Raw genomic sequence first — 56,465 nt, 5'->3', positions numbered from 1 at the left:
TTTTCAGCTTCAGCCTGGCCGTGTATTGGCTGTGCCCGAACGCGCGCAAAAAGGGCATCGTGTTTGCCCTGTTCGCCGTGGGCGGGGTGGTGATGTATGTGCTGGCGCGGCGCTGGCTGCCGTTTGCCAAATAATTTTCAGGTAGCCTCACGGCAAACGGCGGGCTACCTGAAACCGTTTGATGCATGCATCATCCGCCCATTTCCCGTTTAACTTTATTGCAGCTTCGTGTTAGCTGCGCCGCAACCGCGCTTCGCTGTGAAGCTGACATTTTAGCTTCGCAGAAACTTAGCCTTGGCTACGCCAAGACATCGTTTTCAGGTAGCCTTTCATGAGCAAACCCCACCATCCCGTTACGCCCGCCATCCGTTTTCTGCGCGCGCACAAAATCGAGCATACCGCCATGCAGTATCCCTACGAAGAGCACGGCGGCACGGCGCATTCCGCCGAGTGCCTCGGCATCGACGAACACCAAATCGTGAAAACCATCGTGCTGGAAAACGAACACAAAAAAGGCCTCATCGTGCTGATGCACGGCGACCGCCAAATCTCCACCCGCAACCTTGCCCGCCAGCTCGGTATGAAACACGTGGAGCTGGCCTCGCCCGACCAAGCGCATAAATGGACGGGCTATTTCGTGGGCGGCACCAGCCCCTTCGGCTGCCGTACCGCACTGCCCGTGTATGCCGAACGCAGCATCTGGGATTTGCCGCTTATGTACATCAACGGCGGCGGGCGCGGCCTGTTTGTAACCGTTGCCCCCGCCCCCGCGCTCGCCGCCCTGAACGCGCAGCCGGTGGAGGTGGCGGTGGATTAGCCACCTTGGGCGCGGTATAAAAGGCTACCTGAAAACGATGTCTTGGCGTAGCCAAGGCTAAGTTTCTGCGAAGCTAAAACGCAAGCTGCAGCACAATGAAATGAGCGAAGCGAATTGCTGCGAAGCTAAGGTTTCAGGTAGCCTTAATCTGCTAAAATCCGTTTTTTCATCAATCCAAACCACAGTTGCTCAAAATAGAAACCAGGCTGTGCAGTGAGCCAATGCCGTATTGTTTCTATTTTGATAACCATAAACACTCGGCAGCCCGAACTTGCTTCAGGCTGCCGCACACCTTTGTCGGTACACCATGAATTTTCCTCTGCCCAAACCCGCCCAAAAGGCCTTCTGGCCGCAAGTTTCAGAAGGTAGCCTGCCTTATTTTCTCGCCTCCGCCCTGCCGGAAAAACCGCTCAAGCTTGTGCTCACGCCCGATGCCGAAACTGCGCTGCGCCTGCAAACCGCGTGGCAATTCTTCCGCCCGCAGGACAACGCGCTGTTCCTGCCCGATTGGGAAACGCTGCCTTACGAGCGCTTTTCGCCGCATCAGGATTTGGTGTCCGAGCGGCTTTCCGTGCTGTGGCAGCTTAAAAACGGGCTGGCGGACGCGCTGTTTGTGCCCGTGTCCACGGCGATGCAGCGTCTTGCGCCCGCGCCGTTTCTGTTGGGGCGCACGTTTTGGCTGAAAACGGGGCAGCGGCTGGACATTGCCGCGCTGCGGCAGAATCTGGTGGAAGCGGGTTACAGCGCGGTGTCGAATGTGGTGGCGGGCGGCGAATTTGCCGTGCGCGGCGGCATTGTGGACTTGTTCCCCACGGGCAGCAACACGCCGTATCGTATTGATTTGTTTGACAATGAAATCGACAGCATCAAAACTTTCGACCCAGATACGCAGCGCACGCTCGCGCCCGTGTCCGAAATCCGCCTGCTGCCCGCGCACGAGTTTCCCACCGATGCGGACGCACAGAAAATCTTCCGCAACCGTTTCCGCGAAGAAATCCCAAGCAATCCGAACGAGGCAACCGTGTACCAAGCCGTGGGCAAGGGGCAGTTCGGCGCGGGCGTGGAATATTACCTGCCGCTGTTTTTTGAAGACGGTTGCGCCAGCCTGTTCGACTACATCGGCGAAAACGCCCTGACCGTATGCGTGGGCGATGTACACGCCGAAGCCGTGCGCTTCGAAGGCGAAATCAAATCGCGCCACGCGCTGGCGCAGGGCGACCCAAGCTATCCGCCGTTGCACCCGCAGCATTTATATCTTACTGCCGACCGCTTTTCAGGTAGCCTGAAAGCCTACCCGCAAATCTGGCCGGATCTTTCCGCCACTTCGCCCCATACCCTGCCCGATGTGGCGGTAAACCGCCAATCCGAACAACCGCTGGCTGCGTTGCAAGACTTTCAGACAGCCTTTGGCGGCCGCATTCTGCTGTGTGCCGAAAGTGCCGGCCGACGCGAAACCATGCTGGGCTTCTTCGCCCAGCACGGCCTGAAACCCAAACCCGTGGCCGGCTGGCAGGCGTTTTTAGATGACAATGCGCCGCTGTGCATCACGGTTACGCCGTTGGCAGAAGGCTTCCAATTGGGCGGGCAGCCTGAAAAGGCTGCGGACGGATTTTCAGGTAGCCTCAATGCAGACGAAAGGCAGCCTGAAAACACCATCCGCTATGCTAATGGCAGCCAGATAATGCTTGGCGATCAGGTGCGCGTCGGTAACAGGGAAGGACGGATTGTGCTGGTGTTCGGGCAGGGTTCGTCTGCCTACCGGTTAGATGAAACCCTTGCCTACACACCGAGGCATGGCGTGTTGGCCGAGTTTGCCGTATCAGGTGATTCTCGTCCTCTGCGTGTGCATTATGAAAGCGAAAGCCAAGCTGCCGAATTGGTACTGCTTAATCGTGCCGAAAGGCTACCTGAAAACGCCGCCTCTGAATTTTTGCTTCGCAGAAACCCGCTTTGCTCGTTTTCAGGTAGCCCGAACGCCGAAAGCAGCCTACACCCTTCAATCGGGCAGCAACCCGCCCCCTCCCCCGTGGGGGAGGGCCGGGGAGAGGGCGACACGTCCGCGCCCCAAACCGGAATTTCTGCCACCGCAGCAAGCCCTCTCCCTAACCCTCTCCCGCAGGAGAGGGGACAAAGTGCCGCAGCTTCAACGGTTTCAGGCAGCCTGAAAACGAGCGCGGCGGGTTTCTGCGAAACTAAAACAGAAAGCAGCCTGCACACCGAAAGGCTACCTGAAAATGCCGTATCCAAGTTTTCAGGTAGCCCCAACGCCGAAAGCAGCCTGCACCTCGCCGTTATCACCGAATCCGAGCTGTATCAATACGTTGCCCGTTCGCGCGTCCACAGCCGCCGCAAAAAGCACGCCGCCGTGTCGGACGGCAGCCTGCGCGATTTGGCGGAAATCAGCATCGGCGACCCCGTGGTACACGAAGAGCACGGCATCGGGCGGTATCGCGGGCTGGTGCTGATGGGCGAAGACGAAATGCTGCAACTGGAATATGCCAATGAAGCGCAGCTCTATATCCCTGTTTCGCAACTGCATTTAATCAGCCGCTACTCCGGCCAGGCGCATGAAAACGTCGCCCTGCACAAGCTCGGCAGCGGCGCGTGGAACAAGGCAAAGCGCAAAGCCGCCGAAAAAGCGCGCGACACCGCCGCCGAGTTGCTCAACCTCTACGCCCAACGCGCCGCCCAATCGGGACACAAGTTTGAAATCAACGAGATGGACTATCAGGCGTTTGCCGACGGCTTCGGCTACGAAGAAACCGAAGACCAGGCCGCCGCCATTGCCGCCGTGATTAAAGACCTGACGCAGGCGAAGCCTATGGACCGCCTTGTATGCGGCGATGTCGGTTTCGGCAAAACCGAAGTCGCCCTGCGCGCCGCATTTGTGGCGGTGATGGGCGGCAAACAGGTCGCCGTACTCGCCCCGACCACGCTTCTGGTGGAGCAGCACGCGCAAAATTTCGCCGACCGCTTCGCCGATTTCCCCGTGAAAGTTGCCCAGCTTTCGCGCTTCAACAGCAGCAAAGAAACCCGCGCCACGCTCGCAGGCATGGCAGACGGCACGGTAGATATTGTGATTGGCACGCATAAGCTGGTGCAGGACGATATTGCGTTTAAAAACCTAGGCTTGGTGATTGTCGACGAAGAACACCGCTTCGGCGTGCGCCAGAAAGAGCAGCTGAAAAAACTGCGCGCCAACGTGGACATTCTCACGCTTACCGCCACCCCCATTCCGCGCACATTAAGCATGGCGCTGGAAGGGCTGCGCGACTTCTCGCTGATTACCACCGCGCCCAGCCGCCGCCTCGCCGTGAAAACCTTTGTCAAACCGTTCAGCGAAGGCAGCGTGCGCGAAGCCGTGTTGCGCGAACTCAAACGCGGCGGACAAGTGTTTTTCCTGCACAATGAAGTAGATACCATAGAAAATATGCGCGAGCGGCTGGAAACCCTGTTGCCCGAAGCCCGCATCGGCGTAGCACACGGACAGCTGCGCGAGCGCGAACTGGAACAAGTGATGCGCGACTTTTTGCAGCAAAGATTCAACGTCTTACTCTGCTCCACCATCATCGAAACCGGCATAGACATTCCCAACGCCAACACCATCATCATCAACCGCGCCGACAAATTCGGCATCGCCCAGCTCCACCAGCTGCGCGGGCGCGTCGGCCGCAGCCACCACCAAGCCTACGCCTACCTGCTCACGCCCGAATACATCAGCAAAGACGCGGAAAAACGGCTGGACGCCATCGCGGCGGCAGACGAACTGGGCGCGGGTTTTTCGCTCGCCATGCAAGACTTGGAAATACGCGGCGCGGGCGAAATACTCGGCGAAGGGCAGTCGGGCGAAATGGTGCAGGTCGGCTTCACGCTCTACACCGAAATGCTCAAACAAGCCGTGCGCGACCTCAAAAAAGGCCGCCAACCCGACTTGGACGCGCCATTGGGCGTAACCACCGAAATCAAGCTGCACAGCCCCGCCCTGCTGCCCGAAAGCTACTGCCCCGACATCCACGAGCGGCTCGTCCTCTACAAACGCCTCGCCGTCTGCGAAACCGTGCAGCAAATCAACGCCATACATGAAGAACTCGTCGACCGCTTCGGCCTGCCCGAACAACCCGTCAAAACCCTCATCGAAAGCCACCACCTGCGGCTCGCAGCCAAAGAATTGGGCATAGACGCCATCGACGCGACCAGCGAAGCCGTTACCGTTACCTTCGGCAAACACCACCAAATCGACCCGACAGAAATCATCCTGCTGATTCAGACAGATAAAAAATATCGGCTGGCTGGAGCGGACAAGTTGAAGTTTACGGCTCAGATGGAGGATGTGGAAACGCGGATTAAGATGGTGAAGAGTGTCTTAAAGACTTTGAAAGAAAGAGTGCTGAAAGAATAGAGAGAAATAAAGAAAAAGTCGTCTGAAACTGTTTCAGACGACCCATATATTACAAACCTGTTATATACAAAATGACGGTTTTAGGGATCTAACCTACGATTATCGATGTAAAGTAAGTGAATGATTCAATAGCAAAATATATAACTAACAGAGAATATATCATAAGGCAACAGTACAACCTATAAGTTAATATGATGAATGCTTTAGACTATATCGACTCCCCTTTAGACTCAATATCGACTAACAATCCTTATGTAATAACTGAGGTAATTGAATTGACTGAGGAGAATCGAACAAAATTAATCCTGATAGATTATCTTCTAAATAATTTATTAAATTTAAATAATTACCCATATCTTTTAGGGTATAACTTATATTTAAAAGCTAATCTATCAGAAGATAAAAATAGAATTTCCCTTTTAGAACAAGCAAAAATTCCCTTTAAAAAGGCTACTTCTGATTTTGAAAATGCCATGTTTGCCAAAGCCTACCTAGCACATATTTATTATGACTTAAAGGAATTTAATCATTGCCTTGATATGATAGAGCAAATTCCGGATAATTACTTTTTAAAACTATCCAGCCATCAAAATTGGCGAGACTTAAAAATCCAAGAGTTAAAAATATGTTGCCTAATCAAATTAAAAATATTTTCTGATTTTGAATTTATTCTACATAGCTATTTGCTAAAAATTTCACGTTCAAGTGAACATGATATACCCGTACCAATAGAACTTTCCAATATAATGAAAAATATCAAATAAACCAAAATTGATGTCTTACATTATTATTTATAAACTATCACATTTCTTAAAAATTAGTGCTCATCTATCTAACCCACAAGGGTATTAAGATACGGATTAAGGTTATAAAGAGATTATTGAAGACTTTGAAAGAAAGAGTGATAGCGAATTAGAGGATATTGAAGAAAAGGTCGTCTGAAATTTTTCAGACGACCTTTAATAACTATTTTGCTTACTCTAAATATTTAATACCTTATATAGGATACTAATATGGGTAAATTTCATACCCCTCTGGGCAACTTGACCTTTATTACTGAAGAAACAACAAACACATCTTTTCTTCAAGGTATATTTAATGAAATGTCTTTCTCTATTCAAGTCAGTCAACCATTTAATTTGGAGAAAATAGATTTTAACTTTATTCAAAACAAAAGGGGCTGACGTAGATTAGTAGTTATGCTAGGCATACGAAAATGCAGATAACCAATTGTAAATTAAGCAAGAGAGTTCAAAATAAACTGCTTGAATTTTTCGTACTCCAAGTTACCGCCCGTTCCGCTGCCGATATTTTGGGCATTCAGCCCAACTCCGCTATTCTGTTTTACCGTAAAATCCGCATGGTCATCAGCCATCATTTGGCCTTGGCTGCCGATGAGGTTTTCGAGGGCCCCGTCGAGTTGGACGAAAGCTATTTCGGCGGACGGCGTAAAGGCAGACGTGGTCGCGGTGCGGCAGGAAAAGTGGTTGTCTTCGGCATCCTGAAACGCAACGGACGGGTCTATACCGTTGTCGTAGATAATGCCAAGTCCGATACTTTGATGCCTGTTATCAAACAGAAAATCATGCCGGACAGCATTGTTTACACGGATAGCCTGAGCAGCTACGACAAGTTGGACGTGAGCGGTTTTATCCATCACCGCATCAACCATTCCAAGGAATTTGCAGACCGCCAGAACCATATCAACGGCATTGAGAATTTTTGGAATCAGGCAAAACGCGTCTTGCGCAAATACAACGGAATCGACCGCAAATCTTTCCCACTGTTCTTGAAAGAATGTGAGTTTCGATTTAACTTCGGCACACCGTCTCAACAGCTTAAAATCCTGCGGGATTGGTGTGGAATTTAGGGCTAATCTACGTCAGCCCCAAACAAAATGAATAATTTTCCTCAGATTCAGAGCGAAAACCGAACTATTCTTAAAAAATATTCTATATACCCAACCCAAAAAACTCGGATTTAATCATTACAAAGATAAATTAGACAAAACTAAAAAATTGATTTCTTTTCCGGAGTTTATGTTTTATGAAAAAACAAAAGATTGGGATATTATATTTAGAGAAAGTCTACTACCCATTGCTGAACCATACGGTATTTTAATCAACTACCATGATAATGATATTGTTGGATTTGAGGATATTTCAGATTCAGAAGAGTTATAGGAATGTAGTACGCATGCAAGATTTAATTATAAATTACAGACACCATATTAAACAAAGGTCGTCTGAAACGGTTTTCCGGCTTTCAGACGACCTTTTATCAAATGATGCGAAATATCACTTGGTTAACCTCGCGTGTGCCTCAGTAAGCATAGGTTGGGTCGAGACCCAACGAAACCACCACATCTCTTGAAATGTTGGGTTTATCAACCCAACCTACGGCTGCTCTCAAGCCTTCAGTCTTCAAGGCCGTCAACAGGCTACCTGAAACTGCAAATCTCCGTTTCAGGTAGCCTTTTTAATGAGAAATCTCCGCTTCCTTGCCGATACCTGCAACAGATTGCCTGCAAATTCCCCCAACACCCGCTTGCTGCTTGGCAGGCGGGTGCTTTTCAGGTAGCCTTTCTCTTTTTACAAATCCTATTTTCCGCCTGCCATGAACACCGAAAACGAATTGCCCGAAATTGCGCCGCAAACTTTGCCCGATGGGGCGTCTGAGATTGAGCCTGCCGCAATTGAAACGCTTGCCGCAGTGGTGGCTGAGTCGCAGGCTGCCGTGTTGGCTGAAATTCCTGTGCAACCGGCGGCTGATGGCGGTGAGGAGGTTGCCGAGCCGGGGCGTAAGTGGCGCGAGGGGCGGATTGTGGATGCTGCGGTGCGGGTGTGGGATGCCTCAGGTCGCACCGGCGTGGCCGATGTGGTGAACAATGGCGACGAGCCGCCTTTGAGCGTGTTTTTGGTGGGCGACCTGTTTGCTGCCACCGACCTTTCCCCCGAGCCGGGCGATGTGTTGCGCGGCGTGTTGCAAAGCCACCCCGTTAGCGGCTATTGGCTGCTCGACAGCGCGGAAAATGCCGCCACGTCCAGCCTGCAGCGGCGCAGCCCGGAAGAAGAAGAGGCGCTGCATAAAGAGCGCAAGCAGGCCAAGCGGCAAGATAAATTGGTGAACGGCGAAACCTATGTGGGCAAGGTGGTGCGCTGGAACGAAGAGGAAAAATCGGGCTATATCAAGGTTAAGTCCATCAAAGCACGGGTGTTTTTCCCGCAATCGGCTTTTGTGTTCCGCGATAAAAGCCCGGCCAACCACCAGCAGGTGAGCTTTGTGCTGGGGCGGCGGCGCGGCGAATGGGTGGCCACCCGTGTGATTCCGCAAGGCTACGAGTTGGGCTGGGCCGACCGTGAAAGCCCTTCTTCCGGCACGATTTTGGGCGGCGGTTTCAGCGAAAGCCTGCTCGGCGGCACGTTTATCCTGCTGTTCCTTGCCGCCGTGTCCTTTATTTCCCTGCCGCTGGCCGCGGCCTATTTGCTGGCCAGCTGCCTGCTGCTTATTCTATACCGCACGGACAAACGCAGCGCCCAAAGCGGCCGCACCCGTGTGCCCGACGGCATGCTGCACCTGTTGGCCATGCTCGGCGGCTGGCCCGGCGGCCTGTTGGCGCAGATGCGTTATCAGCAGCACACCGCCAATATCCGCTTTGTGCGCGCCTTTTGGTTTAGCGTGGCGCTCAACGCCGTGGGCACTTATGTTGTGCTGGTGTACTTTATCGGCTCGCCCGCGTTTGCCTTCCTGAAAAACTAGCCGCATGAACAGCTACTGCGCCCTTGCCAACGGCCTGCCCGCCGACAGCACTGACCCCAACAAGCATTATCACGACCGTCTCTACGGCTTCCACATCGAAGACGACAATGAACTCTTCGGCCGCCTGCTGCTCGAAATCAACCAGGCCGGCCTGAGTTGGACGCTGATTTTGCAACGTGCCGCCGGCCTGCGTGCCGCCTACGCCGGCTTTGACATCGCCGCCGTGGCCGCCTTCGGCGAAGCCGACCGCCAACGCCTGCTGACCGACGCGAAAGTGATCCGCAACCGCTTGAAAATCAATGCCGCCATCCACAATGCGCAGCAAATCTTGCAGCTGCAACAGGCATTCGGTTCGTTCAAGAACTGGCTCGACGGCCACCACCCGCAGCCGCTGGCCGATTGGGTGAAGCTGTTCCGCCGCACCTTCAAATTCACCGGCCCCGAAATCGTGCGCGAATTTTTGGTGAGCACAGGCTACCTGAAAGGCGCACACAGCGAAGACTGCCCCACTGCCGCCCGCGCCGCTGCCGCCAATCCGCCGTGGCTGCGGGGCTGAGGCGGTGTGGGCATAAGAGAAAGGCTACCTGAAAATTTAGCTTGGCGAGTTTCTGCGAAGCTGAGTTTTCAGGTAGCCTTTTTGTTTGGGCTGTGGGTGATAGCTTATGTGGCGGGTGGGTAGCGTGATTATCCTGTTGTTTGGTTTTGCCGGTTCTTTTGAATTTTCAGGTAGCCTTTAACGGCGGGATTGGGTGATGCTGTATTCGGACTGTGTGAACTTCGTTGAAGGTGTATTTTCAGGTAGCCTCAATCGCCGTGTTGCGATGTTGTTTCCGGCAGCCCTTCGTTTCCGCCGGATGGCGGTTGGGGCGGGTGGTGGTGGAAGAGGCCTTGTTCGGTAATGGTCCAGAGGGCGGCGTCGGTGTGCATGGCTTTGAGGGCGTTGTTGGTCCAGGTGTTGCAGGTGTAGAAGAGGTTGTAGCTGCCGACGGCTTCGTAGAAGGCGTCGTTTTCGCCGTAGACCATATCGGTGGGGATGGGGAGGGTGCGGCCGTTTTGCCATTGCAGGCTTTGGCGGATGTAGGAAACGAGGCGGCGGTATTGGGCGCGGCTGATGCGGATGGGGGCGCAGCGGGTGCAGCCTTCGAGGCTGGGGTAGTAGGTGGCGTGGACGGCGTTGCTGGATAGGCCGGTGGCGGCTTTGAGGGCGGTGCTGAGGCGGAGGTCGGCCCAGGTTGGGGTGGTGAGGTAGAAGTTTTTGTCGCCCAGGCCGATGGCGAGCCAGGGGGCGTATTCTTGGCTGCGGGTGTGCTCGGCGGGGAAGACGGCTCGCCAGTCGGCTTCGCTGCTGAGGGTGGGGACGACGATGTCGGTGTGCACGCCGTTGGAGAGCAGCCATACGGTGATTTCGGGTTCGCCTTCGGGCCGGCCGGGGCTTTTGATGCGGGGCAGCAGCCAAACGGCGGCGCCGTAGAGCAGGAGGAGGGCGGCCAGGCTGAGGAGGCTGCGGCGGATGAGGCGGGAGAGTTTGGGCATGGTGGTGTGCGGTTTGAGGCTACCTGAAAGTTTGGGCTTTGCGGGGCTTGGTTTTCAGGTAGCCTTTGCTTATTCGGGCTGGGGCTGGTAGTTATCCAGCAGCTGTTCGATTTGTTGGGGGCAGGTGAGGGGGCGCAGTTGGGTAAAGAGGTGTGCGGCTTGGGGGTGGGTGGTTTTCATCATGCCGAGCCATTGTTTGAGGCGGGCGGCGGGGTAGGGCGTGTCGCCGGCGTGTTCGCGGCAGAGTTGGAAGAATCGGCGTATCCACACGAGGTAGTCGGCGAAACCGGCGGGCCGGGGCGGTAGGCCTTGGTTGTGGCGCTGGATTTGGCGGGCGAGGTCGGGGGTGATGACGGCGCCGCGCCCGAGCATGACGTGTTGGCAGCCGCTGGTGCGGCGGATGGCGAGGTAGTCGGCCAGGCTGAATACGTCGCCGTTGGCGATGACGGGGATGCTGAGTGCTTGGCGGATGGGGGCGATTTGCTCCCAATGGGCGGGCGGGCGGTAGCCTTCGATTTTGGTGCGGGCGTGCACGGCCAGGGAGGAGGCGCCGCCTTGGGCAATGGCTTGGGCACATTCGAGGGCGCGTGAGCTATCCTCGTAGCCGAGGCGCATTTTGGCGGTGAGGGGGATGTTTTCAGGTAGCCTTTGGCGCACGGTGGAGACGATTCGGCGGATGCGTTCGGGCTCGCGCAGGAGGATGGCGCCGCCTTGGTGTTTGTTGACGGTGGGAGCGGGGCAGCCGAAGTTGAGGTCGATTTTTTGCGCGCCTGCGGCCACGGCGGCTTGGGCGTTGGCGGCCATGTTGTCAGGGTCGCTGCCGAGCAGCTGGAGGGTGCAGGGGGTGCCGGCGTGGGTGCGGCAGCCGTGATCGATTTCGGGCATATGCCGCCGCCAGGTGGCGCGGGAGTGTAGGGTGTGGGTGATGCGGACGAATTCGGTAACGCATTCGCTGTAGCCGCCGATGTCGGTGAGCAGGCGGCGCATGACGGGGTCGAGCAGACCCTGCATGGGGGCTAGAACCAAATAGCCTTCTTCTTTTGAAACATTCATTTAATTGTTTTTAATGTATTTCATGGCAGCCTGGAAGCCTTAGTTAGTAGTTTACAGGCTATCTTATATGCAGTTTCTTAATTCATTATATGCTTAATCATTATTCATCAGGTGTCCAACATACTCTTTCTTTTAAATTTGCATAATACTCATGTTTGCTATTTATTTTGGTAAATACGGGTGGCTCTGGACTAATAACCTCAACATATGATTCCATAAAAAAGAAAACATATAGTTTTTCATAATCTTTTAATGGGAAATAGTGGTCTTCAACAACCCATTCAGTATATTTTTTATCAATAACTTCAAAAAAACGTTCTCCTTGCATAAATAATGGGTGCACATTTCCACGAGTTGGTGCAACCATTTCATGAAATGTATTGATTTTATATGATTCATCTGTCCTTTGAAAATGAATAGCCCAATCGATAGATATTTCTGTTAAATCATTTCTATCGTCATTACTTGAAAATAAAATACTAATTTTTCCTTCATCCATAAATATTGCTTCTAGCCAAAAGCCACTTCCTTTTGGAGCATTAATAGATTTAATTGCACTAAACATTATTTATACCTATACTTAATTTTAATATTCTCACTATTGCTTTGCTGAATTTCCAGTGTAGGAGCACTATTTCCTGAACTATAATTACGAACATTAACGTTTCTTCCGTCAGGTAATCTCCTGATTTGTCATGTTGTCTCACTATTCCGCTAGTGTTTTGCCCTTCGGTTGTATTCCGCAAGATATTGTTGATTTGTATATTGCTACGCATGGTTGCTGCCTGTACGCGTGCTTCAGCAGGATTGGGATGATAGTGCTGTTAAGGCAGGTTTCCGCTACTGAATTGTCTACCGCCCCGCAATGTAGGATAGACAGGCTCTCTCGTTATATGCTGGCTGTACCGAATCCAGTATTGTGGGAGAGCATATCGGTAGATAAGGAGCAAACTTGTTGCCAAAGTAGCATGGCAGCTGGTTCAAAAGTCAGCCTGATATATAGAGGCTACCTGAAAAATTTGTGGCGAAGGCTTTCCATGCCGTTACCGTTTGTTGGGTTTGGGCAAAATCTGCACGAGTTTTGCGCGCCCCGATTTGGCGGCTAGAGGATTTTTTGGCTGCCTTCGAATACTTGGATGCTGTAGTCGCACACGCGGTCGATACAGTTGGGCATAGTGAGGGTGAGGGTGTATTGGCCGCTTTGGCGGGCATACCAGCCGAACATGGGGGAGGCATGGGGATCGGTGTCGGCGATAAGGGTGTGTCCGTCGCGTAGCAGAGTGAGATCGATGTTGTTGCATTGGCGGCTGCAATCGGCGAAGAAGGTGTAGTGTTTGCCGGCACGCAGGTTGATTTGCCGGGGTTTGGATTCGCCTTGGGAGAGGCTGCCGCGGAAATGTTCATACAGCCGGGCGCGGCGGTCTTCTTTACGCACGATTTCACGGTTCATGCGCTGCGCCTGCGGCAGCCAGTTATCTGGTGCAGCTTGGGCAACGGCAGACAACAGCACAATGGGCAGAAGCGAAATAAGGCGGGGTGTGGGCATGGCGGTGGGAGCTTGCTGAGAGGAATAACGGCAGGCTACCTGAAATGGGAAGAAGGTACGATTGAAAATAGCTATGGAAGAATGGTGTTTTGGTAAATGGTAATATTTATATTGGATATATTAGCATAATATTTCTTTAATATATGAATTATATATATTTTATGCTGAATTAAGAGTGGCTGTATGATTTTGGAGTGTGGTTGCCTGATTACATCAATACTGTTGGCAAACCAATGTTGATTGTTCTTTGGTTAGCCTGTAATAACAAACCGCCCGGGCTGTGTGGCTCGGGCGGTCGGGCTATGCGGTATTAGCGCGAGCGGGTGAAAGTGTCGTATACACGACGGTTGCCTTCGAAAGCATGAATGGTAGCTTTGCAGCCGTTGGCATCATCGCAGTCTTTCATGCTCAATACGATGCGGTAGTTACCGCTGCTGGGAGCTTGGAATGTGAACAGGGGCTGGTTATCCGGCAGGTTGTCGCCGGCTACGCGGACACCGTTGGCAGCCATCAAATTCATGTCCATGTTGTTGCAGCTGTCGTCGCAGTCGCCAAAGAAGGTGTAGAACTTGCCGGCACGCAGGGTTACGGGCAGGGTGTGGTTACGGCCTTGCTTCAGGGTAACTGGGCGCAAGAACAGCTCGCGGGCGGCGGGGTCGGCTTGGCTGACTACTTCGCGGTTGGTAGCGTGTTCGCTTTCGAAGTCGTTGGCCAGGGCAGCGGCAGGAGCGGCCAGGGCGGCAATCAGGGCGAGGGTGGTGAGTTTTTGCATAGTGTCTCCTTATCGGTTGATGAGTTGTGCTACTTGGGAAGTTTCACCGTAAGGCTACCTGAAAACGGTTTGGCTGTTTCAGGTAGCCTTGGGGGAAAGATTAGCGAATGATACTACGTTGTGAGTCGGCAAGGAAGTCGCGCAACACGGCCAGCTCGGGGGCGGTTTCGGCGGCTTGGGCAATCTGGCTGCGGGCTTCTTCGTAGGGCAGACCTTGGCGGTAGAGGGTTTTGTAGGCGTTTTTCACGTTGGCAATCTGCTCGGGGGTGAAGCCGTTGCGGCGCATGCCTTCGCTGTTGATGCCAGCGGGCTCGGCGCGGTAGCCGGCGGCCATGAAGTAGGGGGGGACGTCTTTGTGCACGCCGGCGGCGAAGGCGGTCATGGCGTAGTTGCCGATTTGGCAGAATTGGAATACGAGGGTGTAGCCGCCGAGGATGACGTAGTCGCCGATGGTAACGTGGCCGGCGAGGGAGGCGTTGTTGGCGAAGATGGTGTGGCTGCCGATTACGCAGTCGTGGGCGAGGTGGCAGTAGGCCATGATCCAGTTGTCGTCGCCGATGCGGGTTTCACCGATGCCGGTTACGGTGCCGAGGTTGAAGGTGGTGAATTCGCGGATGGTGTTGCCGTTGCCGATAATCAGGCGGGTGGGCTCGCCGCGGTATTTTTTGTCTTGCGGGATGGCACCGAGGCTGGCGAATTGGAAAATGCGGTTGTTTTCGCCGATGGTGGTGTGCCCTTCGATAACGGCGTGCGGACCGATTTCGCTGCCGGCGCCGATTTGTACGTTCGGGCCGATGATGGTGTAGGCGCCGACTTTAACGCTGCTGTCGAGCTCGGCTTTGGGGTCGATAATCGCGGTGGGGTGGATTAGGGACATGGGGTTTCCTTGTGGCAGCGGGCTTTGCAGGGGTAAGGGGCTACCTGAAAATGGTTTGTGCGAAATGCGGTGGGCGGTTTGGCGGAGGCTACCTGAAAAGGGCATTGCCTAGCTTGCCGGCTTATTTATCCACCGCACGTTTGGCGCACATGATAACGGCTTCGGCGGCGATTTGACCGTCTACGGTGGCAGTGGCTTTGAATTTGCCGATGTCGCGCTTGTGGGTGATGACGTCCAGATGAATCTGCACTTGGTCGCCGGGCACGACTTGGCGTTTGAAGCGCGCTTCGTCGATACCAACGAAAAAGTAGATTTCGTTTTCTTTGCGCTCGCCCCGGCTGAGGATGGCAAGCACGCCGGCAGCCTGTGCCATCGCTTCGATAATCAACACGCCCGGCATCACGGGGAAATCAGGGAAGTGGCCTTGGAAAAACGGTTCGTTTACGGAAACGTTTTTAATGGCAGTGAGGCTTTTTTCTTTTTCAAAGCCGATGACGCGGTCCAGCAGCAGGAAGGGGTAGCGGTGCGGCAGCAGGCGTTGCAGGGTGCGCACGTCCAGCGGGAGTTCGATGTTTTCAATTTGCATGGGTTATTCCTTGTTTTCGGGATAGTTGATTGTGTTTTCCAATGTTTTCACGCGGCGGTGCAGTTCGTTGAGCCGGCGCAGGTGTACGGCATTTTTCACCCAGTCGCGGTGGGTTTGCAGCGGATAGGAGCTGGCGTAGTAATCCGGCTGGTTGATGGAGGCAGCCACAAGGGTGCCGCCACCAATGAAGGTGCGGTCGGCCACGCGGATGTGGCCGACAAACATGGCGGCACCGCCAATTTGGCAGTAGGCGCCGATATGGGTGCTGCCGGCAATGCCCACGCAGGCAGCGATGGCGGTGTGGGCGCCGATATGTACGTTGTGGGCGATTTGCACGAGGTTGTCGATTTTCGCCCCCTCGGCAATCACGGTGTCTTCGATCGCGCCGCGGTCGATGGTGGTGTTAGCGCCGATTTCTACGTCGTTGCCGATTTCCACGCCGCCCACTTGCGGGATTTTGTACCAATGGTCTTGCGCCCAGGCATTACCAAAGCCGTCGGCACCGATCACGGTGCCGGAGTGGATTTCCACGCGATCGCCGAGGCGGCAGCCGGCATAAACGGTTACGTTGGAGTGCAGCACGGTATGCTCGCCAAGCACACAGTTGGCTTCCACCACGCAGTTGGCCAGGATGCGGCAGCCTTCGCCCAGCACGACGCATTCGCCGATGTAAACATTGGCACCGATTTCGCAGCTGTCGGGCACGATGGCGCTTGCTTCCACCACGGCGCTGGGATGAATGCCGGGATTGGCGGCGGGAGCAGGGTGGAACAGGCGGGCGGTTTGGGCGAAATAGAGTTGCGGGTTGTCGCACGCAATCAGATTGCGACCGGGCAGTTTGTCGGCCAATTTGTGGTGCACAATCAGCGCGCCGGCTTGGCTGGCCAGGGCTTCTGGCAGGTGTTTGGGGTGTGAGACAAAGCTGATGTCGTCTTTTTGTGCGGTATGCAGCGGAGCAATACGGCTGATGGCGATGTCTTGCCCGGCAAGCGTGCCGCCTAGGGCGGCGGTGATTTGGGAAAGGAGTTTCTGCATTTTCAGGTAGCCTGTGTTGCTGCAAAACAGAGAGGCCGGAATGCCAATTTCGTTGAAGCCCGCGCTTTCAGGTAGCCTTTAGGGCGGATTGATGCGTTTCCGATAGGGCCGATGCAGTATCGGAAGGCAGCCAACCCGTCGTCGGCCTATTGGTTGTTGAGGGCGCGGATAACTTGGTCGGTAATGTCGAATTTGCTGTTTACGTAGATAACGTCTTGGATAATCAAGTCATAGCCGTCGCGCTGAGCCAGCTCGGTAATCACGCGGTTGGCATTTTGCTGCAGGGCGGCAAACTCTTCGTTGCGGCGCAGGTTGTACTCTTCGGTAAGCTGTGCGGCTTGGCGGCGCAAATCCCCATCCAGGGCAATCAGCTGCTGCTCGATGCGGCGGCGTTCGGTGGGGCTCAGGCGGCCTTGGTCGAGCCGGGCTTTCAAGGTAATGCCTTGATCGCGCAGCCGTTGCAAGGCCTGTTGGCGAGTGCCGAATTCGTTTTGCAGGGTGGTTTGGATGCGCTGTGCCTGAACGGACTGCTGATACACGCGCTCGGTATCGATGAATCCCAGCTTTTGTACGCTGTCGGCAACAGCATACGATGCGAGCAGCACCGCAGCGGCTGCTGCTGCCATACGGGGAAGATTAAGCTTCATTATCTGCTTTCTTAGAAAGTCGTACCCAATTGGAATTGGAAACGTTGGATTTGGTCGTTATCCCGCTGCCGCATCGGGTGGGCAAAACTGAATTTCATCGGGCCCAACGGGGAAATCCAAGTCAGCGCCGCGCCTACGGAATAGCGCAGTTCGTTGCTGAAAGAAGAACGGTGGTCTTTGCTGTAGTAGCCGTTGGTGCCGTAGGGGTTGCTAGCACTGTATGCTCCGGTATTGTAGGTTTTGCCATCCCACACGCTACCGGCATCGGCGAACACGCTCAAGCGCACGGAACGCTGGTCTTTTACGCCGGGGAAGGGGAAGAGCAGCTCGGCAGAAGCATAGGCTTTGTAAGTACCGCCGTAGTTTACGGTATTACGGGTATTGCCATAAATTTCATATACCTTCGGACCCAAAGAACCGTTTTCGTAACCGCGCACGGAGCCTAGGCCGCCGCCGTAGAAGTTGTTGAAGAAGGGTACGGAGGATGTGCCGCCGTAGGAACCAGCATAACCCACTTCCCCACCCAGCATCAGAGTGAAGCTCTTGCTTAAGGGGAAGAACCAGCGTTGGTCGTGGGTGAGGATGTAGTATTTCAAACTGCCGCCGGGCAGGCCGAGATCGGCGTTGACGCTGGTGGTGTAGCCGCGGGTCGGCCACAGGGCATCGTCGGTTTTGTTGCGACCCCAGCCGATATTGCCTTTAACAATCCAGTTTTTCTCGCCGTGTTCTTGGATGAACTGGCGGTAGCGATAGGGCTGGTAGGTTTCGTCACCGTGCAGCTTCACGGTGAGGTGTTCTACGCCGAGACCGAAGTTTATGCGGTCATATTCGGTAATCGGCACACCCATGCGCGCACCGAGACCGATACGGGTGGTTTCGTAGTTGTTGGAACTGGTGCTGGAGCTGGATTTATAGGGCATGTAGCCGCGATAGTAGATATCGTAGCCTAGGCTCACGCCGTCGGGGGTGAAGTAGGGGTCGGTAAACGACAGGGACGCGGTATTTTGGGTTTTGCCGCGCGCAATGCGGAAGTTGGCAGATTTGCCCGTACCGAACAGGTTGTCTTGCGCCACGCCTGCAGAAAGTACCAAACCGGTATCTTGTACCCAACCGGCAGCCACTTCTACCGAACCGGTAGAGCGCTCTTTCACGGATACATCCACATCCACTTGGTCGGGCGTATCGGGCAGCGGGCGGGTTTCCACTTTCACATCATCGAAATAGCCCAAGAGCTGGATGCGGTCTTTGGAGCGGTTGAGCTTGGCCGAATCGTAGGGCGCCGCTTCGGTTTGGCGCATTTCGCGGCGGATAACGGCATCACGGGTTTTGTTGTTGCCGGAAATGTGGATTTGGTTCACATAGTATTTGCGGCCGGGATTCACTGTTAAAACGAAATCCACGGTGTGGTTGGCCTGGTCAGGCTGCGGTTGCACGCCTACTTGAGCCAGTGCGTAGCCGGCCTGACCCATACGGTCTTGGATGGCCTGCAGGCTTTCTACCATCTGCGAGCGGTTGTAGCGGCGGCCTTCACGCATTTTCAGCAGGGCTTCCAATTCTTCGCGCGGCACTTCGCGGGTGTCGCCTTCGATGCGCACTTTGCCCCAGCGGTAGCGTTCGCCTTCGTGTACTTTAATCCACAGCGTCTGCTCTGTGCGGTCGGCGTTGTAGCGCACATCGGCATCCTGCACTCGGCCTTCGAAGAAGCCTTCGTTTTGGTAGAAATCGGTGATGGCTTGCAGGTCTTGGCGGAATTTTTCGTCGGAGAAACGATCGTCTTTGGAGAGCCAGCTCAACATGCCGTGGCGATCCATCTGCATTTGGTGGCGCAAGGTGCGGTTGGAGAAATGCTGGTTGCCTTCAAAGTCGATTTCTTTGATGTGGGTGGTAGGACCTTCATCGATTTTCAGCGTAATGTCCACGCGGTTACGCGAGAGGCGGGAAATCTCGGGGGTAATGGTGGCGGAGAGCTTGCCTTGGTTGGCATACTCCTGCTGCAGGCCGGCCACGGCTTGGTTGAGGATTGCTTGGTTGAATGGCTGCGATTGACCCAGGCCGAAGCTGTCAAGATTTTTCTTGATGGCGTCGCTGGGCAGGGTTTTGCCGCCGGTAACGGTAACCGTGTTGATGATGGGGCGCTCCACCACGGTCAGCAACACTTGGTTGCCCATGGTTTCTACGCGCACATCGTCGAACAAGCCGGTGGCATAGAGGTTTTTGATGATTTGTTCGCCTTCGCCATCGGTGAAAGTCCCGCCCACTTTAACCGGCAAGTAGCCCAATACGGTGGAAGGGTCGGTACGCTGCAGGCCCTCGATGCGGATATCTTGGATGGTAAACGGAGCGGCGGCCAGCGCCCAAGAAGACAATCCGGCTGCAAACAAAGAGAAGGTAAGTTTGTTCAGTTTCATGCTTTATCCCAGTAAGCGGGTGATATCGTTGAAAAAAGCCAGCAGCATCAGCATCAGCATCAGGGAGAGGCCGAGGCGTAGTCCCCACAGTTGCACATTGGCGCTAACGGGCTTGCCGCGAATCCATTCGGCGGCATAATACATTAAATGGCCGCCATCTAAAACAGGAATCGGCAGCAAATTCAAAATCCCCAGGCTGATGCTCACCACGGCGAGGAATTCCAAATAATCCTGAATGCCGGCGGAGGCGGTTTTGCCGGCGTAGCTGGCGATGGTGATCGGGCCGGAAATGTGGCTTACGGAAGCCTGGCCGGTGAGCAGGCGGGCAAACAGGCGGCCGGTGAGCGCGGTGTAGGAAGACACGCGCTGCATGCCCATTTCGGCTGCGCCCAGCCAGGTGGGCTGGTAGCGGTAGGTTGAGCGAGCCATCCATTGTTGGTCGACTTCGGCTTCAAAACCGGCATAGCCGTAGCGTTCGCCGTTGCGGTCTTCACGGCTGTCGGGGCGCAAGGCTACCTGAAGCGGTTTGCCGCCGCGCAAAATATCGATAGTCAGTTTGTCTTGCGGGTGTTGGCGGATGGTGGTGGTTAAATCCGGCCAAGTGTGCACGATTTGCCCGTTCACGGCTACGACGCGGTCGCCTTTGCGCAAACCGGCGCGCTCGGCGGGGGAGCTAGGCTGGATAGAGGCGAGCGTGGTGTTCAGGCGCAGGGCGGTGATGCCGAACCAGCCGCCGCGTTTGGCCACGGCTTCCGCTTCCGGCGTGCCGGCGGCATCGATGGTGCGCGTGGTTTGGCTGCCGTTGGCCTCGTGCACGGCTACCTGAACCTTACCGGCTTCCAAATTCAGGATGATTTCCGATTGTGCGTCGCCCCAAGTGAGCACCTGCTTGCCGTTTACGGCGGTGATGGTGTCGCCCGGCTGGAAGCCTACTTTGGCGGCCAATGTGTCGGGCATCACCATGCCCACCATCGGGCGCACTTCCTGCGCGCCGAAATAGCCGAAGGAGAAGGTGTAGAGCAGCACGGCCAGCGCGAGGTTGGTGAGCGGGCCGGCGGCCACCACCAGCATGCGTTTGAACGGGTGTTGCTTATCGAAGGCGTAGGGCAGGTCGGCCTCGGCCACGTCGCCTTCGCGGGTGTCGACCATTTTCACATAGCCGCCCAGCGGAATCGGCGCCAGGCACCATTCGATATTGCGCCAGCGTTTGTTGAAAAACGGCTTGCCGAAGCCCACGGAAAAACGCAGCACTTTGATGCCGCACCAGCGCGCCACCAACAAATGCCCCAGCTCGTGCAGGCTAACCAAAATCAGGATGGCAACGATAAACGCGCCGAGTGTGTGCAAAAGAAACAAACAAGAAGCTCCTTGAAGCAGGCGAATCGGATGCAGGCTACCTGAAAAAGGGAGTGCCGTATTTTCAGGTAGCCTCAGCCGCCAATCGGCTGCAGGAAGAAAAACGTAATTGTAATGGAAACAGAGGTTCCCGACAAAGCCTGCGCCAATAGCGAAGGCCTGTCATATTGGCTTGGCTTGCCGCATTATTCATGCGGCTTGCTGCCTGGCATGAAAAAGATGTTCAGCGATTCGCCACTTGCTGCACAAACGCTTCTGCGGCGCGTCGGGCAGCGGCATCCAAATCCAGCAGGCCTTCCAGGCTGTGGTGGCTACCTGAAAAATCCTGCTCCAGGCAATGCCGTACCGTGTGTGCGATGTCGGTAAAGCGGATGCGGCCGGCCAGAAAGGCGGCCACGGCGATTTCGTTGGCGGCATTGAGCACGCAGGGCACGCTGCCGCCGGCCTGCATGGCCTGATAGGCCAGTTCCAGGCAGGGGAAACGGCGGTAGTCGGGCGTTTCAAAGGTGAGCGCGGAGAGGGCGGCAAAATCCAGCGGCGGCACGCCGGAGGCGATGCGTTCGGGCAGGCCGAGGCAGTAGGCGATGGGCGTGCGCATATCGGGCGTGCCCATTTGCGCCAGCACCGAGCCGTCGGCATAGCGCACCATGCTGTGCACCACGCTTTGCGGGTGGATAACGGTTTCCAGTTTGTCCGGCGGGCAGTTGAACAGCCAGTGTGCTTCAATCAGCTCCAGGCCTTTGTTCATCATGGTGGCGCTGTCCACCGAAATTTTGCGCCCCATCTGCCAGTTGGGGTGTTTTACCGCCTGTTCGGGCGTGATGGCGGGGAAGTCGGCCAAGTCGGTATGCAGGAAGGGGCCGCCGGAAGCGGTGAGGATGATGGATTGCACGCCGTTATGTTTCAGGTAGCCTTTTTCCGGCGGCAATACTTGATAGATAGCGTTGTGTTCGCTGTCTACCGGCAGGATGCGGGCGCCGGATTGGGCGGCGGTTTGCATGAAGAGGCTACCTGAAACCACCAGCGTTTCTTTGTTGGCCAGGTAGAGGGTTTTGCCGGCGCGGGCGGCGGCCAGTGTGGGCGGCAGGCCGGCGGCGCCGACGATGGCGGCCATCACGCCGTCGGTTTCCGGCGCGGCGGCAATGTCGCACAAAGCTTGTTCGCCGTGCAGCACTTCGGTTTGGCAGCCGGCGGCAGCCAGGTGCGTACGCAGTTCGGCGGCTTGCGCTTCGTTGGCGGTTACGGCGTATTGCGGGCGGAAGGCAAAGCATTGTTCGGCCAGCTTGGCGGTTTGGCTGTGGCCGCTGAGGGCGAAGATGCGGAAGCGTTCGGGGTGGCGGGCAACCACGTCGAGCGTGCTGGTGCCGATGCTGCCGGTGCTGCCGAGGATGGTGAGGGATTGGGTCATGGTTGGTGTGTTTCAGGTAGCTTTTTTTTGCTTATATAGTGAATTAACAAAAACCAGTACAGCGTTGGCTCGCCTTGCCGTAACGTGTGTACTGTCTGCGGCTCGCCGCCTTGTCCTGATTTTTGTTAATCCACTATAGTGATTCATTTTAAACCGGCATGGCGTTGGCTTGTTGCCTGATTCTGCCTAAATTTAGGTCACGGTATCACGGTATTATGGAAGGGTAGGGAGGCTGATTTATTTTTCAGGTAGCCTTCAATGCGGGCTGCAGGCTACCTGAAAATGTTGGGGGAAACAAGCCGGGTTTTGCAAAGGCCTTGGTTTGGTTTGCCGGGCATGGCAGCCGTAGGGAAATGCCGCTAAGTCGCCTGCAATATTCAACGGCAGCGGAAAGGCGGTTTCCGGCTGCCGTTTGGTTTGCTGCTTCAGGAGCGATATTGCGCCATCAGTTCGCAGTAGTTTGGGTAGTGCTCTTTGCTCACAAAGCCGCGTATCAGGCTCATGGTTTGGTAGATGCCGCGCCGTTTGGCGTTTTCGTCCCAACAGCCGATGTGCTGGGAGTTGTCGAAGTCGAGCCAGTATTTGGTGAGCAGCCATACGTTCAGGCTGAGCTCGCGCAGGGCTTCGTCTTCGGCTTCGATGATGCCTTTGTCGCGCAGTTCGATGAAGATTTTCACCAAAAGCGGGGAGATTTTCTCATGGGAGAATTCGTTGTGTTCGCCCAAAAGCTGCTTGCTGCGGGCGAGCAGGGTGTTTACGTCGCTGAATAGGAAGCGGTATTCCCACAGGATGTCGTACACGCCCTGTAGGTATTCGCCCATTTTGGCCATGCTGCCGGGCAGCTCGGTTTGGCGGATGTAGTCGAGCAGTTTGTTGCTGTATCGAAGGAACAGCTGAACGATGATTTCGTCTTTATTACGAAAATGATAGTAGAGGTTGCCCGGGCTGATGCGGAGGCGTTGGGAGATGTGGTTGGTGCTGATGTTGCGCTCACCCTCTTCGTTGAACAGTTGGAGGCTGATGTCGATGATTCGGTTGTAGGTGTTGGGTTTGCCGGGCTTCCTGGGCATGGTGATCTCCTTTGGCTGAAACACAAATTCTGCCTGCGCGAGAGGCTACCTGAAAATCTTTTGGCGGGGTAATACGGGCATTTTAATGCATTATTGATTGTGCTGTCTCACTCCACCCATACCGGCTCGGGCTCGAGCTGCACGCCGAAGCGTTGGTAAACGCTGTTTTGAACGTGTTCGGACAAACGGCGTACGTCTTGGGCACTGGCGCCGCCGAGATTAATCAGCACCAGGGCTTGTTTTTGGTGTACGGCGGCATGGCCTTCGCGGTGGCCTTTGAGGCCGCATTGGTCGATAAGCCATCCGGCGGCGAGTTTGGCCTGGCCGCCCGGCTGGGGGTATACCGGCAGGGCGGGGTGCTGCTGTTTCAGCGCGGCGGCCTGTTCGGCGGAAACGATGGGGTTTTTATAGAAGCTGCCGCAGCTGCCGGTTTCGGCGGGGTCGGGCAGCTTGCGGCGGCGGATGCGGCACACGGCTTCAGTCACGATGGCGGCGGTGAGCGGCGCGCCTTGAGCCAGGGCTTCGGCTTCGGTTTGCACATCGCCGTAGTGCAGCTTGGGTTTGAATTCGCTATCCAGCACGAACGTTACTGCCGTAATCACGAAGCGGCCGCCGGATTGTTTGAACACGCTGTCGCGGTAGGCAAAACGGCAGTCGGCACGGCTGAACGATACCGGCTTGCCGCTGTCTAAATCCCAGGCGTGCACGGTTTCGATACAGCTTTCGGCTTCCACGCCGTAGGCGCCGATATTCTGCACCGGCGCGGCGCCCACTGTGCCGGGAATCAGGCTGAGGTTTTCCAGACCACTCAAGCCCAACGCGATGGTGTGCTGTACGAAATCGTGCCAGTTTTCGCCGGCCTGCGCGGTGATGCGCATTTTGCCGCCACCGGCCGGCTCTGGCGTGGAAATGCCTTTATTGGCCATGCGTACCACCAGCCCGTCGTAGTCCTTCATCAGCAGGATATTGCTGCCGCCACCCAGCCACAGGGTGCGCTCGCGGCGGTATTCGGGCAGTTGGAAAATTTCAGGTAGCCTTTCGGCTGTGTCCAAGGTGTAGAGCGCGGCAGTACGGGCGGGGAGACCGAAGGTGTTCAGCGCGGTTAAATCGGCATCGTATTGCAGTTTATTCATCGTCTTCATGTTCCAACATTTCTTGGCTGACTGTTGCCAAACACCACAAGAGGGCAACAGCGGCACAACCCAGCGACAGCACCAACGCCGCCCAGAAGCCGTAAATCCCCATGCTCGTACCGAAGGCCAGCAGGCAGCCCAATCCGAGACCGACCACCCAGAAGGCGATGCCGTGAATCACCATCGGCAGCTTGGTTACCTTATAGCCGCGCAAGGCGTAGGAGGCGATACATTGGATGGCGTCGGCCAATTGGAAGGCGGCGGCAAACAGCAGGATGGTGGCGCCGATACCGATAACGGCCTGGTCATCGGTGTAAACGCGCATAATCGGGTAGCGGAACAGCAGGGTGAGTACTGCGGTAACGATAGCCAGGGTTGAGCCGCAGGCCAAGGCCACGCCGGAGGCATAACGCGCTTGGAAATAGCGGTCGGCACCGATGGCATAGCCCACGCGCACGGTAACTGCCGCGCCGATGCCTTGCGGAATCACATAAATCAGGCTGGTGATGCTGTTTACTACTTGCTGTGCGGCCACGTGATCTTCAGCATTTCCCGGCAGTTGGGCAATCAGCATCATCATCACGGTGAACAGGCTCACTTCGAGGAAGAAAGACAAACCGATCGGGACACCCAGCTTGGTGATTTGGCGGAAGATTTTGGCGCTGGGTTTGGAGAAGCGGGCGAACAGGCCGAAGCGTTGGAAATATTTCTGTTTGGCAATATAAGCCCACAGCGCGGCAGCGTTAAACCAAAACACCAAAGTGCTGGCCAGGCCGCAGCCCGCACCGCCCAAGGTCGGCATGCCCAAATCGCCATACACAAAAATATGGTTGAGCGGGATGTTTAAAAACAGGCTGATCCAGCTCATCCACATAATCGGTTTGGGCTTGCCCAGGCTGGAAGCAAAGGCGTGTAGTGCACGATGAATCATGGCAGCCGGCATAGAAAGGGCAATCAGACCCACATACAGGGCAAATTGCCGTTTCACTTCGGCATCCAAGTCGAGAAAACCGTTGATGGGCTGAATCATCAGCCACAGTAGAATCATGCCCACAATGCCCAGCATCAGGCCATACCATATGCCCTGACGGCCCAGCTCGCCCACTTTCTCGGTTTCGCCCGCGCCGTGCTCTTGGGAAATCATCGGATTGAGCGCAGTCATCACGCCGAGGAAGGTCAGATAAACCGTAACAAATGCACTACTGCCCAAGGCTACCGCAGCCAAATCGGTTTTGCCTGCACCGCCAGCCATCACTGTATCCACGAAGCCCAGCCCTACCTGCGCAATCTGCGCCAGTAGCATGGGTACTGCCAAAGCACCCAATTTTGAGGCTTCTTTGCGAAAAACAGCGGGAGAATAACGGTTTAGGTCGAGCAGCATAATTAAAAGCAAGAGTGGAACATAAGTGCGATTTTAGCATAAACGCAACATAAGTTGTAGTAACGCAACACTTGCTGCCTGGGTTTTATGAATATATTTCGCAATAGTAAGCTTGATTTCTTGGGGAAAATATTTTCTTTCCTGTGTTGCGGATTTTGCCAGGTAGAATCCGCACGGATGCTGTTTTTAGATTAGAGTAGACAAATAGGCAAAAAATTATGCTGGCCGGGTTTCGATAAAAAGCTATGAAACGGTTTTCATCACATGGGGCTGCTTCGTATTCCTTCATTTTATTTTGGTGTCTTGAAATTGTAACTCAATGCTCTTTTGCTACTGTTGGCAGATAAGTTTGTATTCCTTCGTTAAGCCATTCTTCAACCCCTTACTGATATAGTTCAGAATATTTATTTTTATACGAAATTGGTTTGCCCGGTTATCCGGATGTATCGTTGTTTTTTGTTAATTGTTTTTTGTTGATTGTTTTGTGTTGATCGTAATTTGGTCTGCGATAAAAAAAGCCGCCTGAATAATTCAGGCGGCTTTGCAACCACAATAGTTTTAGAAAATTTCGCGCCAAGAGATACGGCGGATTGATGAGGACTCTGGTAGGTAAACCTCGTGGAGGTTTGGATTACCTTGATTATCTTTTGTTAAGAGTAACAATTTACCATCAGTTGTTCTGAGCAAGATAGGTGCACCAACTGCATTCAGCTGTTTGCGATATGATGAACCAGTAAAATTGTTATCAAAAAAGCCTCTCAAACCAGAACCGGAAGTTGCTTCAAACGGGTAAGTATAGCCAGAAGATTGAACTGTTCGGCAAGACAAAACTGGGTTGCTTCCATCAATAAAAGTATTGGCAATCAAATACTTGCCTCTTTCCAGATAGGGGTTGTAAATTACTTGCTCATATTCAACTTTACCATTGATAGTTGGTCGTGTTAAGTCTAGATACCAACCTGATTTGGTATTCCAATCGACTTTCATGTTGCTTAATTGATCTTGTTTACCACCGTCATGTACCACTTGTCTTTGCATTCGGCTACGATCGACTTGGGGGGTGGTAGTCCCAGGAACCATGCTAAAAGCTAACGCTGTTTTGTCGCGAATACCATAGATACTTTGTTGGCCTGTAGCATAAGTGGTTTTCCCACCCAAATAGCCCTCTTTACGCATCCCAGTACCAAAATTCAGAATCACGTCGCCAGAAGTACCATTCTGTTCCATACGGGTTACGATAATTTTGGTGGAAATTGGTTGGATAGCGGGTGCAGTAAACAGCTTCTGTGGTTGACTAGTCCAATCATTACTATTGGAGGACAGAAGGTTAAAGCGCCATACATTGCCCAATATATCACCAGCATAAGCATAATCGTAGATGTTATCCCCATCTAAATCTATTGGGGTGACATAAGCAATACCGTTAGGAGAGGCTGGTGTGCCTACCTCTCCCGTGCTGATAAATTTGAAAGAGGGTCTGCCGGTGTTTTGGTCGATGGACATTACATAAATACCAGCTGGACCATTTGAGGCGGTACAGTTACCATTAGCGGCATCAGTAGTAGAGCACCATCCATTACCAAATACAGCACCCCAGTTTCCATCATGGAAGCGACCGAATACAGGTGTGCCATAGGTGTTACCTAGATTGTTCCATATTCCGCCAGAGGAGCGTGACCATTCGCCGATTATATTAGATACGTTAAAAGAGTCTGGGTTGGTAACATCCAAAGCATAGATAGTATCGCCGCCAGCACCTAAACCGCCCATAACCCAAGTGTGCCATGAACCTCCATAGAACACATCTCCAGTACCTACAGGGGCATCGTTATAGTAGTTGTGGGCATATTGAGGACTGAAGAAATCCAAGCCTGCATCAGTTTTATGATGGATTCGTGACAATACGGCACCAGGCATATAGGCAAAAACTTCTTGCCCATCGTTAGTTCCTGTCTGGAACTGTCCAGTTGCATTGTAATTGCCACTACGGAAACCGTGTAGGAAGCCGTCATTCGAACCCGTATACACAACGTTGGTGCGTGTACGGTTCAAATTGGCAAAGGTGGCGTACGGTTGCCCATTATTTTCTGGCATTATTGCCCCAGGATTACGCAAATCACGCCAACGGCGACCAGATAGCAATCCCTTATTAGATGGATATCCAACCCATACTGGGCTTGAGTTAATAATATCGCCCAAAACCATTCCATTTTTACGGGGACGGAACATACCGTTACCGTTTTGATCAACTTCTCTACTCTGATCCCCTTTTAAGTAGGCCACCCGTGCACTACCGATAGTGTCAGTTTCACCTGGAGATTTCAAGGCATTTTTTTGTGAAGGATTTAAGTTATCCCATTCTAAGGCTATGCCTGTACCATTCCACGTGAAGAATTTACGAACGGTTTGTTTATTGACAATTTGTTTGCCTTTTCTTTCACACGGTCCGCCAGCTAGAACGCAAGCTGCATCCCAATTTGCAGTGGGCTGTACTGTATAAGTGCCGTCAGGTTTGCGGAGGATATTTTGTGCTGTCAGGCTACCAGTCCATAATTCTTTATTATAAAAAGATAGGTATACTTGTGACTCAGATGCGATTTTTGCATCCGGGAGGTTTACTTCGGCCGAACCTTCGGAGAAGTTTGCGGGAGTAGCTTTAAAACAGGTAACCTCATGGTTGTTGGTTGAACCACCAGTCGCTCCCATAAACCCAAAACGGAATGATTTAGGCAAATATCCGTTTTCTTTAACGATGTCATAATTCATCAATACTGGTTGATACTCGCCAGCATTATAACTATACCAAACGCTAGCCTTACCATCTGCTGTAATGCGGATTCGATACAACATCGGGACAGCGTTGCTTCTCAATTTAGCCGCAGTTGTGGCCAGAGGATTGGGCAGTGTTTTATGGGCAATGTATTTATAGCCATAAATTTTGTACCGAGGATCGGTAGCCGTCGTACTCAACTCAACCATCTGCCCTCTTGCGTTAGGAACCTGCACTTTACCTGAGGTACATATGTTGGTCATACGGCGGAATAAAGGAGTATTCCATTGCCCCCAATTACTTCTATCAGTCCAGTCTCTACGCCAGCGGTCTTTAATGCTTTGGGGTACGGCTCCCCACCCCATTCTGGAATATACGTCTTGCAAGAAGCGATCAGGGTTCGACATGTAGTTATAATTAATTGAACCTGCTCCCCGAATCCCAATGGTATTCGGGCGAAATCCCACGCCAGTACTGGAGTTGTCACCCGGATTGACAAAGTTACCCCATTCGTCAATGCCAATGCCCAAATAGGCACCATCGATACCGCTGAACACAGGGTTGTCACGGGCGCATGTGTAGCCCAAGGAACCACCAGAAGCACCCAAGGTAGCAGGCTTAGCACCATCTACCAAGAAGAAAGTCATACCATCGGCCCCTGTGCCGCCCCATGTATAAGTGGTAAAAGTAATTTCCACACCCTCGTTGGTATCGAAGGTAAAGTCTGATACGATGCCGCCAACCATTTGCTGTTCAGTCGGTGTAAGACGAAGCGCACCATTGCCAGCTGTATCATGCGTACTTCGACATCTAGGAGGGGAACCAGCCCTAGTTGCAGTAGGAACTGTCGTACCTGAGCCTGCCGTTAAGCAGGCGTTATTGATAATTGCCCGAGGGTGTGCTGCAGAATAGGAGTTAAGTAAGCCATCGCTTGGCAGCGGCATTAGCCAGTTGTTCCTTGTTGTGCCACCAGTAAAGTCTTCGGAAATCACCAAGCTGTGAGCAAGTGGCATATGAGCAGCCACTAAGGTCGCCAGCACGGCCTGGTATATCGGATTAACTTTATGCCCCATTTTTTGTACCCGCGTTATATGTTGTTTTTTCATTTCTAGTGCTCCCTAGAAGGTATATCCTCAAAAAATAAAACATATAGCCCAATTATAGCCGGGTCTCAGTTAAATCTAGGCTATACGTAATTAACAGTTGTTTGGTTATTACTTACCTACTATATAGTAATAAGACAAGCAATCCACATGCCAGATATTAAAACTTAATAATAGGTTGCTTACAGGCACACCATATTATTAGAAGTAATTCTACCATTTAATCATGCATGTAACAAGAACTATATTTTTAACAAGGTTTTAGATGGATGCCTTTGTAGAGAATAGCCTTTATTGATTGTTAAGATTGGTTAACCTGCTTCTTACGGATTGTGGAGGTTAACACCGTTGTTTACACTTTTTAGCTTTTGCTTTGAAGACCTGATTTAGTAACTATCCGACATTGTCAAGAATGTCGATAGGCACGAGGAATCTGCACTGTTCTTAATAAAGATGGATAGATGCTTAAAAATTATTTAAGGGGAAGCAAAAACCGTCCGCTGTGGAAAAGTGTAAACAACGCAGCAATTTCCTACACATACAAACATTGCTTGTTGTTTGCCGGAAAGGGCAGGAAGGATGGGAGACAGGCTACCTGAAAACCGCTTTTCAGCTTTCAGGTAGCCTAATTATTTGATTGCCTTGTGTCCTGGTGTTCAAGCTGTAATGATCAGACGGCAGGCGATCATGTAGTTGACGTCTGTTCGTTGGCAGAGACGGTAGCGGCGGGTGAGGGGGTTGTAGGTGAGGCCGCTGGTGGTGGTGATGTTCAGCCCGGCTTGTCGGCAGAGGCGGGCGAGGTCGGCGGGGTTGATGAAGCGCTGCCAGTCGTGGGTGCCTTTGGCTACGAGGCCGAGCAGGTATTCGGCGGCGATGATGGCTTGGGCGTAGGATTTGGCGGTGCGGCTAAGGGTAGAGAAAAAGAGGCTGCCGCCGGGCTTGACCAGCTTGGCGCAGGCGGAGATGACGGAGGCGGGGTCGGGCACGTGTTCGAGCATTTCCATGCAGGTAACCACGTCGTAGGCGGCCGGCTGTTCGGCGACAAGCGCTTCCACACTGATGCAGCGATAGTGCAGGTTGGCCAGGCCTTGTTGTTCGGCGTGGGCTTGGGCTACCTGAAGGGATTTTTCGGCCATGTCGATGCCGGTGGCCTGTGCGGCTTCGCGGGCGAGGGCTTCGCTGAGGATGCCGCCGCCGCAGCCTACGTCGAGCACGTTTTTGCCGGCTAGACCGCCGCTGTGTTCGCGGATGAAGCCCAGCCGCAGGGGGTTGATTTCATGCAGAGATTTGAATTCGCCATCGGGATTCCACCATTGGGCGGCTAGGCGGCTAAATTTGTCGATCTCGGCGGCATCAACATTGGGGGTTTGGGGCATGGCTTTCTCCGGTGATGGGAGTGATGGGAGGGGTTTGCTTGGGTAATATATGCCTACTTTGCAGGCTGAGGCAATGGGCTTCAGGCAGCCTTGCATGGCGGGCATGGAGGCTACCTGAAAAGCGGCAAGGGTTTAGCGGTTGCCGTTGTTGTAGCGTTGCAGGCTGCGCTGCACGGGGGTTTTGATGGAGGCGCAGTATTGTTCTTGGCTTTTGCCTTCGGTTTGGCTGTTGAGGAAGGCGCGGGCTTCGGTTTCGGGCACGATGCTTTCGCAGTTGTTTTGTTCGAACTGCTTCATGGCGGCGAAGAAGGCGTTTTTGTAACGTTCGTCTTGGGCGGCAGCGGGCTCGCAGGTGGAGGCGTGGATGGTGATTTGGAGGCCGTCTTTCAGGTAGCCCAGGCATTGCTGCTTGGTGGCTTGGGCGGGTGCGGCTTGGGCGAAGGCGGGGATGAGGGTGGCGAAGAGAGCTAGGGTACGGATTTTCATTTGATTTTCCTTATGTGGTTGGGTGGGAGAGAGGCTACCTGAAAACTGCTTTTCAGTTTTCGGGCGGCCTGCGGTTTACTTTGGGATCGGAAATGATGCCATGGCGCATGAACTGGCGTACATTGTTTCGGTTGGCGGCGCAGTGGCGGGCGGGATTGGCGGCGTAGGGGGCGGTAATTTGTGCGCGGAGGGCGGCGGCCTCCCGCGCGGTAATCACGAGGTGGCAACTGGCGATGGGTTCTTCTGTGGCGACGCGGCGGGCAAATTCGAAAAACGGCTGCCGTTGCTGTTCGTCGCGCACGCAGTAGTCGGCATATACGGCTACTTCCAGCGCCGATGTCAGGCTTTCGATGCATTGCTGTCTGCTTGATTGGGCGGCTGCTTGGCGGGATAGCTCCGGGGCTGTGGTTTGTGGGGCGGATGTGCTGCAGGCGCTGAGGGCGGCGAGAATGAGGGCGCTGGCCGGGGTTCGGTATGACACGGCGATTCTTTCTAAACTCGGTGGAGGCTACCTGAAAACTGCGTTTGGGTTTTCAGGTAGCCTGTGGGTTATTTGACGTTGCGGTAGCGGTGGGCAATGCCCGGTAGTTCGTCTTTAACGGCGGGGCAGAACAGGCGGCTGGTTTGACCCAGGCGGTTGAGTTCGAGATTGAGGGCGGCCTGGGCTTCGTCTTCGCCGACGATATCTAGGCAGTTGTCGCGCTCGAATTGGGCTTGGGTATTTTTGAAGGCGGCTTGGTAGCGCTCGGCGGTGGCGGCGTCGGGGCGGCAGTCTTGGGCGAAGGCGGAGAGGTTGTTGCCATCGACAACGTAGCGCAAGCATTGGGCTTTGGCTGCGGAATGTTCGGCAGTTTGGGCGTTGTTTTGCGGGCTGTGGTCTTGCTGCGTGCTGTTATCCTGCGGCTCGGGTTGGGGCTGCGGGCGCGCTTGGGTGTGTACGCGGGGCGGTTGGGCAGGCGGCTCGTTGCCTGGTTGGCGGTTTGAGCGGTTGCTCCGGGTTTGGGGCTGGGCGGCGTTATGCCTGGTATCCTGCTGTTGACGGGCATTTGTGCGGCTGTTGCCGGGTTTGGTTTCCTGCTGCTGGCGCGAGTGTGTACGGCCGTTGGCGGGCTTGTTGTCTTGGTCTCTGTTTTGGCTGTTACGGCCGCGCTGGGGTTTGTTGTCTTGCTGTTTGGAAGATGAGTTCCTGCCGGAGGAGGCGCGCTCTTGTGGCTTGCTCTGCGCGGGTTTGGATTGGGATGCGCGGCCGGATGAGGGTCTGGCAGGGGCGGCGATGGCGAGTGCGGGCAGGATGGCGGCGAGGACGGCTAGGGTTTTGAGTTTCATGGGGTCTCCTTGGGTTTGTTCCTTCAGACGGCCTTTGCTTGACGGGCTGTATTGGTTTCCTGTTGTTTGAATTGCGGTGCGAAGGCTACCTGAAAGCGTGGATTTGGGCAACGGGTGTGCTAAGCCGGCCGGCTGCGGAAATCTTTTGGTTTGGCTGAGGCTTTGCGGGAATTCGGCTTCCTTCATGCGGGTATTCTGTGCCTAATTTTATAGTGGATCGAAATAAGAATGGGACAAGGCGGCGAGCCGCAGATGGTACGAGCAGTACAGAGGGGCCAACACAGTAGCACTCTTATTTTTTAATCTATAGTGAATTAACAAAAACCAGTACAGCGTTGCCTCGTCTTGCCTTACTATCTGTACTGTCTACGGCTCTCCGCCTTGTCCTGATTTTTGTTAATTCACTATATTTTTTAATCTACCAATATGATAGTTTTGCCGGATGTGGCTTCTTATAGCGGCATATATGCGGTGAGTGGTTTTATTGCAGTTGGATATTGAGGGAAGGCTACCTGAAAAATTTCAGGTAGCCTTTATTGTGCGACAGGTACGGTTTATTTGGCACCGTCTGCATCGCCGAATTGTGCTTCTGCTTTGTCAACAGTGGGCTTGATGGCGGCGCAGTATTGCTCGTTGCTGAGGTTTCTGCCGCCCAAGCGGTTGATTTCGGCCATCATGGCGTTGCGGACATCGGCTTCGCTCAATATGTTCTGGCAGCCGTTGTTGTGGAAAAGGGAGCTGGCGTTGCCAACTTCAGGGGCTTGTTCGGCTTCTTCCCGGCTGTTGCCTTTGCATGTTACGTTGTAGGTAATCATGTGAGCACGTGCGGTGGCGATGTTTAGGCACATGGTTTTTTGCGACTGCTGGGGGCGGCGGTTTGTCCGGCCCTGAGGTGCGGCCAGGGCAAGGGTAGGCAGGATGGCAGCGGTGAGGAAGGCTAAAGTATGGGGTTTCATGGTGTTTTCCTTATGTTGGGAGGGTTGTTAGAAATCTCAAACAGCTTTGATGATGTTTATCGGATGCGGTATTGCGGTGCATAGTATTCGGCGGCAGTTTTCAGTTCAGGGCACATCTCTTGTGGAAATTCCTTGATGGTTTCAACGGCAGTCTCGATTGGAAATGCAATGATGGTTCGATCGTCTTCGGAGATAAGCTGATTGCATTGCTGCTCTCGAGAGCGGCGGTCAGCAATGTCGGCAAGTGCGTTGTAGTGAGCAGCAGTGTTTCGGTTGAGACCGCAGTACCGTGCATAGAAAGACATGGAAAGGGCAGCACGGATATGATTGCCGCACTGCCGTTTGAGAGTTTGCTCGGCAGACGGTGTGGTTTGCGGCTTGGATTGGGGTTCGGCAGGAACAGGAGAGGATAGAAGAATAAGGGATAGTAGTGCGGCAGCTTTGGATTTCATAAATTACCTTATTATATTGTGATTTAGGAAAAGATATAGGATTGTTGGCCGATAGCCGATGAGAAACATCCAATTATAACGGCAGTCTCCTGAAAACATAACCTCCCCTTTCGGGCAGCCTATGCCAGGGTTACCGCTGCCACAACACAAACGCCTCGTGTTTTTCGCGCGGGCGGTTGGCGCTGGCGAGTTCGGCGGCATCGGGCACGGCTTCATGGCGCAGGGTGGCGACGAAGCGGCAGTTTTCGCCTAGTGGGTAGCGGCTGTATTCCTGCCAGGCGTGGCGTACCACGGGGTGCTGTGCGGAAACGCAGGCATCGGCCGGCAGTTCGGCTTCCAGCCGCCGCACCACGGGGCGGTAGCTTTTGGCTGCGTCCAGCCAGGGCAGGAACAGGGTGAGGATGAGCGACCAGCACAGCGTGAGCCCGGCTGCCCAGTTGGTTACCGCCTGCCGGCCGCGCACGTATTTGCGCGTAATCGCCAAGAGCCACACCGGCGTGAACAATACGGCCACGATAACCGGGAAATAATCGATATCCCGTTGATAATACGGGCTGAAATAAGCCGCGCGCTCGGCCAGCTTGGCCGGCCAGCCGAAGTTCATGGCGAAAAAGCCGAGCCACACAAACAGCGCCAGCGAGCCGAACGTCATGATGCCGAACCAGTTGAAAAACGCCGCCGCGCCGCGCCGCAGCTGGTCGGCCTGTGCTGCTGCCGCCAACACTAAAGGCGGCAACAGCAGCATTAAATTGTCTTCCATGTGCTGCGGCGAGGCGGCCAGCACGAGGCCGAACACAGCCAGCCAAATCAGGCACAGGCTGTTCCAGCCCTGGCGCGGCAGGCGGCGCTGGCGGTAGAGCGTCCACAAGGCCAACGGCCAGGCCGGGAAGGCAAACCACAGCAGGTTTTTCAGATAATAAGCGGCGGAAAAACCGAAATCCAAGCGGGCGAAGCCGCCGAACGGCGCGAGCGCGTGATACCGCCACCATTGCAGGAAGGCCTCGTGCGACAAACCATTGAGCACCAGCGGCCACACAAACAGCAAAGGCAGCGTCAGCCCTGCCGCCGCCAGAAGCGTGAGCCAGAAGCGCTTGTTGTGCCAATGCGAATCCAGCAGCAACAGCGCCGTGGTGAGCATCACGCCCGACAGCGGCAGCAGGCTACCTGAAAGCGACAACACCGTCCAACCCAGGAGCGTGAGCACAATCGCCTTCACCGTTTTCTGCCGCGCCATCGCCAGCGCGTAGAAACTCAGGCTCAGGCCGCACAGGGTAACGATTTGCCCGCCGATGAAGTGGCTCATCATCAGCAGGCCCGGGCAGCCGATCAGCACCAGCACCGCCGTGCGCCCGTTGCGCCGCCCCAAAAGCATCCGCCCCGCGCCGCCCATGGCCGCAAGCGACACCGCCGCAAGTAAGGCGTTCACCATGCGCACCGCCTCATATGGCGGCAAATGGCCGAACAGTTTCAAAAACAGCAGGGAAAGCCACATATACAGCGGCGGCACATCCCAAAACAGCGTCCCGCCATCCTGCGGCAGCCACCACTGCCCGCCCTCCGCCGCCTGCCGGATAACTGCATACACCAAGGGTTCGTCTTGCCATAAATCGTGCGCGAACACGCCCGGCCACAGCCAGACAAAAGCCAGCAGCAGCAAGAGCCAGGGCCGCTCGTAGGTGGGCGGGGCGGGGCGTTGCTCGGGCGGAACGTAGGTTAGCATGGGATGTTTGGCAGGAAATTCAAATTGGGCGCTATTGTATAGCAAATGCGGGGCGGGGGTGGATAGGCGGGAGGCTACCTGAAAACGGGCGGCCGCGAAGTAAGCATATGACAGGGCAGGATGGTGCTGTGCCGCCGTTTGGCGTGGCTGTGTTTACCGGCTTTCAGGTAGCCTGCCGGGTTCAGTTGGCGCGGCGCAGGTAGGTGGCGAAGCGGGGAGTGCCTTTGGCGGTGAAACCGCGGTATTTGTAGGTGATGCGGCTGCCGATTGGCGGCGGGTTGCGGCGGTCGGCGTCTTTGAAACCGGAGCCGATGCGGAATTCGCCGGTTTCGTTGCGGCAGGACACGGCGCCGAGCAGGCCGGCGTTGCGGCCTTTGCCTTCGTGGTGGGCGGTAACGGTGCATTCCGCGTCGTGTGCGCTTTTGAGCTTGAGCAGGTTGTCGCTGCGGCCGCCTTGGTAGGGGATATTGGGGTTACGCAGCATCACGCCTTCGCCGCCTTGGGCTTCGATTTGGCGCAGGAATTGTTGGGCATGGGCGGCATCGCGCACGGGGGTTTGCGGGATGACGGTGATTTTGGCCTGTGGGTGGGCGGCGAGGTGGCGCTGCACGAGGGCGAGGCGCTGATACAGGTTGCCCGGGGCTTGCGGCGCATCGAAAACGTGCAGCTTGATGCCGCTCCAATCGCCGTTGGCGCTGCGGACGGCGGCGGAAATCTGCTCGAATGCGCCGCGCCGGCTGTAGAGCTCGCCGTCGAGCGGGTAGGGCGGGAAATCGCGGGTGAAACCGGCAGGCGGGGAGAAGGGGTGGCCTTGGCGGCTGATGAGTTTGTGCCCGTCCCAATAGGCGCGTACGCCGTCGAGTTTTTCGCTCATCGCCCAGCCGGCAATGTTCTGGCCGCTGTATTCTTTGGCCAGGATAAGGTTGGGCGCGGCGTGCAGGGCAGGGGCGAGCAGGAGGGTGGCGAGAACGGGGAAGAATGGTTTCATAGCAGATTTTGTTTGGACGGGGTGGTGGAGGCTACCTGAAAGCCATTGGTTTGGGTAGGCAGAAAGCGGTTTTACGGTTTTCAGGTAGCCTGAAGGGAGTATGCGGCAGAAAATGCCTACTGCCTTGCGTGGCCGGAGCGGGGTTTTCAGGGTGCAGGCTGCTTTTGGGCGGCCTGCTGCCATGCGGTTATCTGCTCGATAAAACCTTGTTTTTCGGCTTCGTCAGCAAAAATGCTGTGTGGCAGAACGATAAACGCGCTGCCGAAAATCAAGAGAATATCGCCCTTTACGGTTTGCACGCTGTCTAAAGTTGTCCAGCCGAACCATGATTCGTGTTGTTGCGGATAAATTTGGCGGCAGCCTGCGCTGTCGGCGGTGAAGCGGCTTTCGTGCAGCAGGTAGCTGTGGCGGTAGATATATTTCAGGATTCGGCGGTTGAATATGCTGCTGATGACGTAGATCAGGAGAAAGCCGACTGCGACGATATTCGCCGCTGTTGTGTTGGCATGTATGATAGAGCCGAGCGTACCTTCGTCTAAATAGCATTCTTCCAGCAGGGCGGACAGTTGGGTTTGGTTGCGGAACAGCAGAAAAGACATCGCCAATATAATAATGATAAGCGGCAGATAAAAGCACGGCAGCGGCGAATATTTGCGCGGCGCGGTTTTGCAGAAATACCTCATCTGGGCATAAGCGCCTTTCAGGTATTCCTCCGGCGTGGGCGGCACGGTGTAGCTGTATGTCAGGGTTTCGGGCATGGGTTGCTTTGTTGGCTGAATAATAAATTTAAATTTGCCGACGGCAAGGCAAATCTGATGTAATCATAGCCGAAATCAGGAATAAAACAAATAGATAGGGCAGCTTGCAAAGGCTGGCGAATGACAAAGGGCGGGAAACGGAGAGAGTTATTGGTTTTAAGAGCCGGAAGCAATAAACCCTTACTGTTGCTCAGTAAGGGTTTATTTGAAATCTGGCACGCCCACGGGGATTCTGGTTTTAATATAAAAACAACAAATTAAAATACATCTGTTGCATGAAAAAACGGCGTAGAACCAATCTATTAGCAATAATCAGAAAAAATAATAAACAAAAACACAAAAACAACTTGCGCTATAATACGTATTATAGTAATATACACACATGGACGGACAACGCCCCAGCCGCCAAAACCGACAAACAGGGGCAAAAGGAAAAATCATGAACGCAACTAAAATCAACGAAATGATGACCGCCGCCGGTATTGCCGGAACTGCAAACGACTGGAAAGGCAAACGAATTTACATCAATCTAGCATCCTGCGACAAAAGCTTTGCTGGCAACCGCAATTATCAACTCTACTACGATATTGCCGCTGGACAACTAATCAGCAAAACAGGCAAAGGCACTACCAGCCGCCAATTTGATGCAGACGTAAAATCAGTCAAAACCCTGTTCAACATCTAATCAACACCGCGCCCCGCAAGGGGCGCAGAAAGCACCCCATGCCGGACAACAAAAAACCATCCGAAGCCCTGCGGCAAATCCGCCGCGAAAACGCCGCCGAATATCAAAAAAAGCTGACGGCGGCAAACCGCCTGGAAATCCGCAACCGCGATGCAGGCAAGATTGCCGCCATCCGCGAGCGGCTGCCAGGCATTCCAGGCAAAGACAATGCAGAAAAGATACTATATTTATTAGATAGTTATGAAAAATCTGCAAAATAAATGCAGAAACCGCTTGCACTATAATACGTATTATAGTAATATACACACATGGACGGACAACGCCCCAGCCGCCAAAACCGACAAACAGGGGTAAAAGGAAAAATATCATGACTACCGTAAAATTTATCGCAACCGCTAAAATCTTTGATGGCGTAAAAACTACCGAGCAGCAGGTTGAGTGCAAATATACCATCGAGTGGCACAAAGGCTATGCCGGCATCCGCAACGAAGATGGCTACTTTGTACAAGACATCTCCTTAAAAGGGCTCGAAACAAAAGAAGAACGGATGCAGCACGTTGTCGATACCCTCAAATCTTGGAAATAATCCAACCACGCCGCGCCCCGGGCTACAGGGGCAAAAGGAAACCATCATGCAAGCAAATATCTACACCATCCCCGTTAAATTTGATATTTGGGATACCCAATACACCATTACCGACCACGGCGACAGCCTAAGCATTGAGTGCCCGCGCCGCCAATACGAGCGAGGCAACAGCCAATCATGGGGCTTGGGCTACTATACCGAGACTGTAACCCACCCCAACCAAATTGCGCTTATCCGCAAAATGGCCGAGAGCGGACGCGCAGGATTGTTATCAAAAAACAGTATGGCGTGTTTTAGCGTGGAGGAGGTCATTTTCGGGCTGCCCAACGCATACGGCTGGACGCCGGAGGATTTTGATTGATATTGACGGGGCGGGCGAAAAGGCGTAGAGTCTGCCCCGTTGTTTCAGCCGCCACGGCGGCTGTGTATTGAAACTAAAGTAGTTATATTTGCATATTCGCCCGCAAGGGCGTGTGTTGAAACTAAAATTTATACGTTAAAACGCCTGAGCAATCAGGCGTTTTTGTTTTAAGGCTACCTGAAAAATGCTCACCATCAACAACCACCAAGACGGCACGATTGCCGACACCAACTACTGGCAGAGCGAGTACAACGCGCGCGGCTTGGCCTATCTAAGCGGCCACCATCTCGGCTTGCGCCTGCTGCTGCCCACCGCCCATGCCGCCGAATGGCTGCCTGAAATCCAAACCGGCAAACGCGCCAGCATCGAGCCGCCCGCGCGGGCAGGCTACCTGAACCACATCGACATCGTATTTGACGACGATACCGCCAGCCCGTTTAGCCTCTGCCTCGACCGCACAAAACAACTGGACACCGCCCTGCGCAGCGGCCACACCCGCCTATTGGTTTACGCAGGCAGCCTGCAAAACCCGTTGGAGCTGCCATGCACCATCACACTGCCCGATGCGCCCAAGCAAAACTACCTGACCCACGCCACGGCCAGCACCGGCCACAGCCGCAGAAGCTACCGCAGCGAGGTAGCCGACGACGTGGTGGACACCCTCAAAAGCTGGCTGCCCGATTTGCTGGCCGGGCAACAGCGCGGCGTACTGGACGACCGCTACGCCGTGCGCCGCGAATGGAGCAACAGCAAATCCATCGGCTTTGTCGTGAGCCGCCTAGACGAGCAGATGCAGCCCGCCGACATCATACGCATTGCCGTGTGCCGACACAGCAAACGAGCCGCCCCGGCATGGCAGTTTGTGGACGGCAAAGGACACCCCCCGCGCGTGCCGTTTGTGGCCGCAGGTATCCTAGCCGACAACCTAGAGGCTACAGACTTGATGGCGCTGCCGATCATCGCCGATTTTGAGCGCTGCTTGGCGTGGGCGTGGCTTGAGCATATCGATACTGGAGATAACGATGATTGACACTCCGGAGCTAGGCTACACCCCAAAACCGCGCCAACAATCAGAAAAAACCAAACTAAAAATTTAGAACTTGTTGCACTGTTGCCCATCTGCAAAAACACAACAAAAATGTTTCATTTTCGCTTGCAAATGCAACATTTTTGTTGTATTATATCCTTACTGTATAAGAAAGGAGGTAGAGATGAAATACAGTGAATTTAAGAAATGGTTAAAGGCTCAAGGCGTTGAGTTCACAACACAAAAACGCGGCAGCCACCAAAATCTTAGATTAGGCAACAAAACCTCGGTTTTCCCGAACCACGGCAACAAAGAAATCGGAACGGGACTGGTAGAAAAAATCAAAAAAGACCTAGGTTTGAAATAGGAGGGTAGCCCGAAAGGGCTACCTGATACAACATAATAAAGGAAATTTGCAATGTTAGCTTATCCCTATATTTTAACTCCCGACGACAACGGTACATTTTTAGTAACGTTTCCTGATATTCCGGAGGCGGCGGCCGTTGGTGAAGATAAAGAAACCGCCGCTATTGAGGCGCTAGACGGGCTACTTTGCGCACTGGACGGATACTTTGAAGACCGTCGGGCTGTACCCCTACCTTCAGAGCCTACCGAAGGGCAGCCTGTTGTAGCACTGCCGGCGCTGGAAACCGCCAAAGTGCTGCTGCTCAACGAGATGGTCAGCCAAGGCGTGCGCAAGGCGGAAATGGCACGGCGGCTAGATGTGCACATGCCGCAAATTGACCGCTTATTCGACCTGCGGCATAATACTAAAATAGACTTTTTGGAAAAAGCCGCCTCGAAGCTCGGCAAAAGTCTAAATATTAGCTTCTCGTAAATCCTTTCTTATACAGCGGAAAAAAAGGCTACCTGAATTTCAGGTAGCCTTTTTTTCAGGTAGCCTGAAATCAAAACAACTGCCCTTGCGCCAGTGCGTGCTCGATACGCTGGCAGGCAATATCAAAATATTTCGGCTCGCGCTCGATGCCGATAAAGTGCCGCCCGCGCTGCAATGCCGCTACGCCCGTGCTGCCCGTGCCCATAAACGGGTCTAACACCAAATCGCCCGGCGCAGAGGCGCTGGCTATTGCCTTATACATCACATACAGCGGCTTTACCGTGGGATGGTCAAAGGGATTTTTTTCGACGTTGCCCACCACAAAACGGGTTTTACTCTCCCACACGTGCTTTTTAAAGGCGTGCACCATGTATTCCGTGTCCGGCAGATAATTATTACAGGTAAGCGGCGTGGGATTTTTCTTGTTCCAGGTGAGCAGCTGCCAGCGCAAATTTTGCCTCTCCGCCTGCGCGAACAAATCCACCAGCTGCGCCTTAGTGCAAAATACAAACCAGTTTTCAAACTGCCCAAGCAAGCCTACATCAAAACCACCGTCCAAATGCCGGTCGATGGCGGCCATGTATTGCCGTTGTCTGCCGATTCCGCCACCGGCGGCAGAAAGCTCATATGGTGGGTCGGAAATCAGCGCGTCCACCTTGTTTTCGGCCAGCACCGCCGGCAAAAGGCCGGCGCAATCGCCCAGGTAGAGCGTTGCGCCGGCAAAATCTCGTTTTATAATTTTATCCATAGCCATACCCGCCCTCCGTGCAATAGGGCGGCCTCAACCGCCCTCCGTGCAATAGGCTATTTGTCTGCCATCTTGGACACCACGCGCCCATATGCCTGCCATTCGGCTAGGTCGTTGCGCTGGGTGTCGGCTATTTCTGCCAATCCTGCATATTCTTTCGCGCAGTTGCCGAATAGCTGCCAGCCTCGGGTAGCGGCTTCATCAACCGCGCCGGCGGAGCCGGTGGCTTGGGGCAGGGAGCGACTACGGGCAGCGGCGTAGGCGCGCACGCGCTCAAGCTCGCCGCGCAGATTATCCACAGCAATTTTTGCATTTTCTCTTTCCTTTTCCACTTCGGCCTGCGCGGCGGCCAATTCCGCCTGCGCCTGCCTTTCTTTTTCCAATACTGCGCCGGTTTGTTTCGCCAGCGCCTCGGTTTGCTGTTGCTTCAGTTTGGTCCAGGCGGCACGATAGCCCGCGCTGTAGCGCTGCTCACCGTACCAATATTCACCACCGATCACCGCCGCCAGCAGGGCGGCAATGGCAAGCGGTTTCCAATATTTCACAATCCACATTTTTCACTCTTTCTGCGGCTCGAGCCGCGCTAAAAATTGCCGGTAGTTGCGCAATTCATGCTCCGCATGGCGGGCGGCGTAGGCATCGCCGATAGCCTCGGCATCTGCCAGCGCCGCCTCCTGCTCGGCAATCATGCGGCGCACCCAATCGGCTGTGCTCTCATCCGCCATACTATCTATGCCTCGCTCTCGCCCTGTTTGCCGGTGGCATCCACCAGCGGCAGCTCGTAGCGGACGGCGGCAGGCTCGGATTTAACACACTGCTTATCGCGCCAGTAGCTCGGCCACCAGTAGCTCAATTCGGCGGCGTTAAACGGGATGATGCTCACGCGGTTGCCTTGGTTGCCGCCCAAACCCATCAGCCGGCCTTGCTTGTCTTTACCGACGATAAAAAATACATGATTGCCGCCGGTGCGTTTTTTGACCGCCAGGCAGCCATAAGCCGGTTTGGATAAGCGGGTAAGGTAGCGTTCATCCGCCCAAGCCCCGGCGCGATACCACGCAGGCACCACGAAGCGGTCAGATTCAGCTAGGCACATACCAACAAACAGCCCGCACCACGCCACCTCGTCGTTTGCCCACCAGGCTTTCTCTTCGCCGTTGTAGCCGCCAAACTTCACCAGCCAGCGCAGGATTTCCGGGTTGTGCTGCGGGCCCGGTATCTCACGCAAGCCCAGGTAGCCTTTGCCTTTGGCAATCCACGGCAATTCAGTTTGTTTCGTCATTTTTCACACCTCCAAAAAAAGCCCGCGCAATGGCGGGCAGAAACGTAAGTCATTGATTTTCCCAGCTAGCCTTATATTGGGTGTTTTTACACCTAATAAAAAAATATCCCATTGTTTTAAAAAGGGATATTTCTTGCTCTCCAGCTAGCCTTATTTCAGTTATTAAGGATTACTTAATAACTGGGTTTCAGGTAGCCTCAAAATAAAAACCGCCGCGTACCCGGATACAGCGGGCAGAGGCGGCGGTCGCCAAAACTATTCCGGCGGCGGTGGCGGCTCGTCATCATCCACAACCACCACCGGCGGCTTCTCGGCGGCGGGCTGGCGGTGGTAGCCCAGCTTGCCCAGCACCAAATCCAAGATGCCGCCCGCCGTATCGGGCGAGAGAGCGCGCGCCGAATCCAGCAGCACATCGCACATCGTCCCGGCCAGTATCCCCACCATCAATGCCAAGCGCGGCATATCCTTGGGCGTGAGGTCGTCCACCACTGCCAGCGACAAAAACAGCGCCGCAATCAGGTCGCCGCACTTGGCCGAGGTGCTTTTATCCTTGGCACGCATCGACACCCGCAGCGAGCCGACAAACGCACCCACCACCGCCAGCAGTGTTTTGCTGGCAAGAAATCCAGCAAGCAAATCATCATTCACGATGCCTTCTTTCCGACGGTCTGCGCCGCCTGTCTCTCATCACGCAACATATCCTGCAGATGCTCGCCCACCAGCCAAACCGCCAGGCTCCAAATGCCGAATACATAGCCCACCACCTGCGCCGCCAGCGTATGCCGCACCCAGAAACTGGTTGCCAGCAGCAGCCAAATCAGCGGCGTAATCCGCAGCGCACCCACCCCCACCGCATGACTGCGCGGGCTGCTGCTCCACATCGACCACGCCGACAGCAGCGCCAACAGCAACAGCATGAGCACCACAAACCAGCGCGGCAATTTGGTGAGCCCCGTCCACAGCGGCAGCGAGCCGAAGCCGTTTACGCCGAATACCCACGCCCAAACCAGCAAAAAGCCGATATTGACGATTTGCAGCGCCCGCGTGCCCGTACCAAACACCCAACGCCGCGCCGAATCCGGCAAAAAGCGCAGATTCCACAGCCAAGACAAAGCCGCCCGTGCATAAAGACACAGGCGGCAGTTACGCGCTCGATAGTAGAAAAGTTTCATTTTATGCAGCATTTTCAGCCTCCTTTTGGATTGAGATTCAAGCCGGCATCACGGCCGGCTCTGTTTCAACTGCGCCAGCTCGCGCTCCAGTTGTTCCGTTTTCTGCAACAACTGCTTAAGCCGCTCACCCAAACCGCTAAAGTTGTCGTTGCACTTTTCAAATGCCACGCGCAGGCTGTCACCGCCCGCGCCATCGGGCAGGCTGCCCAAGTTGATTTGTTCCATATTGTCTCCAATAAAAAACGCCCCGAAGGGCGGTTATTCAGGTAGCCGGCATAAAATCCAGTTTTCCGGGACATATTCCGGCGGCTGATAGGCTTTGCCGTCTGATTTAATCGACACGTACTTATACACTTCCAATTTGTCGTCACTGTGGCGGAAACCTTGCCCACCCCAAAACGGCAGCTGATCCGAACGGTTTTCCTCGGGCGAGTCAAGCACAAGGTCGATTAAATCCATTAACGCTTTTTGCCCCGCAGTTGCCGCCTGAATCTCTTTCTGCGCTTCCACGTCCCAGCCGCCCCAGGTCTCAAACTCACGTTGTGATTCGGCTTCGTTGTAGCGTTCCTTTTGCATCCGCAAATCGCGGCGCCGCTTGGCCGCTTCTTCCGGCGAATAGTTGGCGTTGTCCTCATAGGCCACCACCGGATTGAGCTTAAACAAGAGGTTGAACGCTCGCTGCAGGCTCCAGGTGCTGTTGTTGAGGAAGTTATTAAACTTATCCAGCACGCTCGGATTGCCCATCAGCTCGTCCCAAGACGGCTTATGCTGCGGGGCGTAGTAGTCCAACCCCGCCCGCTTGTACACATCCGACATACGCAACGGCACTTTCGGATTCCACGGCGCGCCCTTGTAGTCGTCCGGAACGTTCGGCCCGCGCACATACAGCGGACGGTTGGACATCGAACGCTCGAAGGCGCTGTGCGCCATCGTGCCGCCCACCGCGTTCATCAGTCCGCCGCCTGGCAGTTTGAACAACCCCGCAGCGCCGTGGGCCAGCATATTGCACACCTTGCTGTAGTCGTGCCCACCCTGAACGGTGTAAATCGCCCCCTGGTTGGCCCGGCTATCGTTGCGTACCGTGATGGCCTGCCCCTTGCGGACGGACGCATTATTAGACAACAAACGCAGATACGGGCGAGCGTTGTTCAACACCTCGTAGCGCAACGGCTTGTCCGGGTTGCCTTCGAACAGCTGCGACATCTGCCGTTTGACGGCGGTGTTTTCCTGCCCGATGCGTTGCGCCAAGCCGTCCAAAGTCAGCGGTTTGTCGGAGACAAACGCATAGCTTCCCCGGTCGATATAGCCCATTTCAAACGGTGAAGGTTGCTGTGTCATGCCGAACATATCGCCGGTATCGCCCACCGTCATCACAAACTTCATCGGCGCGGGCTCGTAGCGGTACACCACCAACCCATAAGACGGCGGCGGCTCCACGGTCGAGCATTGCGCAAAGTATTCCCACGGGATGCCGGCCAGTTCGTAAAAATGCACCGTGATTTCGGTATTCGGCGACATTTCCACATACAGACGTCCGCCGCAGCAAGATACCAGGCCGAAGCCGTCTAATTCCGTCTGCGGGCTGTCGGTTGCACTCAAGGCGCGGCTGCGGAAAGTCATGGTCACCGGCAGGCCGGTAGCCAAACCCCGCCCCAACTCTTGGCTTTGTACCCAATCCAGCCGGTATTTCGGATAATCTGCCGGGCGGCCGCCGCCGTAGCGCAGTTTGTTCAGCAGCCTAGCCAGCTGCCAATCCTGCCCGGAAACCACCGAATGCACCAAACGTCTTGCCTTTTCCCATTTGGACGCATCGTAGCCGCCGCCCCAACCGTGAATCACCGCCGGCAACAGAGGGGCGCTGTCCCGTTCGCCGCCGTACAGCGAGAACTCGAAACGCATGGTGCAGGCAGTGCGAAGCGTGCCGCCCCGGGTGCGCATCATGCCTGCCGCGTGCACCTCTGCGCCCTGGCGCAAACCGCGTTCCAGCAGTTTTTTTAGCGGCAGGTTGCGGCTGGCATCGTCAATCGGCAATTCCCGCCCGTCGGCAGCCAGTACCGTCAGATTTTGCAGCGGCCTGTCCAAACCGCGCAGGCGCAAGGTTATGCTGCCGATCAGCTTCGGGCAGAACAGGTTTTTTGCCAGTACATTCACCCCCTGCCTGTTGTACACCGCCAGCCCGTAATCAGTTGACGTAGCCATATAAAAACTGCCTCCCTGCAAATGCCCCGCCGTGGTGGGCGGCATTCCGCGCCGCGCCGCTCCGCGCATCGTAGCTGATATTCCAGCACAGCGACCACTGGTCGAAGTACACCGTCGAAGCGTGTTCCGTGCCGCTGTTGATGCAGAACGCATGGAACACCGGCATGATGAATATCCCTTTGAACTTTTCGCGCAACGGGAACAGGATGTCCAAGGCCAGCCGCCCGATCGGGTCGTTGCCGAGAATGAGCACCCCCTCCACCACCAACGCCGAATCCAAGTTGGTATCCAGTACATTGCCGTCGTTGTCATACATCTGAATGCCGTATTCGTCGGCCATCCTGCTCTCCTATCAATCATCACCCCAGTTGGTGAGCTTACCCACCCGCACCATCACATGGCCTTTCTCGTTGCGTACAATCAGGCCGCGATAATCTAACTGCGTGCCCACCTTGCTGTTCGGGTCGGAACGCAGTTGCGCCCCGTGCTCCTTGGTCACAATGAAGCGGCCATCCGCCATATTCAACGTACCGCCCCGGATGTCCGGCGCTTCGATGGTTTGGTTGGCCTTGATGTGCCGCCCCAGAATTGAGCCGTCGGCAATCAAATCCCCGTTGAAATAGGTTTTGTCGCCGGTCACCGTGAACATCGGCAATTTTTTGTTGTTCCACAGCACCAGCTTGTCGGCCTGAATCACTACCTCGGACTGACCGTTGGTACCGTCCGCCAACAGCGAGATACCGCCCACCACCTTAGTTCCGGTGCGGGTGTCGGTACTCACTTTCAGGGTGTAGGCCGCGCTCAATTTGCCGCTCAAATCGGCAAACGACTGTGCCACCTGCGTTACCGACGCCTTGGCTCTGTCCACCTCGCTTTCCACCGCCTCCACTTTGCGCGCCTGCGCTTCGGTGCGGGTGGCAAGGGTTTTCATTTCCTCGGCCACGGTGGCGATTTGCCCACCGAACTGCGAACGCACGGCGTTGATGCGTTTGGATAACACATAATCCGCCTCGTTCATTTGGCTGTAAAAATCCCACTTGCCGGCCTGCTTGCCGGTGTTGCCGGCCATGCCTTGGCTGCCGGCAAGGTTGCCCACCAGATTCACCAAGTCTTCCCCGGCGCCCGGTGCAAACTGTTCTTTGCCGATTTTGCCTTTCAACTGCTCGAGCAGCAGGCTGGGGTCGTCGCTGCACACCCCGTCCACCGGCGCCGTCCATTCTCCGGCCAGCCCGGCACTGTCCACCAGGCGCAGCCAGAAATACCAATGCTCGCCGGTTTTGACGTTGGTGAGTTGGTAATCGGTTTGCGGCGCGGGCAGTTTCGCCAGCGGCATAGCCTGATTAAAGTCGTTGCTCCTGCCGTAGCGGATTTCGGTGTGCGCTTCCGCCAGCAGTGGGCTGGGCAGCGTCCAATTTAAGCCGATGGCAAACAGCTTGGGCGTGGGCCGCACCCCGGTAATGGTGTAGTTCAGGCTCCAAGCCTTTTCTAAGGGTTTAGACAGCACGCCGCGCGCAGTGCGCCCGCGAATTTCGGCGCGGTAATCGCCGTTGGGCAGCCCCTGCAGGCTGATTTCGGCGCTGGGCGCATCCGGGATATGCCGCCACAAACGGCCGTCTTTAAAAATCTTGATGTCGTAGCTCACCACCTGCCCGTCGGCGCTTAGGTTTTCCCAGCTTAGGGTTAAATCGCGCCCGTTGGTGGACAAATTACCGTTGCCGAGCTGCGGCTGCCGCCCGTGGTTGGTGGTGGCACCGGCTGCAAACAGCGCGGCACTGTTGTCCACCGCCGCGTATTTGGCCGGGTCGTGGCGCAGCGCAGTAATGGTATAAGTGCCGTCATCTGTGTTTTCTTTGATGCTTACCGCCCGATACTGGCGCGGCACCACCTTGCCGGACAAAGCCCAATGGTCGTTGTAGGCCAGAGAGGCCGGTTCTTTTTCCAGCAGCAGCTGATTGGGCTGCGGCTGGGAAACCACTTTCAGGCTGTAGTGCTTCGGCACGGTTTCGCCCTGTGCGTTTTGCTCGAGCGCAAGGTATTGGAACCACCAACCGGCCAAATTTTCCGTGATGGTGCGGTCGAGGGTAACCACCCGGCCGCTTACCGCCTGCACCTGCCCGCCCAGCTGTGCGCCGGCAAAGTGGTTGTCCGCGATTTGGATAATGTCGTAGGGCAGGTGTTTCAGCCCTTCGCGCCCCACGGTAAACGACACCGCATCCTGCTGGCGCAGCCCGGTTTGCAGTATCCATTGCCCGTAACGCACCGCCTGCCCGCGCGTGGTGCAGCCGAACGCGGTTACCGACTGGATATTTAAGCCGTAGCGCGCCACCGCCTCTGCATCGGCCACATATTCGGTTTTGCTGCGGTAACTGTCGTATTTGTCGGCAAAGCGCACCAATACGGCGGTGTAGGTGGATTTCAGCGCCACGCCGTTGTAGGCAAACTGCCCGTCCACCACATTGCTGTTGTCGTATTGCGCCACCGGGTCGCCGCCCTGATCCAACAATACCGACAGTTGGTTGCCGTTCCACAGCGGCATACCGCAAAAGGCTGAGGCCAGTTCGGTGAGCAGCTCGCCCGCCTGCCGACGGTCGGTCAGGTAGGCATTGCAGGTAAAGCGCGGTTCGCGGCCGCCGAAGCCGTCCGGCACCATCTCGTCGCAATAACGGGCTACCTGATACAGGCTCCATTTGTCGATGTCTTCCGGCGCCAGGCGCAAGGCCAGCGTGGAGTAGCGCTCCTGCTGCACCAAATCGTAAAACACCCAGGCCGGATTATTGGTCCAGGCGGTTTTAAAGCTGCCGTCCCACAAGCCGCTGTAAGTGCGCGTTTCCGGGTCGTAATTGGATGGTACCTGCACCTCGATGCCGCGAATCAGATAGTTGCGGCGCGGGTTTTGCCCGCCGAACTGGTCGGAATCGATACTCAAAGCCGCCAGCGCGGTAAACGGGTAGCACAGTTTGGCATCCGTAATCTCTACGTAACTGGCAAAAAAGGTGTTGTTTTGGATTTTGTCGCTGTTGCTGTCTGGCGTGGGGCGCGAAACCTTGATCGAAAACGGCGCTTTCGGCAGCTGGTCGAATACCTCGTCATGGTAAAACGCGCCGCTGCCCTTCTCGGTAAAGTTCACATGGCGCTGCTGTTGCACGCCGTCATCGTTGAGCAGCTGGATAATCAGCGTGGTATTCGCCGCCAGCGTGTCGCCGTTATCTTGTATTGCCGCATTGCGCTCCACCCCCACCGTCACCCGCAGCCGGGTCGGGCCGCCGTCGGATACGGTGCGGATAACCGGGCTTTGGTTTTTCACCGGATTGGACACCGACACCGTGCGCTCCACGCTCTCCCAGCCCGGAATATAGGATTGGTCGGGCGTGCCGCGCTGGAATACCGCCGTTACGCCTTTGAAGTTGTAGCTGCCGTCCGGGTTTTGCACCGGCGTATCATTAAAAAACACGCTTTTAAACGGCGCATCGTTGCCGTTGGCAAACCCGGCCACCACCCCTTCGCTGATCACGTCCACGATGCGCAGCATCTGCGCCGAAGACAACTTATTCGGTGCTTCATACGGCGTACGCGCGCCGCCGCCGCTTTTCTGCCCACCCATTGTTTACTCCTAATTTTGCTGCAGTGCCGCCGTGTAGTTGCGGGCGCGCACCGAATCATCATTAAAATCCGTGTCGTAATACTGCCCGTTCGGCGCTTTGGCCGCCTGTCCGGCAATCGGCGTTTTTACCAGCCGCAGGGTAACGTCGGCCGCCGTCGGATTTTGCAACACCGGATCGCCGTCGGTATCCACCCGGCGCGACATCACGCCTTGCGACGCCACCCGGCTGCCGCAATACGCCTCGCCGTAAGCCAACGGCACCGGCTGGCCTTGCGCCGCCGTGTTGTCCAAATTGGAAAACGCCGTATTGCGCCCCGTTTTCTGCCCGCGCTGCTCGGTGTCCAATTTCGGCGGCCGCGCCAGCATCTGCGCAATCCCGCCCGCCACCAAACCCACACCGGCGCTCATCAATGCCCCGGCCGCCGCCCAGCCGAACGGATTCCACCAGGCGAACACAATCAACACCACGCCGGCGATAATCTGCCCTGCCTTGCCCGCGCCCTGAATGCGCGGCACAAGGTGCAAAATACCGCTTTCAGGCTGCCTGAATTCGTGCTCCAGTTCCGCCTCGCAGAAATCGTGGCCGTTGAAGCGCACTTGATAAAAGCCGCTGCTTAAAATCTCCCGAAAGCCGGGCAGCTGGACAAGCAGCGCCCGCAGCGCCTCCGCCGGGCTGGCGGCGTGCAAATCAAAACGGCGGCCGTATTCGCGCAGGCCGCCGTGCAAGCAAACTGTAATCATGATGCGTGTTCCAAATCATTCAGCACCGCCTGCAGCATTTCAGGCTGCCATTGCCGGTGCCGCCAAACGCTGTGCGTGTGCCGTTGCCAATAAGGCCCGTAGCCATCGCGGCGGCTTAATTGGCCGAAAGCGTGGTGCAGCATTTCGCCGTTGCCCAAATACAGCAGCACGTGCGAAGCCAGCCCGTCGAATTCGGTCAATACCACGTCCCCGGGCTGCAAATCGCGCACCCGCGCAAACCCTGCCGCCGATGCCAGCGCCAAAAAACGCCCCTGCGCTGCGTCATCGTCTATATCGCCACGCTGCACCGGCGGCAAATCAATCCCCGCCAGATGGTAGGCATCCGCCAACAGGCTGTAGCAGTCAAAACGCCCGTATTCAAACACCCGCCCGCGCAAATGCGGCACCGGCGCGAACACTTTCAGGCTACCTGAAACAGCGAGCACCCAAGGCAGGCCGTTGGCCGCCTGCATTTGCCGGTCGGCACCGGACAGCCACGGTTCGCCCTGCGGGTGCGAATGCACGATGGCGCACACCTCGCCCTGATCCGACACTTCAATTAAATCCAGCGTCGCGATTTCAAAACGTACCGATGGGTCGGCCGCCACGTTGCCGCAGGGGCGATACAACTGTTTCCCGCCCGCCTGCACAATCAGGCCGCAGCATTCTTGCGGCGCTTCCTTGGCCGCGTGCGCCAAAATTTCCGCCTGCACGTTTTTAGTCAGTTTCAACATTTCAGGTAGCCTTTTCAGGTAGCCTTAAGAGGCCGTCAAAGTTTTATCCACCCCCACCCAGCCGCCGAAGGGCAGAGCGGCGGTTTCGCCGAAGCGCGCCTTGCAGCCCTGCAGCTTGCGGCTGCATTCATCTTTTTCCGGGTCGTCAGTAGGCATATCGAAGCGGTCGGCCACCGGCCGGCCCCGATAGCCGCAGGCTTCGCCGCGATAATCGAACGGGCAGTAATCGTGCAGCATCAGCCGCGCCGGAATCACCGCCCCGTCCGCTTCCGACGGTGCGGCCAGCTCGAACTGCGCCGATTCGGCGGTAAGCGACACCATCCGCTCCACCAGATACTTGCTCACGATTTCCTGCGCCGGGTCGGCCTGCGGGTTGCCCAGCGCGAAGTTGGCGGCATCCAAAAAGCGGGCATACGTCTGCCGGCGCCATACTTCCGCGCCGATAAGCTGGCCGAACTGCTCGGACAAGCCGGTAACCGTGCCGTACACATTAGCCAGCGTAACCTTGGGCCGGTTGCCCGCCCCCTGGCCGCTCGATTCGAAACCATCGGCCTGAATCGGCAAACCCTGATAAGCCTGCCCCTTCCATACCACCGGCTGCGAGAGTTCGTTCAGCAAATTGCAGTAGCGCAGGATTTCGCCGCCCAACGGCCGCAAATCCAACTCCCACAAATCCACCAACACGCCCTGATCCGCCGCCGACAACGCCCGCAGCATCGGAATCGACAACTGCTTCATACGCGGGTTCATGCGAGCACCTCTTCAAATTTCCAAGACAACTGCCACACCTTGCCGCCCTGGTGCGCTTCGCGGTATTCCGCCACCTTAACCAGCAGCCTTTCCCGCCCCGGCGGCGTCCAATAAAACGCCCGCACCCCGGCATGGGCATCCAAAAACGCCCGCACTTGTGCCAACGTTTCCGGCAGCCCGCCCAAGGTTACTTCCCAAGTCTGCAGCTTGGGCCGCAGCGAGAGCGCCTGCCGTTGCTCGTAGCCGTCGCCGAATTTCACCGTGCGCACGGCGAATTTGTGCTCTGCCGTGAGCTTGGCCTCCACCGGCCAGCCGAATGTTTCGATTGCCATTTAATTACTCCGGTGGTAACGCCCGCCCACACGGGCCACGTTATCCACGAACCATTGCTCAATCATGCCCGGCAGCGCCACCGCCAACGCTTTAGCCATTTCGCTGTTGCCTTGGCTGCTGGCTTCGCTGCTGCCGTCTTGGTTGATCACAATGCTCACCTGCATATTGTTTGGCTGCCCGCCGCCGGACACCGCCGCCGCCAGCGCCGGGGTCATCCCCACCACGCCGCCGTCGGCATAGCCGCGCAAGCGCGCCGCCTCCACTTTATGCACCCCGCCGAAGCGCCGCACATCCGCCTGCGAAAACACCACCTCGCCGCGATGCACGATGCCGGCCGGTTCGTATTTGCCGCCGTCGCCGGTGTAGCCGCCAACCGCCAGGCTTTTCATGCCTTTGAGTTCGGCTTTGAGCCCACCCACCACGCCGCCGTCGGCATAACCGCCGAATGCCGATTTCATGGCATTTAAAATCGCCATTTTAATCAGCATTTTAGATAGGTCTTGTAACACCGAAACCGTGAATTCGCGGAAATCCAGCTTGCCGGTAGCCACAAACGTTCCCAGCGCGTCCGACATCTTGCCCAGCGATTGCTCCACCCCGTCCGCCATTTCCTCACGCATTCCCTTAAAGGAATCCGTATAACGAACGAAGCCGTCATTAATGCCGGCCATCCAGTCATCGCTTTGCGCCTGCCGCAACAGCTGGAATTCCTTGCGTGCCTTTTCGGCCGCTTCCTGTTGCTGCCGCAATCCGTCCACGATTTCCGGGCTGGCGCCGTCGGCGATGGCCTGTTGGATTTTCAGGTCGTATTCGCGCGCCAAGCGCAGCCGGTCGATTTCGTCGGCAGTTTTGCCGGTGAGCGATAATTCAAACGCCTTATCTGCAAAGCCCTTGTTGGTTTCCAGCGCCAGCGTCTGAATCAGCGTTTCGTATTTCTCGGTTACGCTGTTCACCCGCTCCTGCGCGTCGGCTTTTCGTGCCAAAGCCAGCAGCGTTTCCTTCTCGGTGGCGCTGAATTTCTGATATTCCGGGCTGGCGAGCAATTCCAGCTGGTGCGAAAACGATTTGCCCAGGTTTTCCGACCACAACTGCGCCTGCAGGCTGGCCTTTTCTGATTGCTGCGTCAGCCGGGCCAGCATCCGCTCGTAAGGGGTAGCCGCTTTTTCCGCCTCGGCAAACAGCCCGCCGCGTGCAAATGCCTTGGCGCGGCCGTCCAGCCCGCCGGCAAATTGCGCGGCAATACGGGCATTATTCCAGTTTAGGTGGAAATGCCCGCCGTTTGCCCCGGCACTCGGCCGCTTGTATTCGTTAATCAGCGTGAAATCTTTTTCCGACAAGCCGAGTTCGCGGAAATACGCCCGGATTTGCCGTTCCACTTCCTCCGATTTGCGCGGGTCGCGGATTGAAAAATCGAAGGCCAAACCCGCCCCGTGCGTGCCGGAGCTGCGGTTGCCCTTGCGCCGGAAATAGGCTTCGGAATGGTGGTAATCGTCGTTAAAAGCCGAGAAATGCACCAATTTGTTGCCGAGCAGCTGCTGCATGGCCTGCGCGGCGGCAAACGTGCCCGGCGCCACATACCGCGCCTGCCCGTTCACCGTGCCGATGGCCGAAGGCTTCAGCCGCAAACCCTGCGCCGTGGTGGCAAACTGATTGCGCTCGCCACGCGGCCGGCTGCGTCGCTGTTCGCGCTGCTCGGCCTGTTCGCGTTTTTGGCGTGCCGCCGCCACCAGCCTAGCTGTCTGCTGCTCCATTTGCCGCACCTGTGCCGGCGAATTATTCCGGTCGGCCTTGAATTCGGCCAAATTGCGGTTTAAACGGGCGATTGTCCGCGCTTCTTCTTCTCGTGCGGTCAGGTTGCGTTCATATGCCCGGTTGGTCTCATCTAAAATCTCTACGCTGCGGCGGCGTTTCTGAGCCTCCTCCTGCTGTAGTTTTGCCTGCTGGTTTTCTTGCGCCAATTCGCGCTGCAACTTAGCAGCCGCCGCGCGGTCGGCATTCAGAGCCTGTTCGCTAAACAAGCGGCTGCCGGGATGATTGCGCTGATATTCCTCTCGCTCACGGATGCTTCGGTTCAACGTATCCAGTTGTTCCTGCTTGGTAGCATCACGGCCGATGCTTTTCATACCTTCCCAAGCACCGGAGGCAGCGTTCTTAATGCCCAGCCACGCCTTTTCAATCGCGCCGAGGTTTTGCACCACCCGCCGCGACATCTCTTCCGATTCGGTAGCGTATTTGCCCTGCACTAGGCGGATGGCATCCTGCTCCCGTCCTTGTTCCTGCAGGGCTTTCACTTGGGCATACACATCCGCCGTCATACTTTGGTAAGTACGCGACAACTGCAGTACCGCTTTGAGCGGGTCGTTGGCAATTTCCACGTACTTAGCCGCCAAATCCTCCACCGACTTGCCGGTGGCTTGCGATTGCAGCACCACTGATTGGGTAAACTGTGCGAAGTCATCCGCCGCCACCCGCCCACCGGACACAAACTGCAATACCGCTTCGCGCGCCTCACTATAGCGCCCGCTCACCTTGCCCACAGATAAAGCCAAATCTGCCAACTGGCCGGCAGTCAGCCCGGCGCTGTCGCCGGAAAAAATCACTGCTTTTTGGTATTCGCGCCCCTCCTCGCTACCTTGTTTCATGGCATAGCCCAAACCAGCCACCACGCCGCCAAAGCCTAATAGTGCCACCTTGCCCAGCGACACCGAAGCCGCCAGGCCGCGAAACATCGTGCCGAAGCCGCCGAAACTGTCACGCAACTGGCCGCCTTGCTGCAGGGCAATCAGCAGCGGGTTTTGCCCGCCCGCCAACTGGGTTACGATGTCGGTAAACTGCGCCGGCACCTGCCGCATGGCATTGTTGTATTGCCCAAGCGTGATATTGCCCACCATCTGCTTGTGCTGCCGCGCTGCCGCCACATTAGCCAAATGCAGTTCGCGCGCCCGCTCCAAATCATGCAGCAGCGGCGTCAGCCGGGCTTTATCCAAACCGCGCTGCCCGGCCAAAGCCTCGTAGTAGGCACGGCTGGCTTTGCTGCCGGCCTGCATTGCCGCAATATCGCGTTTGATGGCGTTTTCCAGTGAGGCATAAGAGCGTTCGCGGCGTTTGTTGGCGCGCTCCACCTCTTTTGCGCTGTCGCCCGCGCCTTGGCCGATTTTATCCAGCCCGTCCGCACCCCGGCGCCCGGCTCTCTCCGCCGTTTCCGCCAGCGAGCGCAACGATACCTTGGCCTCTTCCACCCCGGATTTCAGGCCGGACACTTCCGCGCCGATGGTTACTACTGAATCAGCCATTTTTACCCTCCTGCCACATATCCAATACCGCCTGCTCCATCACCCTAATATCGTGCAGCATTTCCGCCCGTTTTTTCTTGCGGATGCCCCACGAGCGCATCACGCCGAACAGCGCGGCGTAGTCCAGCCCGTAAGCCCCGGCCATACTCACCCGCCACTGGGTGGATACCGCCGCAAACAGCTGTACCGCCGCCCAACAGTCCGGCCACACCTGCACCGCATCCTCTTCGCCGAAATCATCCGGCGTGAGGCCGAAAGCCGCCATTTCTGCCTGCGAGGCTTCCGGCCGATACAGGGCGCGGGCGGCGGCAATCAGTTTCCCCGGCGGCGGTTTAGCAGACCGTCAAGGTAACCATCCACCAAAGCTTGCCCGGCGGCTGGATAGTTCGCCAGCAGAAGGGCA

57 protein-coding genes (2 of these 57 running past the window's edge) are annotated in these 56,465 nt (G+C 55.5%); 15 read left to right on the top strand and 42 right to left on the bottom strand.

The window, feature by feature from the left end; translation table 11 throughout:
- The 8 genes from A7Q00_RS02165 to A7Q00_RS02135 all read left to right on the top strand — a co-directional run.
- Positions 1-134, top strand: partial view of a hypothetical protein gene (locus A7Q00_RS02165; protein WP_064089006.1) — the 3' portion only. The gene continues 154 nt to the left of window position 1, outside the view; only the last 134 of its 288 coding nucleotides appear in the window; its start codon lies off the left edge, out of view; its stop codon occupies positions 132-134.
- Positions 135-331: 197 nt separating this feature from the next.
- Positions 332-817 carry a YbaK/EbsC family protein gene (locus tag A7Q00_RS02160; protein ID WP_064089005.1) on the top strand — a complete coding sequence of 162 codons (486 nt, stop codon included), beginning with the start codon at positions 332-334 and terminating at the stop codon, positions 815-817.
- 307 nt (positions 818-1,124) lie between these two features.
- Positions 1,125-5,216: a transcription-repair coupling factor gene (mfd, locus tag A7Q00_RS02155; RefSeq protein ID WP_064089004.1), complete on the top strand. Its 4,092-nt coding sequence runs from the start codon at positions 1,125-1,127 to the stop codon at positions 5,214-5,216.
- Positions 5,217-5,407: 191 nt separating this feature from the next.
- Entirely contained in the window at positions 5,408-5,980 is a 573-nt protein-coding gene (locus A7Q00_RS02150; RefSeq protein WP_064089003.1) for a hypothetical protein, read from the top strand.
- A gap of 452 nt (positions 5,981-6,432) precedes the next feature.
- Positions 6,433-7,086: an IS1595 family transposase gene (locus tag A7Q00_RS02145; protein WP_064089002.1), complete on the top strand. Its 654-nt coding sequence runs from the start codon at positions 6,433-6,435 to the stop codon at positions 7,084-7,086.
- A 169-nt stretch (positions 7,087-7,255) separates the two neighbouring features.
- Positions 7,256-7,399 carry a hypothetical protein gene (locus A7Q00_RS13985; protein ID WP_245637505.1) on the top strand — a complete coding sequence of 48 codons (144 nt, stop codon included), beginning with the start codon at positions 7,256-7,258 and terminating at the stop codon, positions 7,397-7,399.
- Between the two features lie 433 nt (positions 7,400-7,832).
- Positions 7,833-8,975, top strand: coding sequence for a DUF1294 domain-containing protein (locus tag A7Q00_RS02140; RefSeq protein ID WP_064089001.1), 1,143 nt, complete (start codon positions 7,833-7,835; stop codon positions 8,973-8,975).
- A 4-nt stretch (positions 8,976-8,979) separates the two neighbouring features.
- The gene (locus A7Q00_RS02135) at positions 8,980-9,531 is read left to right on the top strand and encodes a DNA-3-methyladenine glycosylase I (RefSeq protein ID WP_064089000.1); all 552 of its coding nucleotides are present in this window, start codon (positions 8,980-8,982) and stop codon (positions 9,529-9,531) included.
- 248 nt (positions 9,532-9,779) lie between these two features.
- On the opposite strand, the gene A7Q00_RS02130 is transcribed toward A7Q00_RS02135, so the two are convergent.
- From A7Q00_RS02130 to A7Q00_RS02010, 25 genes are all read right to left on the bottom strand, one after another.
- Positions 9,780-10,508, bottom strand: a complete 729-nt coding sequence (locus A7Q00_RS02130) for a TIGR02117 family protein (RefSeq protein WP_064088999.1) — start codon at positions 10,506-10,508, stop codon at positions 9,780-9,782.
- A gap of 69 nt (positions 10,509-10,577) precedes the next feature.
- Complete coding sequence (locus A7Q00_RS02125; protein ID WP_064088998.1) at positions 10,578-11,561, bottom strand: tRNA dihydrouridine synthase; 984 nt, start codon at positions 11,559-11,561, stop codon at positions 10,578-10,580.
- A 100-nt stretch (positions 11,562-11,661) separates the two neighbouring features.
- Entirely contained in the window at positions 11,662-12,126 is a 465-nt protein-coding gene (locus tag A7Q00_RS13260) for a hypothetical protein (RefSeq protein WP_156503696.1), read from the bottom strand.
- Positions 12,127-12,663: 537 nt separating this feature from the next.
- Entirely contained in the window at positions 12,664-13,107 is a 444-nt protein-coding gene (locus tag A7Q00_RS02115; RefSeq protein ID WP_064088996.1) for a hypothetical protein, read from the bottom strand.
- A 310-nt stretch (positions 13,108-13,417) separates the two neighbouring features.
- Entirely contained in the window at positions 13,418-13,879 is a 462-nt protein-coding gene (locus tag A7Q00_RS02110; RefSeq protein ID WP_064088995.1) for a hypothetical protein, read from the bottom strand.
- A gap of 100 nt (positions 13,880-13,979) precedes the next feature.
- Positions 13,980-14,756 (bottom strand): acyl-ACP--UDP-N-acetylglucosamine O-acyltransferase, encoded by a 777-nt coding sequence (gene lpxA, locus A7Q00_RS02105; protein WP_064088994.1) that lies wholly within the window; start codon positions 14,754-14,756, stop codon positions 13,980-13,982.
- A 121-nt stretch (positions 14,757-14,877) separates the two neighbouring features.
- Positions 14,878-15,342, bottom strand: coding sequence for a 3-hydroxyacyl-ACP dehydratase FabZ (gene fabZ, locus A7Q00_RS02100; protein ID WP_023887998.1), 465 nt, complete (start codon positions 15,340-15,342; stop codon positions 14,878-14,880).
- Between the two features lie 3 nt (positions 15,343-15,345).
- Positions 15,346-16,377, bottom strand: coding sequence for a UDP-3-O-(3-hydroxymyristoyl)glucosamine N-acyltransferase (lpxD, locus tag A7Q00_RS02095; protein WP_064088993.1), 1,032 nt, complete (start codon positions 16,375-16,377; stop codon positions 15,346-15,348).
- Between the two features lie 146 nt (positions 16,378-16,523).
- Positions 16,524-17,003 carry an OmpH/Skp family outer membrane protein gene (locus tag A7Q00_RS02090; protein ID WP_425387487.1) on the bottom strand — a complete coding sequence of 160 codons (480 nt, stop codon included), beginning with the start codon at positions 17,001-17,003 and terminating at the stop codon, positions 16,524-16,526.
- Positions 17,004-17,035: 32 nt separating this feature from the next.
- Positions 17,036-19,432 (bottom strand): outer membrane protein assembly factor BamA, encoded by a 2,397-nt coding sequence (gene bamA / locus A7Q00_RS02085; RefSeq protein WP_064088991.1) that lies wholly within the window; start codon positions 19,430-19,432, stop codon positions 17,036-17,038.
- 3 nt (positions 19,433-19,435) lie between these two features.
- On the bottom strand, positions 19,436-20,779 hold the full coding sequence (gene rseP, locus A7Q00_RS02080; RefSeq protein ID WP_064089018.1) for an RIP metalloprotease RseP: 1,344 nt from the start codon (positions 20,777-20,779) through the stop codon (positions 19,436-19,438).
- 232 nt (positions 20,780-21,011) lie between these two features.
- The gene (ispC, locus tag A7Q00_RS02075) at positions 21,012-22,196 is read right to left on the bottom strand and encodes a 1-deoxy-D-xylulose-5-phosphate reductoisomerase (protein ID WP_064088990.1); all 1,185 of its coding nucleotides are present in this window, start codon (positions 22,194-22,196) and stop codon (positions 21,012-21,014) included.
- Between the two features lie 425 nt (positions 22,197-22,621).
- Entirely contained in the window at positions 22,622-23,266 is a 645-nt protein-coding gene (locus tag A7Q00_RS02070) for a TetR/AcrR family transcriptional regulator (protein ID WP_064088989.1), read from the bottom strand.
- A gap of 107 nt (positions 23,267-23,373) precedes the next feature.
- Entirely contained in the window at positions 23,374-24,399 is a 1,026-nt protein-coding gene (gene murB, locus A7Q00_RS02065) for a UDP-N-acetylmuramate dehydrogenase (protein ID WP_064088988.1), read from the bottom strand.
- Positions 24,392-25,780: an MATE family efflux transporter gene (locus A7Q00_RS02060; protein ID WP_064088987.1), complete on the bottom strand. Its 1,389-nt coding sequence runs from the start codon at positions 25,778-25,780 to the stop codon at positions 24,392-24,394. The genes murB and A7Q00_RS02060 overlap by 8 nt, the downstream gene beginning before the upstream one ends.
- A 558-nt stretch (positions 25,781-26,338) precedes the next feature.
- Positions 26,339-29,656: a pilus assembly protein gene (locus tag A7Q00_RS12665; protein ID WP_082887705.1), complete on the bottom strand. Its 3,318-nt coding sequence runs from the start codon at positions 29,654-29,656 to the stop codon at positions 26,339-26,341.
- A gap of 653 nt (positions 29,657-30,309) precedes the next feature.
- Positions 30,310-31,029 (bottom strand): bifunctional 2-polyprenyl-6-hydroxyphenol methylase/3-demethylubiquinol 3-O-methyltransferase UbiG, encoded by a 720-nt coding sequence (ubiG, locus tag A7Q00_RS02050; RefSeq protein WP_064088985.1) that lies wholly within the window; start codon positions 31,027-31,029, stop codon positions 30,310-30,312.
- Positions 31,030-31,161: 132 nt separating this feature from the next.
- The gene (locus A7Q00_RS02045) at positions 31,162-31,515 is read right to left on the bottom strand and encodes a hypothetical protein (RefSeq protein WP_064088984.1); all 354 of its coding nucleotides are present in this window, start codon (positions 31,513-31,515) and stop codon (positions 31,162-31,164) included.
- A 52-nt stretch (positions 31,516-31,567) separates the two neighbouring features.
- The gene (locus A7Q00_RS02040; RefSeq protein WP_064088983.1) at positions 31,568-31,996 is read right to left on the bottom strand and encodes a hypothetical protein; all 429 of its coding nucleotides are present in this window, start codon (positions 31,994-31,996) and stop codon (positions 31,568-31,570) included.
- 68 nt (positions 31,997-32,064) lie between these two features.
- Complete coding sequence (locus A7Q00_RS02035; protein ID WP_156503693.1) at positions 32,065-32,841, bottom strand: hypothetical protein; 777 nt, start codon at positions 32,839-32,841, stop codon at positions 32,065-32,067.
- Positions 32,842-33,395: 554 nt separating this feature from the next.
- Positions 33,396-33,797, bottom strand: a complete 402-nt coding sequence (locus A7Q00_RS02030) for a hypothetical protein (RefSeq protein ID WP_064088981.1) — start codon at positions 33,795-33,797, stop codon at positions 33,396-33,398.
- Positions 33,798-33,853: 56 nt separating this feature from the next.
- Positions 33,854-34,249 (bottom strand): hypothetical protein, encoded by a 396-nt coding sequence (locus tag A7Q00_RS02025; protein WP_064088980.1) that lies wholly within the window; start codon positions 34,247-34,249, stop codon positions 33,854-33,856.
- Positions 34,250-34,379: 130 nt separating this feature from the next.
- Entirely contained in the window at positions 34,380-35,969 is a 1,590-nt protein-coding gene (locus A7Q00_RS02020) for an ArnT family glycosyltransferase (protein WP_064089017.1), read from the bottom strand.
- Positions 35,970-36,150: 181 nt separating this feature from the next.
- On the bottom strand, positions 36,151-36,957 hold the full coding sequence (locus A7Q00_RS02015; RefSeq protein ID WP_064088979.1) for a DNA ligase: 807 nt from the start codon (positions 36,955-36,957) through the stop codon (positions 36,151-36,153).
- A 146-nt stretch (positions 36,958-37,103) separates the two neighbouring features.
- The gene (locus A7Q00_RS02010; protein WP_064088978.1) at positions 37,104-37,715 is read right to left on the bottom strand and encodes a hypothetical protein; all 612 of its coding nucleotides are present in this window, start codon (positions 37,713-37,715) and stop codon (positions 37,104-37,106) included.
- Positions 37,716-38,154: 439 nt separating this feature from the next.
- Here A7Q00_RS02010 and A7Q00_RS02005 point away from each other — a divergent pair, with 439 nt between their 5' ends.
- The 7 genes from A7Q00_RS02005 (at position 38,155) to A7Q00_RS01975 (ending at position 41,212) form a co-directional block, all read left to right on the top strand.
- Positions 38,155-38,400 (top strand): hypothetical protein, encoded by a 246-nt coding sequence (locus A7Q00_RS02005; RefSeq protein ID WP_064088977.1) that lies wholly within the window; start codon positions 38,155-38,157, stop codon positions 38,398-38,400.
- A gap of 38 nt (positions 38,401-38,438) precedes the next feature.
- On the top strand, positions 38,439-38,660 hold the full coding sequence (locus A7Q00_RS02000) for a hypothetical protein (protein WP_064088976.1): 222 nt from the start codon (positions 38,439-38,441) through the stop codon (positions 38,658-38,660).
- A 107-nt stretch (positions 38,661-38,767) separates the two neighbouring features.
- The gene (locus A7Q00_RS01995; protein WP_064088975.1) at positions 38,768-38,986 is read left to right on the top strand and encodes a hypothetical protein; all 219 of its coding nucleotides are present in this window, start codon (positions 38,768-38,770) and stop codon (positions 38,984-38,986) included.
- A gap of 46 nt (positions 38,987-39,032) precedes the next feature.
- Positions 39,033-39,347: a hypothetical protein gene (locus tag A7Q00_RS01990; RefSeq protein WP_064088974.1), complete on the top strand. Its 315-nt coding sequence runs from the start codon at positions 39,033-39,035 to the stop codon at positions 39,345-39,347.
- A gap of 184 nt (positions 39,348-39,531) precedes the next feature.
- On the top strand, positions 39,532-40,377 hold the full coding sequence (locus A7Q00_RS12660) for a hypothetical protein (protein WP_082887704.1): 846 nt from the start codon (positions 39,532-39,534) through the stop codon (positions 40,375-40,377).
- A gap of 181 nt (positions 40,378-40,558) precedes the next feature.
- Positions 40,559-40,741, top strand: coding sequence for a type II toxin-antitoxin system HicA family toxin (locus A7Q00_RS01980; RefSeq protein WP_064088973.1), 183 nt, complete (start codon positions 40,559-40,561; stop codon positions 40,739-40,741).
- Between the two features lie 51 nt (positions 40,742-40,792).
- Positions 40,793-41,212: a type II toxin-antitoxin system HicB family antitoxin gene (locus tag A7Q00_RS01975; RefSeq protein WP_064088972.1), complete on the top strand. Its 420-nt coding sequence runs from the start codon at positions 40,793-40,795 to the stop codon at positions 41,210-41,212.
- 70 nt (positions 41,213-41,282) lie between these two features.
- On the opposite strand, the gene A7Q00_RS13980 is transcribed toward A7Q00_RS01975, so the two are convergent.
- The 17 genes from A7Q00_RS13980 to A7Q00_RS01900 form a co-directional block, all read right to left on the bottom strand.
- Positions 41,283-41,966, bottom strand: a complete 684-nt coding sequence (locus A7Q00_RS13980) for a DNA-methyltransferase (RefSeq protein ID WP_082887703.1) — start codon at positions 41,964-41,966, stop codon at positions 41,283-41,285.
- A 50-nt stretch (positions 41,967-42,016) separates the two neighbouring features.
- Positions 42,017-42,514, bottom strand: coding sequence for a DUF2514 family protein (locus A7Q00_RS01965; protein WP_064088971.1), 498 nt, complete (start codon positions 42,512-42,514; stop codon positions 42,017-42,019).
- A 3-nt stretch (positions 42,515-42,517) separates the two neighbouring features.
- A complete protein-coding gene (locus A7Q00_RS13255) occupies positions 42,518-42,685 on the bottom strand; it encodes a hypothetical protein (RefSeq protein ID WP_156503692.1) in 168 nt (55 codons plus the stop codon).
- Between the two features lie 5 nt (positions 42,686-42,690).
- A complete protein-coding gene (locus A7Q00_RS01960; RefSeq protein WP_064088970.1) occupies positions 42,691-43,239 on the bottom strand; it encodes a TIGR02594 family protein in 549 nt (182 codons plus the stop codon).
- 255 nt (positions 43,240-43,494) lie between these two features.
- Entirely contained in the window at positions 43,495-43,887 is a 393-nt protein-coding gene (locus A7Q00_RS01955; protein WP_064088969.1) for a hypothetical protein, read from the bottom strand.
- A complete protein-coding gene (locus tag A7Q00_RS01950) occupies positions 43,884-44,423 on the bottom strand; it encodes a hypothetical protein (RefSeq protein WP_064088968.1) in 540 nt (179 codons plus the stop codon). Before A7Q00_RS01950 ends, A7Q00_RS01955 begins: the two co-directional genes overlap by 4 nt.
- A 36-nt stretch (positions 44,424-44,459) precedes the next feature.
- The gene (locus A7Q00_RS13250) at positions 44,460-44,636 is read right to left on the bottom strand and encodes a hypothetical protein (protein WP_156503691.1); all 177 of its coding nucleotides are present in this window, start codon (positions 44,634-44,636) and stop codon (positions 44,460-44,462) included.
- Positions 44,637-44,669: 33 nt separating this feature from the next.
- A complete protein-coding gene (locus A7Q00_RS01945) occupies positions 44,670-46,610 on the bottom strand; it encodes a hypothetical protein (RefSeq protein ID WP_156503690.1) in 1,941 nt (646 codons plus the stop codon).
- Complete coding sequence (locus A7Q00_RS01940) at positions 46,594-46,950, bottom strand: hypothetical protein (protein WP_064088966.1); 357 nt, start codon at positions 46,948-46,950, stop codon at positions 46,594-46,596. The genes A7Q00_RS01945 and A7Q00_RS01940 overlap by 17 nt, the downstream gene beginning before the upstream one ends.
- A 12-nt stretch (positions 46,951-46,962) precedes the next feature.
- Positions 46,963-50,211 (bottom strand): TipJ family phage tail tip protein, encoded by a 3,249-nt coding sequence (locus tag A7Q00_RS01935; protein ID WP_064088965.1) that lies wholly within the window; start codon positions 50,209-50,211, stop codon positions 46,963-46,965.
- 9 nt (positions 50,212-50,220) lie between these two features.
- Positions 50,221-50,952 carry a tail assembly protein gene (locus tag A7Q00_RS01930; RefSeq protein ID WP_064088964.1) on the bottom strand — a complete coding sequence of 244 codons (732 nt, stop codon included), beginning with the start codon at positions 50,950-50,952 and terminating at the stop codon, positions 50,221-50,223.
- The gene (locus A7Q00_RS01925; RefSeq protein ID WP_064088963.1) at positions 50,949-51,686 is read right to left on the bottom strand and encodes a C40 family peptidase; all 738 of its coding nucleotides are present in this window, start codon (positions 51,684-51,686) and stop codon (positions 50,949-50,951) included. The genes A7Q00_RS01930 and A7Q00_RS01925 overlap by 4 nt, the downstream gene beginning before the upstream one ends.
- Positions 51,687-51,710: 24 nt before the next feature.
- Positions 51,711-52,436 (bottom strand): phage minor tail protein L, encoded by a 726-nt coding sequence (locus tag A7Q00_RS01920; protein ID WP_064088962.1) that lies wholly within the window; start codon positions 52,434-52,436, stop codon positions 51,711-51,713.
- Positions 52,433-52,768: a phage tail protein gene (locus A7Q00_RS01915; protein ID WP_064088961.1), complete on the bottom strand. Its 336-nt coding sequence runs from the start codon at positions 52,766-52,768 to the stop codon at positions 52,433-52,435. Before A7Q00_RS01915 ends, A7Q00_RS01920 begins: the two co-directional genes overlap by 4 nt.
- A complete protein-coding gene (locus A7Q00_RS01910) occupies positions 52,769-56,062 on the bottom strand; it encodes a phage tail length tape measure family protein (protein WP_064088960.1) in 3,294 nt (1,097 codons plus the stop codon).
- Positions 56,055-56,327 (bottom strand): DUF1799 domain-containing protein, encoded by a 273-nt coding sequence (locus A7Q00_RS01905; RefSeq protein ID WP_064088959.1) that lies wholly within the window; start codon positions 56,325-56,327, stop codon positions 56,055-56,057. The genes A7Q00_RS01910 and A7Q00_RS01905 overlap by 8 nt, the downstream gene beginning before the upstream one ends.
- A gap of 47 nt (positions 56,328-56,374) precedes the next feature.
- Positions 56,375-56,465 carry the 3' end of a phage tail assembly chaperone gene (locus A7Q00_RS01900; protein WP_064088958.1) on the bottom strand. The gene runs 242 nt beyond the window's last position, so only the last 91 of its 333 coding nucleotides appear in the window; its start codon lies off the right edge, out of view; it ends in the stop codon at positions 56,375-56,377.

The organism is Eikenella halliae (assembly GCF_001648475.1).
GTDB lineage: Bacteria > Pseudomonadota > Gammaproteobacteria > Burkholderiales > Neisseriaceae > Eikenella > Eikenella halliae.
Note: the sequence above shows the minus strand (reverse complement) of the source record. Positions and strands in the feature narration are given on the sequence as shown.

Coding starts and splice junctions, on each gene's coding strand:
- A7Q00_RS02160 (WP_064089005.1), top strand. CDS start 332: ATGAGCAAACCCCACCATCCCGTTACGCCCGCCATCCGTTTTCTGCGC.
- mfd (WP_064089004.1), top strand. CDS start 1,125: ATGAATTTTCCTCTGCCCAAACCCGCCCAAAAGGCCTTCTGGCCGCAA.
- A7Q00_RS02150 (WP_064089003.1), top strand. CDS start 5,408: ATGATGAATGCTTTAGACTATATCGACTCCCCTTTAGACTCAATATCG.
- A7Q00_RS02145 (WP_064089002.1), top strand. CDS start 6,433: ATGCAGATAACCAATTGTAAATTAAGCAAGAGAGTTCAAAATAAACTG.
- A7Q00_RS13985 (WP_245637505.1), top strand. CDS start 7,256: ATGTTTTATGAAAAAACAAAAGATTGGGATATTATATTTAGAGAAAGT.
- A7Q00_RS02140 (WP_064089001.1), top strand. CDS start 7,833: ATGAACACCGAAAACGAATTGCCCGAAATTGCGCCGCAAACTTTGCCC.
- A7Q00_RS02135 (WP_064089000.1), top strand. CDS start 8,980: ATGAACAGCTACTGCGCCCTTGCCAACGGCCTGCCCGCCGACAGCACT.
- A7Q00_RS02130 (WP_064088999.1), bottom strand. CDS start 10,508: ATGCCCAAACTCTCCCGCCTCATCCGCCGCAGCCTCCTCAGCCTGGCC.
- A7Q00_RS02125 (WP_064088998.1), bottom strand. CDS start 11,561: ATGAATGTTTCAAAAGAAGAAGGCTATTTGGTTCTAGCCCCCATGCAG.
- A7Q00_RS13260 (WP_156503696.1), bottom strand. CDS start 12,126: ATGTTTAGTGCAATTAAATCTATTAATGCTCCAAAAGGAAGTGGCTTT.
- A7Q00_RS02115 (WP_064088996.1), bottom strand. CDS start 13,107: ATGCCCACACCCCGCCTTATTTCGCTTCTGCCCATTGTGCTGTTGTCT.
- A7Q00_RS02110 (WP_064088995.1), bottom strand. CDS start 13,879: ATGCAAAAACTCACCACCCTCGCCCTGATTGCCGCCCTGGCCGCTCCT.
- lpxA (WP_064088994.1), bottom strand. CDS start 14,756: ATGTCCCTAATCCACCCCACCGCGATTATCGACCCCAAAGCCGAGCTC.
- fabZ (WP_023887998.1), bottom strand. CDS start 15,342: ATGCAAATTGAAAACATCGAACTCCCGCTGGACGTGCGCACCCTGCAA.
- lpxD (WP_064088993.1), bottom strand. CDS start 16,377: ATGCAGAAACTCCTTTCCCAAATCACCGCCGCCCTAGGCGGCACGCTT.
- A7Q00_RS02090 (WP_425387487.1), bottom strand. CDS start 17,003: ATGGCAGCAGCAGCCGCTGCGGTGCTGCTCGCATCGTATGCTGTTGCC.
- bamA (WP_064088991.1), bottom strand. CDS start 19,432: ATGAAACTGAACAAACTTACCTTCTCTTTGTTTGCAGCCGGATTGTCT.
- ispC (WP_064088990.1), bottom strand. CDS start 22,196: ATGACCCAATCCCTCACCATCCTCGGCAGCACCGGCAGCATCGGCACC.
- A7Q00_RS02070 (WP_064088989.1), bottom strand. CDS start 23,266: ATGCCCAGGAAGCCCGGCAAACCCAACACCTACAACCGAATCATCGAC.
- murB (WP_064088988.1), bottom strand. CDS start 24,399: ATGAATAAACTGCAATACGATGCCGATTTAACCGCGCTGAACACCTTC.
- A7Q00_RS02060 (WP_064088987.1), bottom strand. CDS start 25,780: ATGCTGCTCGACCTAAACCGTTATTCTCCCGCTGTTTTTCGCAAAGAA.
- A7Q00_RS12665 (WP_082887705.1), bottom strand. CDS start 29,656: ATGAAAAAACAACATATAACGCGGGTACAAAAAATGGGGCATAAAGTT.
- ubiG (WP_064088985.1), bottom strand. CDS start 31,029: ATGCCCCAAACCCCCAATGTTGATGCCGCCGAGATCGACAAATTTAGC.
- A7Q00_RS02045 (WP_064088984.1), bottom strand. CDS start 31,515: ATGAAAATCCGTACCCTAGCTCTCTTCGCCACCCTCATCCCCGCCTTC.
- A7Q00_RS02035 (WP_156503693.1), bottom strand. CDS start 32,841: ATGAAACTCAAAACCCTAGCCGTCCTCGCCGCCATCCTGCCCGCACTC.
- A7Q00_RS02030 (WP_064088981.1), bottom strand. CDS start 33,797: ATGAAACCCCATACTTTAGCCTTCCTCACCGCTGCCATCCTGCCTACC.
- A7Q00_RS02025 (WP_064088980.1), bottom strand. CDS start 34,249: ATGAAATCCAAAGCTGCCGCACTACTATCCCTTATTCTTCTATCCTCT.
- A7Q00_RS02020 (WP_064089017.1), bottom strand. CDS start 35,969: ATGCTAACCTACGTTCCGCCCGAGCAACGCCCCGCCCCGCCCACCTAC.
- A7Q00_RS02015 (WP_064088979.1), bottom strand. CDS start 36,957: ATGAAACCATTCTTCCCCGTTCTCGCCACCCTCCTGCTCGCCCCTGCC.
- A7Q00_RS02010 (WP_064088978.1), bottom strand. CDS start 37,715: ATGCCCGAAACCCTGACATACAGCTACACCGTGCCGCCCACGCCGGAG.
- A7Q00_RS02005 (WP_064088977.1), top strand. CDS start 38,155: ATGAACGCAACTAAAATCAACGAAATGATGACCGCCGCCGGTATTGCC.
- A7Q00_RS02000 (WP_064088976.1), top strand. CDS start 38,439: ATGCCGGACAACAAAAAACCATCCGAAGCCCTGCGGCAAATCCGCCGC.
- A7Q00_RS01995 (WP_064088975.1), top strand. CDS start 38,768: ATGACTACCGTAAAATTTATCGCAACCGCTAAAATCTTTGATGGCGTA.
- A7Q00_RS01990 (WP_064088974.1), top strand. CDS start 39,033: ATGCAAGCAAATATCTACACCATCCCCGTTAAATTTGATATTTGGGAT.
- A7Q00_RS12660 (WP_082887704.1), top strand. CDS start 39,532: ATGCTCACCATCAACAACCACCAAGACGGCACGATTGCCGACACCAAC.
- A7Q00_RS01980 (WP_064088973.1), top strand. CDS start 40,559: ATGAAATACAGTGAATTTAAGAAATGGTTAAAGGCTCAAGGCGTTGAG.
- A7Q00_RS01975 (WP_064088972.1), top strand. CDS start 40,793: ATGTTAGCTTATCCCTATATTTTAACTCCCGACGACAACGGTACATTT.
- A7Q00_RS13980 (WP_082887703.1), bottom strand. CDS start 41,966: ATGGCTATGGATAAAATTATAAAACGAGATTTTGCCGGCGCAACGCTC.
- A7Q00_RS01965 (WP_064088971.1), bottom strand. CDS start 42,514: ATGTGGATTGTGAAATATTGGAAACCGCTTGCCATTGCCGCCCTGCTG.
- A7Q00_RS13255 (WP_156503692.1), bottom strand. CDS start 42,685: ATGGCGGATGAGAGCACAGCCGATTGGGTGCGCCGCATGATTGCCGAG.
- A7Q00_RS01960 (WP_064088970.1), bottom strand. CDS start 43,239: ATGACGAAACAAACTGAATTGCCGTGGATTGCCAAAGGCAAAGGCTAC.
- A7Q00_RS01950 (WP_064088968.1), bottom strand. CDS start 44,423: ATGCTGCATAAAATGAAACTTTTCTACTATCGAGCGCGTAACTGCCGC.
- A7Q00_RS13250 (WP_156503691.1), bottom strand. CDS start 44,636: ATGGAACAAATCAACTTGGGCAGCCTGCCCGATGGCGCGGGCGGTGAC.
- A7Q00_RS01945 (WP_156503690.1), bottom strand. CDS start 46,610: ATGGCTACGTCAACTGATTACGGGCTGGCGGTGTACAACAGGCAGGGG.
- A7Q00_RS01940 (WP_064088966.1), bottom strand. CDS start 46,950: ATGGCCGACGAATACGGCATTCAGATGTATGACAACGACGGCAATGTA.
- A7Q00_RS01935 (WP_064088965.1), bottom strand. CDS start 50,211: ATGGGTGGGCAGAAAAGCGGCGGCGGCGCGCGTACGCCGTATGAAGCA.
- A7Q00_RS01930 (WP_064088964.1), bottom strand. CDS start 50,952: ATGATTACAGTTTGCTTGCACGGCGGCCTGCGCGAATACGGCCGCCGT.
- A7Q00_RS01925 (WP_064088963.1), bottom strand. CDS start 51,686: ATGTTGAAACTGACTAAAAACGTGCAGGCGGAAATTTTGGCGCACGCG.
- A7Q00_RS01920 (WP_064088962.1), bottom strand. CDS start 52,436: ATGAACCCGCGTATGAAGCAGTTGTCGATTCCGATGCTGCGGGCGTTG.
- A7Q00_RS01915 (WP_064088961.1), bottom strand. CDS start 52,768: ATGGCAATCGAAACATTCGGCTGGCCGGTGGAGGCCAAGCTCACGGCA.
- A7Q00_RS01910 (WP_064088960.1), bottom strand. CDS start 56,062: ATGGCTGATTCAGTAGTAACCATCGGCGCGGAAGTGTCCGGCCTGAAA.
- A7Q00_RS01905 (WP_064088959.1), bottom strand. CDS start 56,327: ATGGCGGCTTTCGGCCTCACGCCGGATGATTTCGGCGAAGAGGATGCG.